53 protein-coding genes, 1 tRNA gene and 3 pseudogenes (1 of these 57 cut by a window edge) are annotated in these 50,523 nt (G+C 61.3%); 33 read left to right on the top strand and 24 right to left on the bottom strand.

The features are described from left to right. Both serS and cysG read left to right on the top strand, forming a co-directional pair. Positions 1-542: the final stretch of a serine--tRNA ligase gene (gene serS, locus BFQ04_RS25380; protein ID WP_065953146.1), read on the top strand. 739 nt of this gene lie to the left of the window's left edge; 542 of the gene's 1,281 nt are visible here — the last part of the coding sequence; its start codon lies off the left edge, out of view; the stop codon is at positions 540-542. Next, positions 543-1,937 carry a siroheme synthase CysG gene (cysG, locus tag BFQ04_RS25385; protein WP_065953147.1) on the top strand — a complete coding sequence of 465 codons (1,395 nt, stop codon included), beginning with the start codon at positions 543-545 and terminating at the stop codon, positions 1,935-1,937. Between the two features lie 114 nt (positions 1,938-2,051). Here cysG and BFQ04_RS25390 read toward each other — a convergent pair whose 3' ends face one another. From BFQ04_RS25390 to tusD, 6 genes are all read right to left on the bottom strand, one after another. Then, positions 2,052-3,047, bottom strand: a complete 996-nt coding sequence (locus tag BFQ04_RS25390; protein ID WP_065953148.1) for a glutathione S-transferase family protein — start codon at positions 3,045-3,047, stop codon at positions 2,052-2,054. Positions 3,048-3,135: 88 nt separating this feature from the next. Further along, entirely contained in the window at positions 3,136-4,137 is a 1,002-nt protein-coding gene (locus BFQ04_RS25395) for a glycosyl transferase family protein (RefSeq protein ID WP_065953149.1), read from the bottom strand. Beyond that, positions 4,134-4,469, bottom strand: a complete 336-nt coding sequence (locus BFQ04_RS25400; protein ID WP_065953150.1) for a TusE/DsrC/DsvC family sulfur relay protein — start codon at positions 4,467-4,469, stop codon at positions 4,134-4,136. Before BFQ04_RS25400 ends, BFQ04_RS25395 begins: the two co-directional genes overlap by 4 nt. Continuing rightward, positions 4,466-4,744, bottom strand: coding sequence for a sulfurtransferase complex subunit TusB (gene tusB / locus BFQ04_RS25405; RefSeq protein ID WP_065953151.1), 279 nt, complete (start codon positions 4,742-4,744; stop codon positions 4,466-4,468). Before tusB ends, BFQ04_RS25400 begins: the two co-directional genes overlap by 4 nt. After that, complete coding sequence (gene tusC / locus BFQ04_RS25410) at positions 4,744-5,094, bottom strand: sulfurtransferase complex subunit TusC (protein WP_065953152.1); 351 nt, start codon at positions 5,092-5,094, stop codon at positions 4,744-4,746. Before tusC ends, tusB begins: the two co-directional genes overlap by 1 nt. Continuing rightward, positions 5,094-5,486, bottom strand: coding sequence for a sulfurtransferase complex subunit TusD (gene tusD / locus BFQ04_RS25415; protein ID WP_065953153.1), 393 nt, complete (start codon positions 5,484-5,486; stop codon positions 5,094-5,096). Before tusD ends, tusC begins: the two co-directional genes overlap by 1 nt. Positions 5,487-5,644: 158 nt before the next feature. On the opposite strand from tusD, the gene BFQ04_RS25420 reads away from it, so the two are divergent. Further along, entirely contained in the window at positions 5,645-6,820 is a 1,176-nt protein-coding gene (locus BFQ04_RS25420) for a CaiB/BaiF CoA transferase family protein (protein ID WP_065953154.1), read from the top strand. A 92-nt stretch (positions 6,821-6,912) separates the two neighbouring features. On the opposite strand, the gene BFQ04_RS25425 is transcribed toward BFQ04_RS25420, so the two are convergent. Beyond that, positions 6,913-7,407 carry a SprT family zinc-dependent metalloprotease gene (locus BFQ04_RS25425; RefSeq protein ID WP_065953213.1) on the bottom strand — a complete coding sequence of 165 codons (495 nt, stop codon included), beginning with the start codon at positions 7,405-7,407 and terminating at the stop codon, positions 6,913-6,915. Positions 7,408-7,535: 128 nt separating this feature from the next. Continuing rightward, entirely contained in the window at positions 7,536-8,138 is a 603-nt protein-coding gene (locus tag BFQ04_RS25430; protein WP_065953155.1) for a Yip1 family protein, read from the bottom strand. A gap of 362 nt (positions 8,139-8,500) precedes the next feature. Between BFQ04_RS25430 and ttcA the strand changes: the two genes are divergently transcribed. Both ttcA and BFQ04_RS25440 read left to right on the top strand, forming a co-directional pair. Further along, complete coding sequence (gene ttcA / locus BFQ04_RS25435) at positions 8,501-9,325, top strand: tRNA 2-thiocytidine(32) synthetase TtcA (RefSeq protein ID WP_065953156.1); 825 nt, start codon at positions 8,501-8,503, stop codon at positions 9,323-9,325. A 67-nt stretch (positions 9,326-9,392) separates the two neighbouring features. After that, positions 9,393-10,064: a DNA-3-methyladenine glycosylase I gene (locus BFQ04_RS25440; RefSeq protein WP_065953157.1), complete on the top strand. Its 672-nt coding sequence runs from the start codon at positions 9,393-9,395 to the stop codon at positions 10,062-10,064. A gap of 3 nt (positions 10,065-10,067) precedes the next feature. Here the strand turns inward: BFQ04_RS25440 and BFQ04_RS25445 are convergent, their stop codons facing one another. The 3 genes from BFQ04_RS25445 to arsC are packed head-to-tail and all read right to left on the bottom strand — an operon-like array spanning position 10,068 to position 11,423. Further along, on the bottom strand, positions 10,068-10,475 hold the full coding sequence (locus BFQ04_RS25445; RefSeq protein ID WP_065953158.1) for a DUF2069 domain-containing protein: 408 nt from the start codon (positions 10,473-10,475) through the stop codon (positions 10,068-10,070). Then, the gene (wrbA, locus tag BFQ04_RS25450) at positions 10,459-11,073 is read right to left on the bottom strand and encodes an NAD(P)H:quinone oxidoreductase (RefSeq protein ID WP_065953159.1); all 615 of its coding nucleotides are present in this window, start codon (positions 11,071-11,073) and stop codon (positions 10,459-10,461) included. The genes BFQ04_RS25445 and wrbA overlap by 17 nt, the downstream gene beginning before the upstream one ends. Next, positions 11,070-11,423 (bottom strand): arsenate reductase (glutaredoxin), encoded by a 354-nt coding sequence (gene arsC / locus BFQ04_RS25455; RefSeq protein WP_065953160.1) that lies wholly within the window; start codon positions 11,421-11,423, stop codon positions 11,070-11,072. The genes wrbA and arsC overlap by 4 nt, the downstream gene beginning before the upstream one ends. A 115-nt stretch (positions 11,424-11,538) precedes the next feature. On the opposite strand from arsC, the gene BFQ04_RS25460 reads away from it, so the two are divergent. Continuing rightward, a complete protein-coding gene (locus BFQ04_RS25460) occupies positions 11,539-12,000 on the top strand; it encodes a TlpA disulfide reductase family protein (protein WP_065953161.1) in 462 nt (153 codons plus the stop codon). Positions 12,001-12,141: 141 nt separating this feature from the next. On the opposite strand, the gene BFQ04_RS25465 is transcribed toward BFQ04_RS25460, so the two are convergent. The 4 genes from BFQ04_RS25465 to BFQ04_RS25480 all read right to left on the bottom strand — a co-directional run bounded on the left by BFQ04_RS25465 (position 12,142) and on the right by BFQ04_RS25480 (position 16,883). Then, a complete protein-coding gene (locus BFQ04_RS25465) occupies positions 12,142-12,546 on the bottom strand; it encodes an META domain-containing protein (RefSeq protein WP_065953162.1) in 405 nt (134 codons plus the stop codon). Further along, complete coding sequence (locus BFQ04_RS25470) at positions 12,543-12,983, bottom strand: hypothetical protein (protein WP_065953163.1); 441 nt, start codon at positions 12,981-12,983, stop codon at positions 12,543-12,545. The genes BFQ04_RS25465 and BFQ04_RS25470 overlap by 4 nt, the downstream gene beginning before the upstream one ends. A 74-nt stretch (positions 12,984-13,057) precedes the next feature. After that, complete coding sequence (locus BFQ04_RS25475) at positions 13,058-14,044, bottom strand: 2-hydroxyacid dehydrogenase (RefSeq protein ID WP_065953164.1); 987 nt, start codon at positions 14,042-14,044, stop codon at positions 13,058-13,060. An 85-nt stretch (positions 14,045-14,129) separates the two neighbouring features. Next, complete coding sequence (locus BFQ04_RS25480) at positions 14,130-16,883, bottom strand: response regulator (protein ID WP_065953165.1); 2,754 nt, start codon at positions 16,881-16,883, stop codon at positions 14,130-14,132. 162 nt (positions 16,884-17,045) lie between these two features. Here BFQ04_RS25480 and BFQ04_RS29010 point away from each other — a divergent pair. Continuing rightward, a pseudogene (locus BFQ04_RS29010) lies at positions 17,046-17,278 on the top strand (ATP-binding protein); the annotation flags it as partial. Between the two features lie 3 nt (positions 17,279-17,281). Here the strand turns inward: BFQ04_RS29010 and BFQ04_RS25485 are convergent. Beyond that, complete coding sequence (locus tag BFQ04_RS25485) at positions 17,282-17,797, bottom strand: DUF2062 domain-containing protein (protein WP_065953166.1); 516 nt, start codon at positions 17,795-17,797, stop codon at positions 17,282-17,284. A gap of 135 nt (positions 17,798-17,932) precedes the next feature. Between BFQ04_RS25485 and BFQ04_RS25490 the strand changes: the two genes are divergently transcribed. The 8 genes from BFQ04_RS25490 to murB all read left to right on the top strand — a co-directional run bounded on the left by BFQ04_RS25490 (position 17,933) and on the right by murB (position 24,789). Further along, positions 17,933-20,158: a DNA internalization-related competence protein ComEC/Rec2 gene (locus BFQ04_RS25490; RefSeq protein ID WP_065953167.1), complete on the top strand. Its 2,226-nt coding sequence runs from the start codon at positions 17,933-17,935 to the stop codon at positions 20,156-20,158. Positions 20,159-20,267: 109 nt separating this feature from the next. Continuing rightward, positions 20,268-20,903, top strand: coding sequence for a MotA/TolQ/ExbB proton channel family protein (locus BFQ04_RS25495; protein ID WP_065953214.1), 636 nt, complete (start codon positions 20,268-20,270; stop codon positions 20,901-20,903). After that, positions 20,900-21,328 (top strand): ExbD/TolR family protein, encoded by a 429-nt coding sequence (locus tag BFQ04_RS25500; protein WP_065953168.1) that lies wholly within the window; start codon positions 20,900-20,902, stop codon positions 21,326-21,328. The genes BFQ04_RS25495 and BFQ04_RS25500 overlap by 4 nt, the downstream gene beginning before the upstream one ends. Beyond that, on the top strand, positions 21,328-22,338 hold the full coding sequence (gene lpxK / locus BFQ04_RS25505) for a tetraacyldisaccharide 4'-kinase (protein ID WP_065953169.1): 1,011 nt from the start codon (positions 21,328-21,330) through the stop codon (positions 22,336-22,338). Before BFQ04_RS25500 ends, lpxK begins: the two co-directional genes overlap by 1 nt. Positions 22,339-22,362: 24 nt before the next feature. Beyond that, the gene (locus BFQ04_RS25510; RefSeq protein ID WP_003174668.1) at positions 22,363-22,548 is read left to right on the top strand and encodes a Trm112 family protein; all 186 of its coding nucleotides are present in this window, start codon (positions 22,363-22,365) and stop codon (positions 22,546-22,548) included. Continuing rightward, on the top strand, positions 22,545-23,309 hold the full coding sequence (kdsB, locus tag BFQ04_RS25515) for a 3-deoxy-manno-octulosonate cytidylyltransferase (protein ID WP_065933892.1): 765 nt from the start codon (positions 22,545-22,547) through the stop codon (positions 23,307-23,309). The genes BFQ04_RS25510 and kdsB overlap by 4 nt, the downstream gene beginning before the upstream one ends. Next, positions 23,309-23,773, top strand: a complete 465-nt coding sequence (locus tag BFQ04_RS25520) for a low molecular weight protein-tyrosine-phosphatase (protein WP_065953170.1) — start codon at positions 23,309-23,311, stop codon at positions 23,771-23,773. Before kdsB ends, BFQ04_RS25520 begins: the two co-directional genes overlap by 1 nt. Then, complete coding sequence (gene murB, locus BFQ04_RS25525) at positions 23,770-24,789, top strand: UDP-N-acetylmuramate dehydrogenase (RefSeq protein ID WP_065953171.1); 1,020 nt, start codon at positions 23,770-23,772, stop codon at positions 24,787-24,789. Before BFQ04_RS25520 ends, murB begins: the two co-directional genes overlap by 4 nt. Positions 24,790-24,859: 70 nt before the next feature. On the opposite strand, the gene BFQ04_RS25530 is transcribed toward murB, so the two are convergent. Next, positions 24,860-25,531 (bottom strand): Bax inhibitor-1/YccA family protein, encoded by a 672-nt coding sequence (locus BFQ04_RS25530; RefSeq protein WP_053256786.1) that lies wholly within the window; start codon positions 25,529-25,531, stop codon positions 24,860-24,862. Between the two features lie 152 nt (positions 25,532-25,683). Between BFQ04_RS25530 and BFQ04_RS25535 the strand changes: the two genes are divergently transcribed. Both BFQ04_RS25535 and BFQ04_RS30175 read left to right on the top strand, forming a co-directional pair. Further along, positions 25,684-25,774, top strand: a tRNA-Ser gene (locus tag BFQ04_RS25535). Between the two features lie 232 nt (positions 25,775-26,006). Then, positions 26,007-26,576 carry a hypothetical protein gene (locus BFQ04_RS30175; RefSeq protein ID WP_232790550.1) on the top strand — a complete coding sequence of 190 codons (570 nt, stop codon included), beginning with the start codon at positions 26,007-26,009 and terminating at the stop codon, positions 26,574-26,576. 94 nt (positions 26,577-26,670) lie between these two features. On the opposite strand, the gene BFQ04_RS30575 is transcribed toward BFQ04_RS30175, so the two are convergent. The 3 genes and pseudogenes from BFQ04_RS30575 to BFQ04_RS30585 form a co-directional block, all read right to left on the bottom strand. Further along, positions 26,671-27,552: a methyl-accepting chemotaxis protein gene (locus tag BFQ04_RS30575; RefSeq protein WP_371914543.1), complete on the bottom strand. Its 882-nt coding sequence runs from the start codon at positions 27,550-27,552 to the stop codon at positions 26,671-26,673. Beyond that, positions 27,529-28,380 (bottom strand): annotated as a pseudogene (locus BFQ04_RS30580) (MCP four helix bundle domain-containing protein); the annotation flags it as partial. The gene BFQ04_RS30575 and the pseudogene BFQ04_RS30580, both read right to left, overlap by 24 nt. Positions 28,381-28,513: 133 nt before the next feature. Further along, positions 28,514-28,615 (bottom strand): annotated as a pseudogene (locus BFQ04_RS30585) (AraC family transcriptional regulator); the annotation flags it as partial. Between the two features lie 317 nt (positions 28,616-28,932). Between BFQ04_RS30585 and BFQ04_RS25550 the strand changes: the two are divergent. Both BFQ04_RS25550 and BFQ04_RS25555 read left to right on the top strand, forming a co-directional pair. Further along, the gene (locus BFQ04_RS25550; protein ID WP_065953173.1) at positions 28,933-30,069 is read left to right on the top strand and encodes a hypothetical protein; all 1,137 of its coding nucleotides are present in this window, start codon (positions 28,933-28,935) and stop codon (positions 30,067-30,069) included. A 14-nt stretch (positions 30,070-30,083) separates the two neighbouring features. Next, entirely contained in the window at positions 30,084-30,374 is a 291-nt protein-coding gene (locus BFQ04_RS25555) for a hypothetical protein (protein ID WP_065953174.1), read from the top strand. Between the two features lie 118 nt (positions 30,375-30,492). Here BFQ04_RS25555 and BFQ04_RS30180 read toward each other — a convergent pair whose 3' ends face one another. Continuing rightward, positions 30,493-30,627 carry a hypothetical protein gene (locus BFQ04_RS30180; RefSeq protein WP_256095189.1) on the bottom strand — a complete coding sequence of 45 codons (135 nt, stop codon included), beginning with the start codon at positions 30,625-30,627 and terminating at the stop codon, positions 30,493-30,495. A gap of 233 nt (positions 30,628-30,860) precedes the next feature. On the opposite strand from BFQ04_RS30180, the gene BFQ04_RS25565 reads away from it, so the two are divergent. From BFQ04_RS25565 to BFQ04_RS25575, 3 genes are all read left to right on the top strand, one after another. Beyond that, a complete protein-coding gene (locus BFQ04_RS25565; protein WP_065953176.1) occupies positions 30,861-31,601 on the top strand; it encodes a hypothetical protein in 741 nt (246 codons plus the stop codon). A gap of 140 nt (positions 31,602-31,741) precedes the next feature. Further along, the gene (locus BFQ04_RS25570) at positions 31,742-32,023 is read left to right on the top strand and encodes a hypothetical protein (protein WP_065953177.1); all 282 of its coding nucleotides are present in this window, start codon (positions 31,742-31,744) and stop codon (positions 32,021-32,023) included. Positions 32,024-32,176: 153 nt separating this feature from the next. Further along, a complete protein-coding gene (locus BFQ04_RS25575; RefSeq protein ID WP_065953215.1) occupies positions 32,177-34,294 on the top strand; it encodes a TonB-dependent receptor family protein in 2,118 nt (705 codons plus the stop codon). 1 nt (position 34,295) lies between these two features. On the opposite strand, the gene BFQ04_RS25580 is transcribed toward BFQ04_RS25575, so the two are convergent. Continuing rightward, the gene (locus BFQ04_RS25580) at positions 34,296-36,113 is read right to left on the bottom strand and encodes a sigma-54-dependent Fis family transcriptional regulator (protein WP_065953178.1); all 1,818 of its coding nucleotides are present in this window, start codon (positions 36,111-36,113) and stop codon (positions 34,296-34,298) included. Positions 36,114-36,474: 361 nt separating this feature from the next. Between BFQ04_RS25580 and BFQ04_RS25585 the strand changes: the two genes are divergently transcribed. The 9 genes from BFQ04_RS25585 (at position 36,475) to BFQ04_RS25625 (ending at position 46,482) form a co-directional block, all read left to right on the top strand. Continuing rightward, on the top strand, positions 36,475-37,569 hold the full coding sequence (locus tag BFQ04_RS25585) for an ABC transporter ATP-binding protein (RefSeq protein ID WP_065953179.1): 1,095 nt from the start codon (positions 36,475-36,477) through the stop codon (positions 37,567-37,569). After that, positions 37,569-38,666 carry an ABC transporter ATP-binding protein gene (locus BFQ04_RS25590; protein WP_065953180.1) on the top strand — a complete coding sequence of 366 codons (1,098 nt, stop codon included), beginning with the start codon at positions 37,569-37,571 and terminating at the stop codon, positions 38,664-38,666. The genes BFQ04_RS25585 and BFQ04_RS25590 overlap by 1 nt, the downstream gene beginning before the upstream one ends. Further along, a complete protein-coding gene (locus BFQ04_RS25595) occupies positions 38,663-39,529 on the top strand; it encodes a carbohydrate ABC transporter permease (RefSeq protein ID WP_003174635.1) in 867 nt (288 codons plus the stop codon). The genes BFQ04_RS25590 and BFQ04_RS25595 overlap by 4 nt, the downstream gene beginning before the upstream one ends. 10 nt (positions 39,530-39,539) lie before the next feature. Further along, positions 39,540-40,340: a carbohydrate ABC transporter permease gene (locus tag BFQ04_RS25600; RefSeq protein ID WP_003174634.1), complete on the top strand. Its 801-nt coding sequence runs from the start codon at positions 39,540-39,542 to the stop codon at positions 40,338-40,340. An 11-nt stretch (positions 40,341-40,351) separates the two neighbouring features. Continuing rightward, positions 40,352-40,624 (top strand): DUF2160 domain-containing protein, encoded by a 273-nt coding sequence (locus BFQ04_RS25605; RefSeq protein ID WP_003232363.1) that lies wholly within the window; start codon positions 40,352-40,354, stop codon positions 40,622-40,624. Between the two features lie 162 nt (positions 40,625-40,786). Then, positions 40,787-42,529 carry an ABC transporter substrate-binding protein gene (locus BFQ04_RS25610; RefSeq protein WP_065885013.1) on the top strand — a complete coding sequence of 581 codons (1,743 nt, stop codon included), beginning with the start codon at positions 40,787-40,789 and terminating at the stop codon, positions 42,527-42,529. A 278-nt stretch (positions 42,530-42,807) separates the two neighbouring features. Continuing rightward, positions 42,808-44,187, top strand: a complete 1,380-nt coding sequence (locus BFQ04_RS25615) for an iron-containing redox enzyme family protein (protein ID WP_065953181.1) — start codon at positions 42,808-42,810, stop codon at positions 44,185-44,187. A gap of 12 nt (positions 44,188-44,199) precedes the next feature. Continuing rightward, a complete protein-coding gene (locus BFQ04_RS25620; RefSeq protein ID WP_065953182.1) occupies positions 44,200-45,144 on the top strand; it encodes a methyltransferase in 945 nt (314 codons plus the stop codon). Between the two features lie 93 nt (positions 45,145-45,237). Beyond that, positions 45,238-46,482, top strand: a complete 1,245-nt coding sequence (locus tag BFQ04_RS25625; protein ID WP_065953183.1) for a zinc-dependent alcohol dehydrogenase — start codon at positions 45,238-45,240, stop codon at positions 46,480-46,482. A 120-nt stretch (positions 46,483-46,602) separates the two neighbouring features. Here BFQ04_RS25625 and BFQ04_RS25630 read toward each other — a convergent pair whose 3' ends face one another. Next, a complete protein-coding gene (locus BFQ04_RS25630) occupies positions 46,603-47,034 on the bottom strand; it encodes a hypothetical protein (protein WP_065953184.1) in 432 nt (143 codons plus the stop codon). Between the two features lie 96 nt (positions 47,035-47,130). Beyond that, positions 47,131-47,919: an AraC family transcriptional regulator gene (locus tag BFQ04_RS25635; protein ID WP_065953185.1), complete on the bottom strand. Its 789-nt coding sequence runs from the start codon at positions 47,917-47,919 to the stop codon at positions 47,131-47,133. Between the two features lie 84 nt (positions 47,920-48,003). On the opposite strand from BFQ04_RS25635, the gene BFQ04_RS25640 reads away from it, so the two are divergent. Beyond that, the gene (locus BFQ04_RS25640) at positions 48,004-49,002 is read left to right on the top strand and encodes a bile acid:sodium symporter family protein (protein ID WP_065953186.1); all 999 of its coding nucleotides are present in this window, start codon (positions 48,004-48,006) and stop codon (positions 49,000-49,002) included. Between the two features lie 172 nt (positions 49,003-49,174). Beyond that, complete coding sequence (locus tag BFQ04_RS25645; RefSeq protein WP_065953187.1) at positions 49,175-50,359, top strand: sugar transporter; 1,185 nt, start codon at positions 49,175-49,177, stop codon at positions 50,357-50,359. The last annotated feature ends 164 nt before the right edge of the window (positions 50,360-50,523 follow it).

Below are 50,523 nucleotides of genomic sequence, written 5' to 3' on the forward strand. Positions count from 1 at the left end.
TCGATGCCAAGCAACTGCCGTTGAAGTTCGTGGCCCACAGCCCGTGCTTTCGCAGTGAAGCGGGTGCATCGGGTCGCGATACGCGCGGCATGATTCGCCAGCACCAGTTCGACAAGGTCGAGATGGTCCAGGTGGTCGAGCCTTCGATGTCGATGGAAGCGCTGGAAGGCCTGACCGCCAACGCCGAACGCGTGCTGCAACTGCTGGAGCTGCCGTACCGCGTCCTGGCGCTGTGCACCGGCGACATGGGGTTCAGCGCCGTGAAGACCTACGACCTTGAAGTGTGGGTGCCGAGCCAGGACAAATACCGCGAGATTTCGTCGTGCTCCAACTGCGGTGATTTCCAGGCGCGTCGCATGCAGGCGCGTTTCCGTAATCCGGAAACCGGCAAGCCGGAGTTGGTACACACCCTTAACGGTTCGGGCCTGGCCGTAGGCCGTACGCTGGTGGCCGTTCTGGAAAACTACCAGCAGGTCGACGGGTCGATCCGCGTGCCTGAGGTGCTCAAGCCGTACATGGGCGGCGTCGAGGTCATCGGCTAAATGGAATTTCTGCCGCTGTTTCATAACCTGCGCGGCAGTCGTGTGCTGGTCGTCGGTGGGGGGGAGATCGCCTTGCGCAAATCCCGCCTGCTGGCTGACGCCGGCGCAGTGCTGCGGGTGGTTGCTCCCCAGATCGAAGACCAGTTGCGTGAATTGGTACTGGGCAGTGGCGGGGAACTGATGTTGCGCGGTTATCAGGAGGCCGATCTCGACGGTTGCGTGCTGATCATCGCGGCCACGGACGACGAGCCACTGAACGCGCAAGTGTCCAGTGATGCCAAGCGTCGCTGTGTTCCGGTCAATGTGGTGGACGCGCCAGCCTTGTGCAGCGTGATCTTCCCGGCGATCGTCGACCGTTCGCCGTTGGTGATTGCGGTGTCCAGTGGCGGCGATGCGCCGGTGCTGGCGCGCCTGATCCGCGCCAAGCTGGAAACCTGGATTCCGTCAACCTATGGCCAATTGGCCGGGTTGGCGGCGCGTTTTCGTGCCCAGGTCAAAGGCTTGTACCCGGAGGTGCAGCAGCGCCGGGCGTTCTGGGAAGAGGTGTTCCAGGGCCCGATTGCCGACCGCCAATTGGCCGGGCAGGGCGATGAGGCCGAGCGCCTGTTGATCGAAAAGGTCAATGGCGCGCCGCCTTATGCACCGGGTGAGGTGTACCTGGTGGGCGCAGGCCCCGGTGATCCGGACCTGCTGACCTTCCGCGCCTTGCGCCTGATGCAGCAAGCCGACGTGGTGTTGTATGACCGTCTGGTGGCCCCGGCGATTCTGGAGCTGTGCCGTCGTGATGCCGAGCGCGTGTATGTCGGCAAGCGTCGCGCCGAGCATGCCGTGCCGCAGGACCAGATCAACCAGCAACTGGTGGACCTGGCCAAGCAAGGCAAGCGCGTGCTGCGTCTCAAGGGCGGCGATCCGTTCATTTTCGGGCGTGGCGGCGAAGAGATCGAGGAACTGGCGGCCCATGGCATCCCGTTCCAGGTGGTGCCGGGCATCACGGCGGCCAGTGGTTGCGCGGCGTATGCGGGCATTCCGCTGACGCACCGTGACTATGCGCAGTCGGTGCGCTTTATCACCGGGCACCTGAAAAACGGTACGTCGGATCTACCCTGGCAGGATCTGGTAGGGCCGTCACAGACCCTGGTGTTCTACATGGGCTTGATCGGTTTGCCGATTATCTGCCAACAGTTGATCCTGCATGGCCGCGCCGCCGATACGCCGGCAGCGTTGATCCAGCAGGGCACCACCTCCAACCAGCGCGTGTTCACCGGCACCCTGGCCGACTTGCCGCGCATGGTGGCGGAGCATGAAGTGCATGCGCCGACGCTGGTGATCGTGGGCGAGGTGGTGGTGTTGCGCGAGAAGCTCAAGTGGTTTGAAGGCGCTCAGTCTCAGGTCTAAGCCTCAAAAGCATCGGGGGCAAGCCCCCTCCCACATTTTGACTGTATTCACAGATCCAAGTGTGGGAGGGGGCTTGCCCCCGATGAGGCCATCAGCTTCAATCCATCATCCGGATCAGCCAAAGACACCCTTACCACTCAACCGCTCCCGATCATGCCCAACATCAAAGCGCTGGGCAGGCCCCTTCGGCACAATCCCCGTCGGATTGATCGTCCGATGGCTGGCATAGTAATGCCCCTTGATATGCTCGAAATCCACCGTCTCGGCCACCCCCGGCCACTGATACATCTCCCTTAGCCAGTTCGACAGGTTCGTGTAGTCGGCAATCCGCCGCAGGTTGCACTTGAAGTGGCTGTAATACACCGCATCAAAACGAATCAGTGTGGTGAACAGCCGAACATCCGCTTCGGTGAGGTATTCGCCGGCCAGGTAACGGTGCTCGCCCAGGTGGCGTTCCAGGTGGTCGAGCTCGGCAAACACATCATCAAACGCGCTTTCATAAGCCTGCTGCGAGGTAGCGAACCCGGCGCGGTACACGCCGTTGTTTACGGCGGGGTAGATGCGTTCGTTCAGGGTGTCGATGGTCGAACGCAGTGCCTGCGGGTAGAAATCCAGGGTATTGCCGGTCAGTTCATTGAAGGCGCCGTTGAACATGCGGATGATCTCCGCCGATTCGTTGCTGACGATGCGCTTGAGCTTCTTGTCCCATAACACCGGCACCGTGACGCGCCCGGTGTAGTCAGCGGTGTCGGCGGTGTAACGCTGGTGCATGAAGTCAAAACCGTCCAGTGCATCGCCGCTTGAGCCGTGGGCCTTGTCGAAGGTCCAGCCGTTTTCCAGCATCAGCCAACTGACTATCGAGACGTCGATCAGGCTTTCCAGGCCCTTGAGTTTGCGCAGGATCAGGGTGCGGTGGGCCCAGGGACAGGCCAGGGAGACGTAGAGGTGATAGCGCCCGGCCTCGGCCTTGAAGCCGCCTTCGCCGCTCGGGCCGGGCTGGCCGTCGGCGGTGACCCAGTGACGGCGTTGCGCCTGTTCACGCTGGAAAGCGCCATCTGCGCTACTTTCGTACCACTGGTCTTTCCAGTGTCCTTCGATCAGCAAACCCATGACTGGCTCCTTGGCTAATAAGCGTTGGAGCCCAGTTTAAAGGGATGAGTTCGAACTAAAAGCGCAAAGACCGGAGCTCAATGATCGATTAAATCGATTTGTCTCGCGCATCCCAGTACTGCTGTGCCAGTTCGAACGCTTGCTCGCGGGTGCGTCCAAGGCCGCGCAAGGCCAGGGCCATGGTCGCGATCAATGCCAGTTGCGGGTAGCTGTCTTCGACGTCGCCACGCCACACGGCGTTCAGGTGCTCGGGCTCCAGGCTCGCCGGTTTGACGTGGCGCTGGGCGGAGAGGGCGGGCCATTCTTCGTCCCAGCTCTGGCCGCCGGTGGTGCCATACAAGTGGCTGAGGGTGTCGGGGTTGATCTCGATCTCGCCGCCGTCGCCCTTGACCACAATCACGTTGTCGCCCAGCAGGCCACTGGCATCGCGGTGCACGCCCTGGTAACCCGGGTGGAAAATGCTTTGCAGGCCGCAACGGGCATTCAGCGGGTTGAGCAGGCGTGCCAGGGAGTGGATCGGCGAGCGCAGGCCCAGGGTGTTGCGCAGGTCGATCATGCGCTGCAACTGGGGTGCCCAGTCGCCCAGCGGGATAAACGCCAGGTTGCCGTGTGCATACGCCGCCTCGACTTGTTGCCAATTGCGGCACAGCGGTATGTGCAAGCGCTCCAGCAGTTGCTCGGTGTACAAGCGCCCCGCCGTATGCGCGCCGCCGCCGTGCATGAGGATGCGCACGCCCTGTTGCGCCAGGCATCTGGCCGCCAACAGGAACCAGGGCAAGTGGCGCTTTTTGCCCGCATAGGTCGGCCAGTCGATATCGACATTCAATGCGGGCGGGTTCAACCGCTCGCGTACCGCTTCGGTGAAGCCGGCGAGCTCTTCCGGGCTTTCTTCCTTGTGCCGCAGCAACATCAGGAAGGCGCCCAGTTGGGTGTCTTCGACTTTTTCGTCGAGCAGCATGCCCATGGCTTGCCGCGCTTCCTCACGGGTGAGGTTGCGTGCGCCGCGCTTGCCTTTGCCAAGGATGCGCACGAACGGCGCAAACGGATGTTCTTCAGGCGTCGAGAGGGTCAGGGGGGCAAAGTCGGTCATAAGCAATTCGTCGGCCTGGGCAGGCCCGCCAGCTTGGCGGCGAGTTTGGCGGGAGTGCCGTTGAACAGTTTGTTGAGGTGCAGGCTGTTGCCCTTTTGCGGGCCGAGCTTCAAGGCGGTGTACTTGATCAGCGGGCGCGTGGCGGGGGACAGCTGGAATTCGGCATAGAACTGGCGCAGCAACAGGAGGATTTCCCAATGGTCCGGGGTCAGCTCCACGGCTTCGGCGGTGGCCAGGGCGTGCGCTACCTCATCGGACCAGTCATCCAGGTCGACGAGGTAGCCGTCCTTGTCCAGCTCGAGGGTGCGCGTGCCTACGGTCAGCGTGTTCATAGCCAAGTATTGACCTTGTCATAGTCGATCGACAACTGCACGAAGCCCGGATAGTCCACGCTGTCGGCCCAGTCCGGGAGCGGCAGGTTGCGTGCCTGCAGGTCTTCAGCCAGCACAAATACTTTCACCCCCCTGGTTTGCAGCGCTGCGTTGTGCAGGCCGTAGGCGCCGTCGCCGCACAGCAGGATGGCATCCGCGCTGCCGCACACACGCAGGCAGCTGTCCAGACGGCTGTCGGTAAAGGGGGAGTGGGTCACCACATGTAGAGTCGACATCAGAGGGTAATCACCTGGTCGTAACGGTCAATCAGCTGGGTAATGGCTTGGCTGTCCAGCGCCTGCGCAGTGTGCGGTGGCGGCAGCCCGCGCGCGGACAGGCTGTGGCTGCAGGCGAACACGTCATCGATGCCGAACAGGCCCAGCGCCTGCAGGTTGGCGCTCAAATCCTTTTGTTGCACGGCCTTGGCGTCCTGGTGCGGCGCCAGCTGGAACACACCGTCGTCCAGAAACAGCAGGCCGATGGGCAGGTCGAACGCGCCGCCGGCCAGCACGATATCCAGCGCTTCGCGCGCACTGGGGCCGGACCACGGCGCCTGGCGGCTGATGATCAGCAATGATTGGGCCATCACGAGCCTCCAAAACAGATCAGGCGGTCGGCGTCCTGGATCGCGTCATGCAATTGCCCCAGGCCCGACAGGGCCCAGGGCGCGTCCAGGTTCACCGCGCTGCGTTGATAGCGCGTGGCTTCCTCGGCATTGAGCACGCCGCGGCGCAAGGCGGCGGCGATGCACACGACGCCGTCCAGTTGGTGAGTACGGACAAATTCGCGCCATTGGCGCGCGATGTCCTGCTCGTCCTGGGGCGCGACGATGTTAGTGGAGGCGCTGTACACGCCATCCTGATAAAAAAACAGCCGCACAATCTCATGCCCGCCGGCCAGCGCCGCCTGGGCGAACAACAGGGCGCGGCGCGAGGCGGGCGCGTGGGCGGCGCTATACAGTGCAATCGCGAACTTCATGGAACACTCTGCCAACAAACGTGGGCCAATGATAAAGCCGCCGCGACGAAAAAGCCCGCCGTGATCAAAACGGTCACTGCGGTTGATTGTTCTGACGATTGCCGTCAGCGCCGAAGGCTGACTACGCTGTGGCCAGTCCAATTGCAAACGGAGTTTGTATGTCAGGTCCCTTGGCGTCTCTCAAAGTGCTGGATTTTTCCACCCTGCTGCCCGGCCCGTTCGCCTCGCTGATGCTGGCGGATATGGGCGCCGATGTATTGCGCATCGAATCGCCGACGCGGCCGGACCTGTTGCGCGTATGGCCGCCCCATGATCACGGCACGTCGGCGAGCCATGCCTACCTCAATCGCAACAAGCGCAGCCTGGCACTGGACCTCAAGCGGGCCGAGGCGCTGCAGATCGTCCTCGAGCTGGTCAAGGGCACCGATATTCTCATCGAGCAGTTCCGCCCCGGGGTCATGGACCGTCTGGGCCTGGGGTACGCCGCACTCAAGGCGATCAACCCCAGGCTGATCTATGTGTCGATCACCGGCTACGGCCAGACCGGCCCCTACAGGGATCGCGCCGGTCACGACATCAACTATCTCGCAGTCGCAGGCTTAGCCAGCCACACCGGGCGACGGGACAGTGGGCCGTTGCCGCTGGGCGTGCAACTGGCGGATGTGGGCGGTGGTTCCCTGCATGCAGTGGTGGGCGTGCTCGCGGCGGTGGTTGCACGGCAGCACAGCGGCGTCGGTCAATACCTGGATGTGAGCATGACCGACTGCTCGTTCAGCCTGAACGCCATGGTCGGCGCGGGTTACCTGGCCTGCGGGGTAGAGCCGGAGCGGGAAAACCATGTGCTCAATGGCGGCAGTTTTTACGATTACTACCGCACCCGGGACGGACGCTGGATGTCGGTGGGCAGCCTGGAACCGGCGTTCATGCAGCGGCTGTGTGAAACCCTGGGGCGACCGGAGCTGGCGCTGCACGGCGTGAAGCCTGAGCAGCAGCCGGCACTCAAGCGGGCGTTGCAGGTGGAGTTTGAAAAACGCAGCTTTGACGAGCTGTGCGCGTTATTTGCGCAAGTGGATGCGTGTGTGGAACCGGTGTTGAGCTTGAGTGAAGCGCTGGCGCATCCGCAGTTGCAGGCGCGCGGGTTGATCAGCCAGGTGCCGAGGGGCGATGGTTCGACCCAGGCGCAGATGGCCTGCCCGCTGAAGTTCTCCGAGGGTTTGCCGGCGCCACGGCATATCGGGGCTGAGGTCGGCGCGCACAGTGATGAAGTGTTGGCGGAGTTGGGGTTGAGTGCTGAGCGGATTGCGGATTTGCGGCAGGCCAAGGTTATTGGGTGACTGTTCTGGCCTCATCGGGGGCAAGCCCCCTCCCACCTTTGATTTGTGAATACATTCAAAATGTGGGAGGGGGCTTGCCCCCGATAAGGCCCTCATTCCACCCGAGTCTCCCCAGTGAACACAAGAGTATGCCGGCACCGCCGACACAAGTACCGCCGCCCCTGGCCGACCAACCCATGACGCTGGGCCGAAAACGCAAAGTCGCTGTCGGCACACGGGCACCGGTAGATATAGCGAGTCACCTGGCGACGCTTGACTGCGTAGGTGTGACAACGGTCCGGCGGCAGTTCGTAAACCCCACGCATGATCAACTGCCATTCCTCCCCATGGGGCTGGATGCGCTCGCCAAACAGTTGGTGGGCAATCAGATGCGCCACTTCGTGGGCCACGGTCTGTTTCAGGAAGTGCTGGCTGTTTTCTTGATAGAGCTGAGGGTTGAAGCGCAGCAGGTTTTCGTGCAAATGCGCGACACCGGCTTTCTGGCCCCGCAGCTTGAGGCTGACCGTGGGGCGTTTGAAGCTTCGTTTGAAAAAGGATTCGGCTTGCAGGAAACAATCTTCGACGCGGGTATTGAGTTGCTCGGGCATGCTGTACATATCTCCAGAGACGCCCAGTATGCCGCAAAGCAGGGTGTTTTCGAATCTGTCAGGCGCCGAATGGTCGTGCATAACGCACAAAGCCACCGTATCGGTGGCTTTGCCTGCATTCCAAGGCTTCAACTAGTGTAGATGGGCCCCACGCCCAGGCCCCAGACAATGACGGTAAACGCCATGATTGCCACCAGCACCACCAGGCCTACAGCCAATACCGAGCTGGAAAACAGAAAGCCTTCATCCGGGTCGATACTCATGAACGTCGGCAAGCCCACGTACAGCAGATACACCGTGTAGCAGATTGCTGCGGTCCCCACCACCATACCCAGCCACATGTGCGGATAGAGTGCCGCCAGCCCGCCGATGAACAGAGGCGTCGCGGTGTAGGTGGCAAAGGCCACGCAACGCGCCATGCTGGGGTTGGCATCATAGGTGCGGGCCATCCAGTGAATGAACGCGCCCATCACCGCCACACCGCCCAGCATCGCGGCGTACGACATCAGGGTCATCCATAGCGCGCTTTCCTGGGTGAGCATCACCGGGGCACGGTTGCCGATGACCCAACCGACCCGGGTGGTGCCGATAAATGCGGCTACGGCGGGGATCGCCGCAAGAACCAGCGTGTGAGTGAGGTACATGTGGCTGATGCTTTCTTCCTTATCGCCACGAATTTCCCGCCATTCCTGATCGGGATGGGTAAACAGCCCCACGACGTGATGGATCATGCCAGTCACTCCTGTCGTTATTACTATCGCCCCCATCGGAGCGCCCACCGGCCAACTGGCCTGCAAGGTCTGGATAGTTGTGCGACCTCACGTCGCAGTATAGGAAGTGATATCCGGTAACACTGCAGGGCCTTTAGAGTAAATCGCGCTGTAAACACGGGGCGTAATCGCTGCTGGGTCTGTGGGTAGCAATTCGATCCAATGTGGGAGGGGGCTTGCCCCCGATGGCAGTGTGTCAGTCGAGGTAGTTGCTACTGATACACCGCAATCGGCGGCAAGCCCCCTCCCACATTGGAACTTGGTCGTTCATACCGGTAAAATGCACGGCTTTTCGTCACACACCTCTAGCGGATCCAAGCGCCATGGGCACTCTTACGGTCAACCAGAACAAACTGCAAAAACGCCTGCGTCGCCTGGCCGGTGAAGCGGTCGCTGATTTCAACATGATCGAGGAGGGCGACAAGGTCATGGTCTGCCTCTCCGGCGGCAAAGACAGCTACACCCTGCTCGACGTGCTGCTGCACCTGCAAAAGGTCGCGCCGATCAAGTTCGAGATCGTTGCCGTCAACATGGACCAGAAGCAGCCGGGCTTTCCCGAGCATGTGCTGCCGGCCTATCTGAAGGAATTGGGCGTCGAGTACCACATCGTCGAGAAAGACACTTACTCGGTGGTCAAGGAGCTGATCCCGGAAGGCAAGACCACCTGCTCGCTGTGTTCGCGCCTGCGGCGTGGCACGCTCTATACCTTTGCCGATGAGATCGGCGCGACCAAGATGGCCCTGGGGCATCATCGCGACGACATCGTCGAAACCTTCTTCCTGAATATGTTCTTCAACGGTTCGCTCAAGGCCATGCCGCCCAAGCTGCGCGCCGATGACGGACGCAACGTGGTGATCCGCCCGCTGGCGTATTGCAACGAGAAGGACATCCAGGCTTATTCCGACTTCAAGCAATTCCCGATCATCCCGTGCAACCTGTGCGGCTCCCAGGAAAACCTGCAACGCCAGGTGGTCAAGGAAATGCTGGTGGACTGGGAGCGCAAGACCCCTGGGCGTACCGAGAGTATTTTCCGCAGCCTGCAGAATGTGATTCCGTCGCAATTGGCCGATCGCAACCTGTTCGACTTCGCCAGCTTGAAAATCGATGAGACGGCAGCTTCGCGTTTCGTCAATGTAGTGAACCTCTGAGCCTTATCGAGGCTCTAGTACACGGCGCTTGCGGGCGCCGTTTTCCATTCAACTGCCAGGAGAGGGCATGCGCGATTACAAGTGGCTGCACGAATATTGTCTGAATCGCTTCGGTTCGGCGGCCAAGCTGGAAGCCCATCTGCCTGTGCCCAAGACCCCGGCGCAACTGCGCAAGATCCCCGATGACCGTTACCTGTCGACCTTGGCGCTGCGGGTGTTTCGTGCGGGCTTGAAGCACAGTGTGGTCGATGCCAAGTGGCCGGCATTCGAGCAAGTGTTTTTCGGTTTCGACCCGGAAAAAGTCGTGCTGATGGGCGCCGAGCACCTGGAGCGCCTGATGCAGGACACGCGCATCATCCGCCACCTGGGCAAACTCAAGAGTGTGCCGCGCAATGCGCAGATGATCCTGGATATCGAGCAGGAAAAGGGTAGCTTCGGTGCGTTTGTCGCCGAGTGGCCGGTGACCGATATCGTCGGGTTATGGAAATACCTGAGCAAACACGGTCACCAGTTGGGCGGGCTGTCGGCCCCGCGTTTCCTGCGCATGGTGGGCAAGGATACGTTTGTGCCGAGTGACGACGTGGTGGCGGCGTTGAATGCGCAGAAGATCGTCGACAAGGCACCCACCAGCCTGCGCGACCTGGCGGCCGTGCAGGGTGCCTTTAACCAGTGGCATGCGCAAAGTGGGCGGCCGATGTGTCAGTTGTCGATGATGTTGGCGTACACCGTCAACCATTGATCATCAGGCCGCCGCCATCCGCCGGTTCAACTGATGCCGCCAGCGCACATACAACAGCGCTGTGCAAAACACCGCCAGGCTCGCCAGCATCTCAAGCACCCCGAACCCTTGCCGGTTCGGGTCATACGCCGCCAGTGCGCCCTTGATGAAATACAGGTTCACCACAAAGCACGTCCACGAATGCCCGCGCGCGCTGCCCGTGATCATCCCTGGCGCCAGCACCAGCAGCGGCACCAGTTCGATCAGCAGGATGACCCACGGGCGTGCCCCGTGCAGGTCGGCGACGAACAGGTAATACGCGCACAACAAGCCCACCAGGCCGAAAAACGCCAGAAGACTCAGGGCGCGCGCCAGCTTGACCCGTGGTTCCAGCCACGCCTGGGACGGTAGAACTTTAGGCTTTCTGGCCAACGCCGTTCTCCAGCAGTGTGGCGGTCTTGGCCAGGCGCAGGCCCAGGGCGCGGCACAGGGCGATTTCATGCGGGTCGAGCAGACGCTTGCCGTCAGGCCCGGCGTGGTGGCTGGCGCCATAGGGCGTGCCACCGCCCTGGGTGTCGAGCAGCGCCTGTTCGCTATAGGGCAGGCCGGTGATCAGCATGCCGTGGTGCAGCAATGGCAACAGCATCGACATCAGCGTGGTTTCCTGGCCGCCGTGCAGGCTGGCGGTGGAGGTGAACACGCCGGCGGGCTTGCCGACCAGGGCGCCGGTGAGCCACAGGTTGCTGGTACCGTCGAGGAAGTACTTGAGCGGCGCGGCCATGTTGCCGAAACGCGTCGGGCTGCCCAGGGCCAGGGCCGAGCAGTGTTTCAGGTCATCCAGGCTGGCATACAGCGCGCCCTCGTCCGGGATACTCGGTGCCACGGCTTCGCACTCGGTGGAGATCGCCGGCACGGTGCGCAGCCGGGCTTCCATGCCGCCTTGCTCGATGCCCCTGGCAATCTGCCGGGCCATTTCGCTGACCGAGCCATTGCGGCTGTAATACAACACCAGCACATAAGGCGTCGTCACGGCAGGATCTCCAGCACGTTTTCCGGCGGGCGGCCAATGATGGCTTTATCGGCGGTTTCCAGGATCGGGCGTTCCATCAACGAGGGGTGTGCGGCGATGGCGGCGATCAGTTGCGCTTCGCTGAGGCTGGCGTCGGCCAGGTTGAGGCTTTTATATTCATCTTCGCCGGTGCGCAACAATTGCCGGGCACTGAGGCCAAGTTTGGCCAGCAGGGCCTTTAATTGCGCCGCGTTCAGCGGCGTTTCCAGATAGCGCACCACGGTTGGCGTGAGGCCGCGGTCTTGCAGCAGTTCGAGCGCACCGCGGGATTTCGAGCAGCGCGGGTTGTGATAAAGCGTCAGATCGGTCATGTGCGGGTCGCATCTTGCGTAAGGTGGCAGGTATTCTACCTGCGCTGGCGCCTGTCCTTAAACCGTAAGAGGCGATAGGCCGCAGCCAACGTTCATTTTTGCGAAGGATTACCCCATGACAAGGCGACTGATCGGTGCATTGGCGATCATCACAACCCTGCTGCTCAGCGGCTGCGGTAACGATTACGGCGTTGATCAGTACGGCCAGAAAGTGCCGGCCGAGCGCCTGGACAAGCAGTGGCTGGTGGTCAATTACTGGGCCGAATGGTGTGGCCCGTGCCGCACCGAAATCCCCGAGCTCAATGCCCTGGCCGAGCAGCTCAAGGCGCAGAACGTGGGCGTGTTCGGGGTCAACTTCGACAATGTGCAGGGCGAGGAGCTCAAGGCTGCCAGTGACAAGCTGGGCATCAAGTTCACCGTGCTGGCGCAGAACCCGGAGGGGATCTTTGATATTCCGCGCAGCGAGGCGCTGCCGGTGACCTACATCATCGATGACCAGGGCAAGGTGCGCGAGCAACTGATGGGTGAGCAGACGGCGCAAGGGGTGTTGGCCAAGCTCAAGGCGCTGCGCGGTTAAAGCAAGACCTCAAATCAAATGTGGGAGGGGGCTTGCCCCCGATAGCAGTGTGTCAGTCACTGTATGTGCTGGCTGATCCAGCGCCATCGGGGGCAAGCCCCCTCCCACATTTTGATCGCGCATGGCCAAAGATCGGCGGCGTCAGCCTTCTTCAAGCCACAAGCGAATCGGCTTGCCTTCGGCGGGCCAGAACCGCGTCTGCTCGATCGGCGAGATATCCCAGCGCTGGACGCCTTGCAGGGCCTGGAAGAAGCGGTGCTCCTGCTCCATCAGCGCCTCGGCGCACAGTTTGCGGGTGCTGCCGATGGCGCCGAAGCTGAGCTTGTCGCCTTCAAGGGTGTACGGCGCAAACCAGTGGTTGCAGCCGCCATTGCCATAGGCGCGACCATCGGCACCGAGGGTTACGGTCAGGTGCGCGTAGTCCATCAACGGCCGCTCGCCGATCCACTCCACCACATAGCTGTGATCCTGCTTGAGCTTGACCGCATCGCCGGCGCAGCCACTCAGGGCCGTACCCATCGCGGCGAGCAGCAGCAGGCGCTTCATTGTGCGGCCTGCTGGCATTTCGGGCAGCGGTGCCTGTCGCCTTCGCTGGCCCAGCCGAGTTCTTTGATCCGGGCATTGGCGGCCGGTTGCAGCGGTTCTTGGGTGAGCTTGGTTTCCACCGCGAATTCAAACTCCAGCACGCTGTCGCAGCTGTCGCAATTGACCTTCCAGGTGTGAATCTCCAACTCGCCGAATTTCGGCCCCTGGGCCATGGCGACCCATTGGCCCGCCGGGCGGATGGAGTAGCGCGCGTCACCTTCCACGGTCAGGCGCATCGACAGGGTTTTGCTGCCGCGCAGGGTAACGATCAGCACGTCGCCATGCTTGATCGAACCACCGTTGCCGGTGACCTGATAACGGCCCGGCACCAGGGCGCGGCATTCGATCAGGGTATGTTGCGGGCTCAGCAAGCTGAAGCGGAAATCGTGTTCGGCCATGGATCCTCCAAATAGGCGCGGCATCCTATCACGGGTGCCGGGCTATCATGAGCCCGGTATGTGACCGCTGATCATCACTCGACGAGGTTCTGCGCGCGGCCGTCGGCCCACGCCGCAATATTGGCCAGTGTAGTGCCGGCAATCGCCGCCAGTGCCTCGCGGGTCAGGAAGGCCTGGTGGGCGGTGATGATCACATTGGGGAAGGTCAGCAGGCGGGCAAGCACGTCGTCTTGCAGGGGCAGGTCCGAGCGGTCCTCGAAAAACAGCTGGGCCTCTTCTTCATAGACATCCAGCCCCAGGTAACCGAGTTGGCCGTTCTTGAGCGCCTCCACCAGCGCCGGCGTGTCGACCAGGCCTCCGCGGCCGGTATTGATCAGCATGGCGCCCGGTTGCATGTGGGCCAGGGTGCCGGCGTTGATCAGGTGCCTGCTGTCGGCCGTCAGCGGGCAATGCAGGCTGATGACCTGCCCCTCGGCGAGCAGTTCGGGCAGGCTCACGTAGCGCGCGCCCAAGGCTTGGACCTCAGGGTTGGGGAAGGGGTCGTGGGCCAGCAGCCGGCAGCCGAAACCGCTCATGATCCTGGCGAAGGTGGCGCCGATCTGTCCGGTACCGACCACGCCGACGGTTTTGCCGACCAGGTCGAACCCGGTGAGCCCATGCAGGCTGAAGTCGCCATCGCGGGTGCGGTTGTAGGCGCGGTGCAGGCGACGGTTCAGGGCCAGGACCAGCGCCACGGCATGCTCGGCTACGGCGTGGGGCGAGTAGGCCGGTACGCGCACAACGCTCAGGCCCAGGCGCTTGGCGGCGCGCAGGTCGACATGGTTGTAGCCGGCCGAGCGCAACGCAATCAGGCGCGTGCCGCCTCTGGCCAGATGCTCGAGCACCGGGGCGCTGAGGTCATCGTTGATAAAGGCGCAGACCACCTCGTGGTGTTCGGCCAGGGCCACGGTGTCGAGGTTGAGGCGGGCGGGCTGGAATTGCAGCTCGATGCCCTGGGGGCATGGCTCAGCGCTAAAACTGTCGCGGTCGTAGGTTTGGCTGCTGAAAAGAATAACGCGCATTGAAGAGAGGCTCCCTGCAATTTACAAATGAGAAATGCTGACCAGATGTGGGAGGGGGCAAGCCCCCTCCCACATGGAAATTGGCTCAGGCGCTGACCCGCGCTTCACTGGCCAACCGCGCAATCGCCATGTCCAGTTCATCCAGTGCGGCCATGGCCTTGGCGTCGTCCTGCTTGAGCAGGGTTTCGGCGCGTTGACAGGCCGCGCGCAATTGCGGCACGCCGCAGTAGCGCGTGGCGCCATGCAGGCGATGGACGCGTTCGATCAAGGCATGATTGTCATTGGCTTCACGCGCGACCGTGATCGCCAGGCGGTCGGCTTCCAGGGAGGCCAGCAGCATGGCGAGCATGTCGGCTGCCAGGTCTGCCTTGTTGGCGGCCAGGCGCAGGCCTTCTTCATGGTCCAGCACCAGCAATTGCACGCCTGGGCCGAGGCCCTCGGGAAGGCGCTCCGGCCCTTGGTTGCGCAGGGCCAGGCCGGTCCATTTCAACACCACCTGGGCCAACTGCCGCTCGCTGATGGGTTTGGTCAGGTAATCGTCCATGCCGCTTTGCAGCAGGGCGCGTTTTTCGTTGGCCATCGCATGGGCGGTGAGGGCGACCACCGGCAGCGGCGTGCCATGGCGTTCGCTTTCCCATTGGCGAATCGCTTCGGTACTCTGGCGCCCGTCCATGCCGGGCATCTGCACGTCCATCAACACCAGATCGAAGGTTTCCTGTTTCACCGCGTCAATCGCCGCGTAGCCGCTTTCCACGGCCTGCACCTTGGCGCCCATGTCTTCAAGCAGGGTTTGCACCAGCAACAGGTTCGCCGGGTTATCGTCCACGCACAGCACACGCGGCGCACGGCTGGACAACGGCTCGCCCGGCTCGCTGCGTGAGGGCCGCGGGCTGATCAGGTCGGCCAGGGATCGGCGCAGCTTGCGCGTACACGCGGGCTTGGCCTGCAACTGGCTGTTGGGGTTGGGCACCGATTGGTTGAATAGCATCTGCTCGGTCGTCGGGCACAGCACCAGCACCTTGCAGCCCAGGTGTTCGAGGTCCCACAAGTGCTGGTTGAGGCGCTCGGGCGGAATGTCGTTGGCGGTGACGCCGAGCACCGCCAGGTCAATCGCCTGATCGGTCTGGTGCGCGCTGGTAATGCCGTTGGTCAGGCTTTCCAGGGTATTGAACGGGGTCACTTCCAGGCCGCAGTCTTCCAACTGATGTTGCAGGGCCTGGCGCGCCAGTTCATGGTTCTCCAGCACGGCCACGCGGCGCCCGAGCAGCGGCGCGCTGGGTAAGTCTTCGACGTCGTCGCGGGTCTTGGGCAGGTTCAGGCTGATCCAGAACTCCGAGCCTTCGCCCGGTGTGCTGTCGACGCCGATTTCGCCGCCCATCTGTTCGATCAGGCGCTTGGAGATCACCAGGCCCAGGCCGGTGCCACCCGGCTGGCGCGACAGCGAATTGTCCGCCTGGCTGAAGGCTTGGAACAGCGCACGCACGTCCTGGTTGGACAGGCCGATGCCGGTGTCCTGCACGCTGATGCGCAGTTGCACGCTGTCTTCCTGTTCGTCCTCGATCATCGCCCGGGCAACAATGGTGCCTTCGCGGGTGAACTTGATCGCGTTGCTGATCAGGTTGGTCAGGATCTGCTTGAGGCGCAGCGGGTCGCCCACCAGTGACAGCGGCGTGTCACGGTAGACCAGGCTGACCAGTTCGAGCTGTTTGGCGTGGGCGGCGGGAGCGAGGATGGTCAGGGTGTCCTGCAGCAGGTCGCGCAGGTTGAAGGGCACGCTGTCGAGCACCAGTTTGCCGGCTTCGATCTTCGAGAAGTCGAGGATTTCGTTGATGATGCCCAACAGGTTGTCGGCGGATTTTTCGATGGTGCCCAGGTAATCCAGCTGACGCGGCGACAATTCGCTTTTTTGCAGCAAGTGGGTGAAGCCCAGGATGCCGTTGAGCGGGGTGCGGATCTCATGGCTCATATTGGCCAGGAATTCCGATTTGATCCGGCTGGCTTCCAGGGCTTCCTTGCGGGCCAGGTCCAGCTCGATGTTCTGGATCTCGATGGTCTCCAGGTTCTGGCGCACATCCTCGGTGGCCTGGTCGATGCTGTGTTGCAATTCCTCCTGGGCGTTTTGCAGGGTTTCGGCCATGCGGTTGATGCCCGATGCCAGCTGATCCAGCTCCTGGCTGCCCAACGGCGGCAGGCGGGTTTCCAGGTTGCCGTCCTTGAGCTGGGCCACGGCTTGCTTGATCTGGCCGATCGGCGAATTGATGGTGCGGCTGATGCGCAGGGCCAGCGCCGCGGTGCAGATCAAGCCGATGGCGATCAGCAGCAGGCTGGCGAACAGGCTGCGATAGCCGCGCAGCAGCATGCCGTTGTGGGACAGTTCCACCTCGACCCAGCCCAACAGGCGGTCGGACTCATCCGGAATCAGCTCGCCCGCCAGGTTGCGATGGCGGCCAAACACGGGCATGAGGTAGCGGGTGGCATCATTGCCGCTGCGCTGCAGCAGGTGCGAACTGTTGCCGGTGGGCGGTTGATTGAGCATGGTCGGACCGGCATGGGCCAGGGACGAGCGGTCCGGCGCCAGGATCGACACCGTACGCACGTCCGGTTGTTCCAGGGATTGGGTCGCGATGCGTTCCAGCAGATCCGTGTTTCTGCTGCTCAGGGCGGGCGCGACCAGCGGCGCCAACTGCTCGGCGATCATTTCGCCGCGTTGCAGCAATTGAGTCTGCAGTTCGGAGAGCTGCATCCAGGTGAAGTAGCCTCCCAACAGCAGGGCCATCAGGCTGGTCGGCAATAAAGTCAGCAACAGTACGCGGCCTTTTATCCCCATTCTTCTAAGCACGCCACTCTCCTGCTACCACATTGATATCAATCATCCACGCAGGCATCCGGCCCACGCCACGTGCGCAGTGTAGCCATTTGCGCCCTTGGGAATCTCGTAAATTAATGACACGTCGCAATCTTCGGGCCATTCGGCGCCGCTCGGCGATTGCCTGTATGGGCGGCACTGGACCGCGTGCGAGGGGGCGATCACTGGCATATCTGGCGGGAGGATCAGGGGGAGGCATCGATGAGGCTGACGTGAAACGTATCTTCGCGGCCATTATCCGGTTGGACGGTTCACGGCCCGGGCTTGCGCATTGCGCGCAACGCCGTGCAGCGGCGGAGTGGCCGTATCTGGGCGCAAATTCCGGGCAGGGCTTGCTGCGCGTACATCTGCACCTGCCTGCCCGTTAGCCCTCAGCGGCGGCGCAGTTTGCGTTTCTTCCACTGGTGCGCGACCCACCAGCGCCAATATCCCATGGTCAGGCAGTAGGCCAGGGCTCCCAATACCAACCCGCAGACCACCGAGCCCAGCAGGAACGGTTGCCACATCGTGCTCAACTCGCCGCTGATCCATTCCCAGGTGAGGTTATCGGGCAGGCTGCGTGGCGGCACGTTCATCAACCAGGCGCCGGTCATGTAGGTGCAGACAAACACCACCGGCATCGTCACCGGGTTGGTCAGCCACACCAGGCTGACGGCAATCGGCATGTTGCCGCGCACCACGATCGCCAGGATCGCGGCCAGCAACATCTGCAACGGGATGGGGATGAACGCGGCAAACAAGCCCACGGCCATTGCCCGGGCCACCGAGTGTCGGTTCAGGTGCCAGAGGTTCGGATCATGCAGCAGGGTGCCAAGAAACTGTAATGACTTGTGTTCCCTGATACTGCTGGGGTCGGGCATGTACCGTTTGAATAAGCGCCGGGGCATATGGGGTCCAGGTCAGTTCGAGGGGCAAGTATGCGCGTATTCTATAAACAGAAAATTCAGACTTTGTGACAAAACATCAAAGGCGCCCCTGGGAACTCCGGCTAAGACTGAATGAATCATTGAAAGGAATGATTCATGAGGGCAGGGATGTTCGCGCTCGCGCTGGGGTTGCTGACCCTGCGCTTTCTTCCGGCGTTGCCGCCCACCGGATGGCTGTTGGCCATGCTGGTGTTGGCCTTGATGCTGCTGCCGTTTCGCACCTATCCGCTGGCGTTTTTCCTGCTGGGCTTGAGCTGGGCTTGCATCAGCGCGCAGTGGGCACTGGATGATCGATTGCGCCCGGCGCTGGACGGCGAGACGCGTTGGGTGGAGGGGCGTGTGGTCGGGTTGCCGCAACAGACGGACACCGGCGTGCGCTTTGAACTGGCCGACAGCCGGTCGCGCAAAGCCCGGCTGCCCAAGCGCATCCGTGTGTCCTGGCGCGGCGGGCCGCCGGTGCGCAGTGGGGAACGCTGGCGCTTGGCTGTCACGCTCAAGCGGCCGTCCGGCCTGCTCAATTTTCATGGCTTCGACCAAGAGGCCTGGCTGCTGGCGCAACGCATTGGGGCCACGGGCTCGGTGAAACACGGCGAGCGCCTCGCGCCGGCCCGTAACGCCTTGCGCGACAGCCTGCGTCAACGCCTGATGGCCGCCGATGCGCAAACCCATGAGGCCGCCCTGGCAGCGTTGGTGCTGGGTGACGGTTCCGGGCTGAGCGCGGAGCAATGGCAGGTGTTGCAAGACACCGGCACCGTGCACTTGTTAGTCATTTCCGGTCAACACATCGGCTTGCTGGCCGGGTTGATCTACGCACTGGTGGCCGGGATGGCCCGTTACGGTTGCTGGCCGCGCCACCTGCCATGGCTGCCATGGGCCTGCGGCCTGGCCTTTGCCGCAGCGCTGGGTTATGGCCTGCTGGCGGGGTTTGGCGTGCCTGTGCAGCGGGCCTGCGTGATGGTCGGTCTGGTGTTGCTATGGCGCCTGCGCTTTCGGCACCTGGGCGCGTGGTGGCCGTTGTTGCTGGCATTCAACGGCGTACTGCTGCTAGAGCCGCTGGCCAGTCTGCAGCCGGGCTTCTGGTTGTCCTTTGCGGCGGTTGCGGTGCTGCTCCTGACGTTCGGTGGACGGCTGGGGCCATGGAGCATCTGGCAGGCATGGACGCGTCCCCAGTGGCTGATTGCCGTCGGATTGTTTCCACTTTTGCTGGTGCTGGGTTTACCCATCAGCCTCACTGCGCCTGTGGCCAATTTGTTCGCCGTGCCCTGGATCAGTCTGGTGGTGTTGCCTCTGGCGCTGCTCGGTACGGTGCTGCTGTGGGTGCCCTCGATCGGTGACGGCCTGCTTTGGTTGGCCGGCGGGGCGTTGGAGGGGTGGTTCAAGGTGCTGACGCTGCTGGCCGGGCAGTTGCCGGCCTGGACGCCGGCCCAGGTGCCGTGGGCGTATTGGCTGGTCAGCCTGGTGGGCGCGGTGCTGCTGCTACTGCCCAAGGGGGTGCCGTTTCGGTTGCTGGGCTGGCCCATGCTGTTGCTCGCGGTGTTTCCTCCCAGGGAGTCGGTGCCCCACGGGCAGGTGATGGTGGTGCAGTTGGATGTCGGCCAGGGGCAGGCGCTGATCCTGCGCACCCGCAATCATGCGTTGCTTTACGATGCCGGGCCGCGTTCCGGGTCGGTCGATCTGGGCGCGCGTGTGGTCGTGCCGGCGCTGAAAACGTTCGGGATAGCGCGGCTCGACATGCTGCTGCTGAGCCATGCCGACGCCGATCACGCCGGTGGCGCGGCAGCTGTAGCCCGTGGTTTGCCGATCAGGCGCGTGGTAGGCGGCGAAACCGAGGGCTTGCCGGCTTTTCTGGGGACTGAACCCTGTATCAGTGGCGAGCGGTGGGAGTGGGATGGTGTGTCTTTCGCGTTGTGGCAGTGGCCTGACGCCCTGAGTGGCAATCCAAAATCCTGTGTGTTGCAGGTGCAGGCCAATGGTGAACGGCTGCTGCTCACCGGCGATATCGACAGCGCGGCGGAGCGCGCCTTGCTTGACACGCCACTGGCGGTGCCGACCGATTGGCTGCAAGCGCCCCATCATGGTAGCCGCAGCTCGTCCTCCAGATCCTTTGTGCAGCGGCTTGCCCCCAAGACGGTGCTGATTTCCCGAGGCCGGGGCAACGCCTTCGGTCATCCTCATGCGCAAGTGGTAGCGCGCTATCAGGCCCAGGGCAGCCGACTATACGACAGCGCCGAACACGGGGCCGTGCGTTTTCAGTTGGGTGCCTTCCAGCCCGCCATGGTTGCGCGCAGTCAACGCCGGTTCTGGCGCGAACCGTTGCCGTAATCCGGCGTAACCAAACACCGAAGGCTGCGACAGGCCGGTCTGCGGCCAACGAACCCCGCTGCCGAACCTATATGATAAAGTGGCGCACTTTTTCGAGGGGGCATTCACTGTGTGGGAATTGGTCAAATCCGGCGGCTGGATGATGTTGCCGATCATCATGAGTTCCATCGCCGCACTCGGCATCGTCGCCGAACGCCTGTGGACCCTGCGCGCCAGTCGCGTCACCCCCGAGCACCTGCTGGGGCAAGTCTGGGGCTGGATCAAGAACAAACAGCTCGACAAGCAGAAGCTCAAGGAACTGCGCGCCAATTCGCCGTTGGGTGAAATCCTTGCCGCTGGCCTGGCCAACTCCAAGCATGGTCGCGAGATCATGAAAGAGTGCATCGAGGAAGCCGCCGCGCGGGTGATCCATGAACTGGAGCGCTACATCAACGCCCTCGGCACCATCGCCGCCATGGCGCCGCTGCTCGGTTTGCTGGGCACGGTGCTGGGTATGATCGATATTTTCAGCTCGTTCATGGGCTCGGGCATGACCACCAACGCCGCGGTGCTGGCCGGTGGTATTTCCAAAGCATTGATCACCACGGCCGCGGGCCTGATGGTGGGTATCCCTTCGGTGTTCTTCCACCGCTTCCTGCAACGGCGCATCGATGAGCTGGTGGTCGGCATGGAACAGGAAGCCATCAAGCTGGTGGAAGTGGTGCAGGGCGACCGTGATGTGGACCTGGTCGAGGGCAACGCGTGAAATTTCGCCGCAAGCAACGGGAAAATGTCGATATCAACCTCGCGTCACTGATTGACGTGGTGTTTATCCTGCTGCTGTTCTTTGTCGTCACCACCACGTTTACCCGGGAAACCCAGCTGCGCGTCGACTTGCCCGAAGCCGTCAGCGGCTCGCCGGCCGAAGATCAGCAGGTCAAGCAACTGGACATTGCCATCAGCGCCGATGGCGTGTTTTCGGTGAACAACCAGTTGCTGGAGAAAAACGACCTGACCAGCCTGATGGATGCCTTGCAGAAGGAATCCGGCGGCGATACCAGCCTGCCACTGTCGATCAGTGCCGACGGCAAGACCCAGCACCAGGCTGTGATTACCGCGATGGACGCCGCCGGCAAGCTCGGTTTCAGTCATCTGCGCATGACCACCGTCGAGGCGGCGAGTCCACCCTGATGGCCATGTCCGATCGTTTGCTCAAGGCCTGGTACGCGGGCCATCCGGCGCTCGTGCTGTTACGGCCGCTGGAGTCGTTGTATCGCCGGGTCGTGCAGCGCAAGCGCGCGCGTTTCCTGGCGGGCGAGGGCGCTGTCTATCGGTCCCCGGTGCCCGTTGTGGTCGTGGGGAATATCACCGTCGGGGGCACGGGCAAGACGCCGCTGATCCTGTGGATGATCGAGCACTGCCGGCGCAATGGCTTGCGCGTGGGCGTGGTCAGTCGCGGGTATGGGGCCAAGCCGCCACAGTTGCCCTGGCGAGTCGAAGCCGATCAGAGTGCCGATGTGGCCGGCGACGAACCCTTGCTGATCGTGCAGCGCTGCGGTGTCCCGTTGATGATCGATCCGGACCGCAGCCGCGCGGTGAAAGCGCTGTTGGCCAGCGAAACCCTGGACCTGATTCTTTCCGACGACGGTCTTCAACACTATCGTCTGGCCCGCGATCTCGAACTGGTACTGATCGATGCCGCCCGCGGCCTGGGCAATCGCCGTTGCCTGCCGGCCGGGCCGTTGCGCGAGCCGGTCGAGCGCCTGCACAGCGTGGATGCGCTGCTCTATAACGGTGCCGCCGAGGACCGCGAAGACGGCTTTGCCTTTGGCCTTGCGCCTGCGGCGCTGATCAACCTGCACAGCGGCGAGCGGCAGCCGGTTACCTATTTTCCGCCAGGCCAGCAGGTACATGCGGTTGCTGGTATCGGCAACCCGCAACGTTTCTTCAATACCCTTGAAACGCTACACTGGCAGCCGATCCCCCATGCGTTTGCCGACCACGCGCCCTACAGTGCCCAGGTGTTGGATTTCACACCGCATTGGCCGCTGGTCATGACTGAAAAGGACGCGGTGAAGTGCCGCGCCTTCGCCCGGTCCGACTGGTGGTACCTTGCGGTGGATGCGCTGCCGTCGCCGGCGTTTGTCGCCTGGTTCGACACACAACTGATGCGCCTGCTGCCCAACCGTCTTTTGCCTTAAACCGTTTATTTCCAGGAAATACTCATGGACACCAAATTGCTCGACATCCTTGCTTGCCCGATCTGCAAAGGCCCGCTCAAGCTCAGCGCCGATAAAACCGAGCTGATCAGCAAAGGTGCCGGCCTGGCTTACCCGATCCGTGACGGGATTCCGGTGATGCTCGAGAGCGAAGCCCGCACCTTGACGACCGATGAGCGCCTGGATAAATGACTACCGCCTTTACCGTGGTGATTCCCTCGCGTTATGCATCGACCCGTCTACCGGGCAAGCCGCTGCAAATGATCGGCGCCAAGCCGATGATCCAGCTGGTATGGGAACAGGCCTGCAAAAGCAGCGCCGAGCGGGTGGTGGTGGCGACTGACGATCCGCGTATCATCGAAGCCTGCAAAGGTTTCGGCGCCGAGGCGGTGCTGACCCGCGAAGACCATAATTCCGGCACCGATCGCCTGGCCGAAGTGGCTACGCAACTGGGCCTGGCGCCCGACGCCATCGTGGTGAACGTGCAAGGTGACGAGCCGTTGATCCCGCCGAGCGTCATCGACCAGGTCGCCGCCAATCTGGCGGCCCATGGCGAAGCGCGCATGGCGACCCTGGCCGAACCGATCGAAGACAGTGAAACCTTGTTCAACCCGAACGTGGTGAAGGTGGTCAGCGATATCAACGGCCTGGCCCTGACGTTCAGCCGTTCGACCCTGCCCTGGGCGCGGGATGCCTTCGCCAGCAACCCCGGCGTACTGCCGCCAGGCGTGCCGTACCGCCGCCACATCGGCATCTACGCCTATCGCGCCGGTTTCCTGCATGACTTCGTCAGCTGGGGCCCGTGCTGGTTGGAAAACACCGAATCCCTGGAGCAACTGCGGGCCCTGTGGCACGGCGTGCGTATCCACGTGGGCGATGCGCTGGAAGCACCGCCTGCAGGCGTCGATACCCAGGAAGACCTTGAGCGCGTCCGTCGCCTGCTGGGGGCGTGATGGAAGTCCTGTTTGTCTGCCTGGGCAATATCTGCCGCTCGCCCACCGCCGAAGGCGTCTTGCGCCATAAGTTGCGCGAAGCCGGCCTGGCCGATCAGGTTGAGGTGGCGTCGGCGGGGACGGGGGAGTGGCATATCGGCAACCCACCGGACCTGCGCAGCCAACGTGCGGCGCTGGCGCGGGGCTATGACTTGTCAGCCCAGCGTGCCCAGCAGGTCTGTCGCGCCGATTTTGCGCGCTATGACCTGATCCTGGCCATGGACCACAGCAACCTGCGCAACCTCAAAGCCATGCAGCCTGCGCAGGGTAAGGCGCAGCTGGATTTGTTCCTGCGCCGCTTCGACGGCGAAGTGGACGAGGTGCCAGACCCGTATTACGAAGGCGAACAAGGCTTTGACCGGGTGCTGGACCTGATCGAGCGCGCCTGTGATTCATTGGTGATCGAATTGAAGGGCCGGCTATGACTTTGCAAGTACGTGCGCAGGTATCGCTCAAGCCCTTCAACAGCTTCGGCATCGACGTACGCGCCCAGCTGTTTGTCGAGGCTCACAGTGATGCCGATGTGCATCAAGCCCTGGCCTACGCCAACGTGCACAGTGTGCCGCTGCTGGTGATCGGCGGCGGCAGCAACCTGCTACTGACCCGGGACGTGCCTGCCCTGGTGTTGCGCATGGCGACCCAGGGTATTCGCGTGCTGCACGATGATGGCATGCACGTGGTGGTTGAAGGCGAGGCGGGCGAAGCCTGGCACCCCTTTGTATCGTGGACCCTGGAACAGGGTTTTTGCGGCCTGGAAAACCTCAGCCTGATCCCCGGCACGGTCGGCGCGGCGCCGATGCAAAACATCGGCGCCTACGGCGTTGAGATCAAGGACGTGTTTGCCGGCCTCACGGCGCTGGATCGCCAGACGGGCGAGCTGCGGGATTTCAGCCTGGACGAATGCCAGTTTGCTTACCGCGACAGCCTGTTCAAGCATGAAGTCGGGCGTTGGTTGATCCTGCGGGTACGCTTTGCCCTGAGTCGCGCCAGTCACCTGAAACTCGACTACGGCCCGGTGCAGCAGCGCCTGGCTGCGCAGGGCATCACCGAGGCCACGCCGAAGGATGTGAGCCAGGCGATCTGCAGTATTCGCCGCGAAAAATTGCCGGACCCGGCAGAGCTGGGCAATGCCGGTAGTTTTTTCAAAAACCCGTTGGTGCCCCAGGCTCTGGCTGCCGAGCTGAAGAGCCAGTATCCGGACCTGGTGGCTTACCCTCAGGCCGACGGGCAAGTAAAGCTCGCCGCCGGTTGGCTGATCGACAAGGCGGGTTGGAAGGGCTTTCGTGACGGCGATGCCGGCGTGCATAAAATGCAAGCGCTGGTGCTGGTGAACTATGGCTCAGCCACCGGGCGGGATATTGCCAACCTGGCGCTGCGTATCCAGCAGGACATTGCCGAGCGCTTCGGGGTCGAGCTTGAGATGGAACCTAACAGGTACTGAGCGTCCACCGCCCCACAAATGAAAATGCCCCGCATCTCACGATACGGGGCATTTTTTATAGCGCTGACACTCAGTCGTCACGGCTCATGATGCCGAAGATCTGCAACAGGCTGATAAACAGGTTGTAGATCGACACATACAGGCTGATGGTCGCCATGATGTAGTTACGCTCACCGCCATGGATGATGGCGCTGGTCTGGAACAGGATGCACACCGAGGAGAACAGCACGAAACCTGCGCTGATCGCCAGTTGCAAACCGCTGATCTGGAAGAACATGCCGGCTACCACTGCCGCCAGCAACACGAAGAAGCCCGCGGTGATGAAGCCACCCAGGAAACTCATGTCCTTGCGGCTGATCAGCACGTACGCCGACAGGCCACCAAACACCAGCGCGGTCATGGCAAATGCCGAACTGACCACCTCCGCACCGCCGGCCATGCCGAGGTAACGGTTAAGGATCGGGCCGAGGATAAAACCCATGAAACCGGTCAAGGCGAACGCCGACACCAGGCCCCAGGCCGAGTCGCGCAGCTTGTTGGTCAGGAAGAACAGACCATAGAAGCCGATCAGCACGACAAAGATATTCGGATAGCCGACGCGCATCTGCTGGGCCACGTAAGCCATCACGCCGCTGAATGCGAGGGTAAGGGCGAGCAGGCCGTACGTATTGCGCAACACGCGGCTGACTTCAAGCTGCTCAGCCTGCGCGTTGCCATTCACTGCGTAATTCTGTTCGCGCATGGCGACACTCCTTCAGTTTTGAAACGTTCAGTCGCAAAGATCATAACAGACGCTCTGTAACAAGCTATGCAGAGAGTTTGACAGTGTGTTTCATTCGGGTATTATGGCGCCCGCTGAGACGGGATGAGCGACTATAATCCCGTGATGCACAAGGGAAATTGGCAGAGTGGTTGAATGCACCGGTCTTGAAAACCGGCGAACGTTAATAGCGTTCCCAGGGTTCGAATCCCTGGTTTCCCGCCAAACACATAAGAAAGTCCCGCGAGCTAAATGCCCAGCGGGATTTTTTTTGCCCGCGATTGCGCAGTGCCACGACGGCCAGTGCCATTGCCCCATAAAATCCGTGGTCTTTCTGACGAGCTTTTACTCGTCACCTCGCTGTTTTTTTACTACCATCGTTAATCTGCGTACTCAAGGAAGAGCGGCTGAGCGCCTTGAGTCTGGTAGAAATTCATACTCGATCATTGAATGAGTCATGGCTTTTACCCAGAACCTAACGACTCAGCTAACCGAAATGACCTGTTTGGTGGAACTGATGAATAAAATGTGTGGCATCGTTGCAGTGCTAGGGATTGCCCTCTCGGGATGCGCTACAAAAAATCAAGAAAAACCTGAAGTGACACCACCTCCTGCCGTCGTCCAGCAAGAAGCGCCTGAAGCCGCAACTCCGGCACCCGCACAATCGCCTGCGCGATATGAGGCTGCACCTGCGAACGCCAGTGCTTACGCTGCAGTGCCTTACTCACCGCAGGCGGCAGAGCCAGAGCAAGAGCCAGAATCAGAGACAAAACTCAACCAGAATCGCGCTGAGCAATGCCGTAAAGAGCTGGATGTTCTGAAGGTTTACAACAAGGCGTCTTACGACAAATACGAGGTCGAATACCAGGCCATTGCCAGTAAGACCGCTAAATACATGGAAGTTAAAGATTCACTGGGTGCCGATTTGAACTATATGGTTATGCCTGCTTATCAATTTCAAATTCGTGAGTTCTGCTTCCGCGTTAAGACCCGTCTGTCGGAGCTTGTGCTTCGCCAAGCCAAATAAATCCCGGGTTGCACGCCAAAACATCCAAGAGAAATCCCGCGAGCCATCTGCTCTGCGGGATTTTTTTTGCCTGTGATCGGTGTTTGATCCAACTTCAAGTCCTGAACCGCAGCACCAAGTCTTTCAAGTTGACGGCCAAGCGTGATAACTCGTTGCTTGCCGTCAAGGTCTGGCGGGTACCCTCAGTGCTCTGGATGGCCAGGTCGCGAATGCTGATAAGGCTGCGATCCACGTCACGCGCCACGTGAGCCTGCTCCTCGGAAGCGGTCGCAATCTGGATATTGCGGTCGTTGATTTCCAGGACGGAATCAATAATCTGGCGCAGTGAGTGGCCAGCTTGCTCTGCGGTATCTCGGGTGGTGTAGACCTCAGAGGTGCTCTTGTGCATCAACTCGACTGCGGCTGAAGAACCGGCCTGAATCGTGGATATCATCTGTTCGATTTCCTGGGTCGACGTCTGGGTGCGGTGCGCCAGGGCCCGAACCTCATCGGCTACCACCGCAAAGCCACGACCTTGCTCGCCTGCACGTGCCGCTTCAATGGCAGCATTCAACGCCAGCAGGTTCGTTTGCTCGGCAATCGCCCTGATCACGCTCAGTACTTTGGAGATGTCTTGAGCCTGGCCTGCCAGTTCTTTTACCTGGCCTGACGAGACTTCTACCAGTTCTGTCAGTCCACGCATTGCCGTCAGCGTTTCAGTCACTTTCTGATTGCCCAGATCAGCCGAGAGGCTGGACTGCATGGCCGCTTCAGAGGTGGAGTTGGCATTCCTGGCGACCTCTTCAACCGCCGCGCTCATTTCGGTGACGGCGGTGGCCGCTTGCTCTATTTCGCTGTTCTGCTGTTGCAGGGTGCGATCGGCACTCTCGGTGATCGAGGTCATTTCAACGGCTGCGGTACTCAGTTGAGCAGACGCTCCCGAGATTTCTGAAATAGTGCTCCTGAGGTTTTTCTGCATCAGATTGAGTGCCTGCATCAAGCGCGAGGCTTCATCCGAACCTGTCACTTCAAGGTCGTGGGTGAGGTCGCCTGACGCTATATTCTCCGCCAACTCAAGCGAGGAGTTGATAGGGCTGACAATGCTTCTGGTAAACAAGCTTGCCAAGACGATCGTCAGGATGAATGCGACGACCAGTACCGAGATCAGGACGCTCACGCTGTGGGTGTATACCGCTGTCGCCTCCTCGCCGGACTCCACCGCCTGACGCGCATTCTGCTCACGCAAAATGGTGAGCTGCTCTTGATAGACGTTTGCTCGCTGCGCCTGCTCGGTGTTCGCAAAAACGACTGCCTGGTCATGATCGGAAATATCGAGGGCAAGCACTTGCTTGAGGCCGTCGATGTATACATCCATCGCCTGGCTGGTCTTCGCGAACTGGATTTCATCCTGCTGGCCGGATATGAGGTGTTCACGGTAAAACGCGGTCTTCGACTGAAGTGCCTGTATGGCGTCTTCGACCAACGACTGCGATTTGTCATGCACCTCCCGGGTCGTACTCGAAAGCATGCGGATGCTTTCAAGGCGAGCGTGGAGCAGGGCGATTTGAATATCGTCAATGACCTGGACGCTGGGCAGTGAGTTTTGCTCGATGTCCTGTTCTGCGCTACGCAGGTGATCTATCTGTACATAGGAGAAGCCTGCCAGGCTGATCAGCAGCAGTGTGATCAGCCCAAAGCAGACGAAGGCCCTGCGCGCGATATTCAAGGATCTTAATTTCATAAAGGCCTCCGGGGGCCGGGATTCAGTGGCGTGGCTTCTCCACGTCCGTTTGTGGAGCGCGGACAAACCGTCCGCGCGGCGCATTGACGCTCACTCGCAGCTTGGGGGGCAGGTGTACATTCAGGAATACAAAAGAATGAATCGAGATAATAGGCGCGCTAAATAATTGCGCGGCGTATGTTGGCGGGGCACGCAGGGGCGGTTGATCCAAGCGCAAGGGCGCCACACAAAATGCCTTGCGCAACGCATGGCTGAAATGGGAGAAGTGGGAGAATCCGAAGTCCAGTGCCGCCTGGGACACACTGCGCACCTGCATTCTCGGTACCCACCTGTTCGATTGACTCAGCCTTGCGGCGTCACCGGGCTGGATGAAGCAGATGGAGGAGACCGACGCAGCGGCCTCCGAGTCGAACACGAAGACAGTTCTAGTAGGGCCGGGCGGTTAAACCAGGTCGATGATTTATATAAGTAAATAACCGGCTTTGTGTGGGGATTTGTGGAGTCTTGCAAGTGCCTGGATAGGGTGGACTTTGAACTGCACCACCTTTTAACCTTACCGTCTGTCAGATTGCCAGCACGCTGTCCGGTTCGCGTCTAATTTCTCCTTGGCAGGATGTTCAACAAGGAGATGAAAAAATGTCATGGACTTTCTATCTAACAATTACCAATGGTACGGACCGAACACTGGAAGTAACTAGCAAGTCAATCGAGTGGGGCACTTGGTACCGTGACTCTCAAGATGATAACGGCCCGTGCAGTATTGCGCCAAATACCACCATTCAAGCACTGGGTATCCGCGCAGCGCGAGGAACGTGGACGGGCTATGAGTGTCACGCGCAGTGGAAAGATCAGGTGCCTCCGGGAGAGAAAGGTTACGGGGCAGTCACTTTGATGATTGATGTTCCGTTTTCTGGCTCTAATGATTCGAGCCTCACCAGTGGCGGTGCTCTCACATGTTATGGTTGGCAAAACCTGCCGTCGGGTGGGCATGATTTCAACCGTTCAATCACTATTCGTGCAGGGCGAGACAAGAAGCTGATACTGGAAGAAGAAGCGCTTGATCCGGTCGAGCAAGAATACCGTGACTATTTACTGGAGTTTGCGGCTAGGAACCCTGATGTACGCGATTGGGATCAGGTTGAGAAAGAGCTGACGCAGGTAGATGATTTCAATCCATTACAGTATATCCCGGACGGCCCGACCCTGAGCCGGCGCCTGCTGGCCCGTTCCGAGCCGTTAGTCATCGAGCCGGAACTCTGGGATGGCATTGGCGATGTGGACTATCCAACACCTTATGCTCAGGATTTGTTCCTCGACGAATATTTTGCTGTTGCGATCTACAGCGTCGGGACCGATCCCAGAAGCTTCATCAATATCCCGGCAGGTTCTTCACGCAAGACCAGCGAGAAGATCACAGTCACGTCGGCAATAAAGAATGTATTGACCGTCAGTTGGTCGCTCAAGACATCACTTTCGGAGAAGGCGGTTGAACCGGTGTCCGGTTCTGAAGTGGCTTCCACACTGGATATGGAGTTCGGTGTAACCGACGTGCTGGAGGTGAGCCGGGAGTCGGTTACCGAATCGATTGTGGAGCAGGAGTTCAAGGCGCCGGACGACAGTGATGTATTGATCGTGCCTTGGGTATTCAGCACGGCGGTTATCGTTTACCGGCGAACCAAGAAGGGCAAGGTCAGCCTGGTAGCGGTGTCTGAATGGGCGCAGATGCAGTTCTTCAAAAGTTATCGCGTACATACCCAATTAAAAATGTCCTGAACAGGAATATCGACATGAAAATGTCCAGCGTCTTACTGATGAGTATTGCGTTTGTATGTCAAGGCATGGTCTTCGCTGATACACAGAAGTCCACTACTGAAACCTTGTTTTCCAACGACAAGCCACCGCTGATACAGACGGCCCAAGAGCAGGAACAAAAAGAGGTTGAGGTTGACCGCAATCAATGTTGGTCCGCCAAGAATTGCTCTGGAAAGATCCTGAACAATAAAGATGCACATAACTGTAAGTTGACCGGCGGTAAGTCTTGGCGGAGCAAGACCACAGGGCAGTGCACCAATCTGTAGAGAGGGGCCCCCACATCTTCAATAGGCGTGGGGGCTTTTTTGATTGCGTGGCTGAAAAAACACATCCGCGCGCATAGGCGCTTTGCGCGCGACGAACATTAGTTGACGGCATGAGTCATCACTCTACCGTGCAGATCCAGCGGTGATTGTGCCGATAGGGCGCGCGGGTGAAGTGCACATCGGAAACCAGATTCAGGCCACGCTCTTTCAGGGCTTGGGTCAGTTGTACGAGTGTTTCTGCCTGGATAGTCATTTCGCTTACCTCGTCAGATTGACTGCGTTCATAATTCTTGACCGAGAGGGCAACTCGCTAATTCAAATTTTCTACAGCGGCGATTGATGCGTTGTGAAAGCCATCGTCGCAACGCCCTGTAGTCCATTGCTTATCTGAACCGGCGGGGCTGCACTTTTTTCCATTCTCCTGATCTACCTCTGTCCCAGCCACCCGATTCCTGCGGGTGGCCAACAGCCACAGACCCGGTGCCGATGGATCGAACGTCAATTGCTTTTATCACCCGCTGGCCGCTGTTGCTGGCTGCGCTGTTAGCGTTGTGGACCACTGGCTGCAGCCAGCAACAGGGGCGTGACGTCGCCAGGCAGTTCAGCGAAGGCAAGCCTGATGAGTTTTTTCAAACCAGCGTCGATCGCATGGCCACCCTGGGCATGCGCGACAACCTGCAGAGCCTTTATCTGCTGATGAGCAAGCTGTACCTGCGCAACCCCAGCCAGTGGCGCCAGTCCGGTTATCCGGATGCGGTGACTGCTGCGCGGACTATTCGCCAGGCGATCGAAAATCGTCAGCCATTGCCTGCGCTGGGGGAGCGTCGTGACCTGGCGGCCCTGAGTTATTCCTTGAGCCCGGAGTTTCGTGGTGATCGGGTGGGGGCGTTCATCTATGCGATCGGCAGCATGCTCGTGACCGCACACGGTGGGCGCACGCAGTTTTACGTGACTGACTCCATCAACCCGCAGTTTGTCAGCAATGCCGCCCGTAATATCGAGAAAGCCACCTGGCTGCTCGGCCAGCGTCAGGACGCCAATGGTGTGTTGCTGCTGTTTTCAAATGAGATATCGGAGGAGGGCAGTAACCTCAGTTTCGCCGTCGAGTTCGGCAAGATTGTCGCGCGCCTGGACCTGCTCACCCAGATACTCGATGAGCGCTACCGGCGCATCGGCCTCAACTATGCGCAGAGTCTGCTGCTGATGAATTTTTTGCCTGTGCAGTGACACGCTGGCTCCAGCGCACGGCTAATCGGTGCGGTGTTTCCCTTTCCTCTGTAGGAAGTTGCCTATGATGCCCTCGACCGCTTGAAACACGCCCCCGGTCAGCCCTAGCCTCGGACTTTTCTTAAACATGAGTGCCTACCTTGGGTAAGCGAAAAACGGTTTGGCCTACTGATCGCGAAATCCGCCTGCGGTTTATCCTGTTCGCCGTCATCGACGCCGCGAGTGCCCAAGGGGTCGCTTCGGAGGTGTTGATACCCGCGCACAAACTGCTGCGCGACGCGCCGACGGAGGCGCAGCTATGCGATACGCTTGCCGACATCCTGGCCACCGAGGAGATGTACGGTTTCAGGTTTCCCGTCGGCTCCGATGCTGACGATCTGATGCAGACGCTGGAGTGGTCGGGCAAGCAGGGCAGCAATTGATCACTGGGTTTTCATTTAAATAATTTTGGTCCGATACGGTTGTGGGAAGTCCGTGACTTGAATCGCGCGTGACCTGGCGGGTGTGGGAGCCTTCCCATGACTGCTCGCCTGCCGGCATTGCCGTGCATGCCCCCGTATTTCAAGGACCTGTCCATGCTGTTGCGCCAACCACCGCTGCTGTTCGCCGCCCTGACCCTCACTTCGCTGGTACAGGCCGAAGACCTGCAGTTGGCGCCGGTCGAAGTCACTACGTCTGAAGCCAGCGCCGGCGAGATCGCCCAGGCACAGCTCAACAGTGTGCCCGGCGGCACTAACTTCATCGACATGGACAGCGTGCAGCAGGGGCGGGTGAGCACCAACGAGGATGTCTTCAAGTATCAGGCCGGGGTGTACGCCAAGGCAGCGAATAACGAAGGGGTCAAGTTGTCCATTCGCGGTTCGGGCTTGAACCGCAGCCCGGGTTCCCATGCCTCCGGGCTGTATGAAATGTTCGACGGCCTGCCGCTGACCGGCCCCGGCGGCACGCCCTATGAACTCAAGGACCCGTTATGGCAGAGCCGGGTGGAAGTGCTGCGCGGCGCCAACGGTTTCGATCAGGGCGCGCTGGCCCTGGGCGGCGCCGTCAACTACGTCACCCGCACCGGTTATGATGCGCCCACATTGCAAGTGCGCTATGAGGCGGGCAGCCATGGTTACGCCCAGCGCGAAATCAGTTCCGGCCAGGTGCTCGGTGATGCCGATTACTACATCAGCCTCACCGATTCGCAGTCCGACGGTTACCAGCACCAGAGTGCCGGGACGGGCAAGGGCATCGCGGCCAACGTCGGCTATCGCTTCAACCCGAACCTGGAGACGCGCTTTTATCTGCGCTACCGCGAAACCACCAATGACACGCCGGGCAAGCTCACCCGCGAGCAGATCAGCCATGACCCGCGTGCCGCCAACAGCCTCAACGCCGCCCGCGACTCCAAACGCTTGCAACCGGGTTCCACCTGGCTTGCCAACAAGACCACCTTGCAGTTGGATGACGCTTCGCGCGTCGAGGTCGGGCTGGCCTATCACGACTACCCGATGGACCTGCGCGAAGGCACCAATCGCCTGAAAGTTGCCTACACCGACATCAGTGGCACGCTCAATTACATCCGCCAGGACAGCCTGTTCGGCCGTGACAGCACCACCACCCTCGGCCTGCGCACCACCCAGGCGATGCCGAACAATGGCGCCTCGGAGTATGTACGCGTCCCGGCCGGCAACACGAAGGACTACGCGCCCGGCACCAAGACCCGTGACTACACCTACCTGGGGTCCGACACGGTGCTGCATATCGGCAACGAGCTGGAGCTGGTCCCCGACCTGTGGCTGACCACCGGCGTGGCCGCGATTCATACGCGCCGCGAAACCCAGGTCACCTATCCGGATGGCCAGGCACCGACGCGTCAGCACGATTGGGACTACGCGCCACGCATCGGCCTGCGCTATGACTTCACCCCGCAATTGCAGGTGTACGGCAACCTGAGCCGCTCGGTCGAGCCGCCGCACGCCTGGTCGATGATCTGGGGTTCCAACACATATTTCGGCGCCGGCAGCGGTGCGGCCACCGGCTTGCAGCGCGAAGGCGTGAAGTTGCGCAATCAGACCGCAACCACCCTGGAGGTCGGCGGGCGCGGCGAGGCCTGGCTCGGCCAGTGGGACCTGGCCCTCTATCGCTCCGAAGTGCGCCACGAACTGTTGACCGTGGAAACCCAGGCCCAGACCGCGACCGCCAATGCCGTCATCGCCGAAGCCAATGCCAGCCCCACCGTGCATCAAGGCGTGGAACTGAGCCTGCTCAGCCCACTGTGGGACGGCGGCCGCAATGGCCGGCTTGCGCTGCGCCAGGCCTATACCTTCAGTGACTTCCACTACCGCGACGATGATCGTTTCGGCGACAACACCTTGCCCGGCATCCCCAAGCACTATTATCAGGCGCAACTGCGCTACAGCCATCCGAGCGGTTTCTACACCAGCCTCAACACCGAGCATGCCTCGCGGGTGGCGGTGGACTACGCCAACTCCTATTACGCCGCGGCCTACACCACCCTTGGCGCCACGTTCGGCTATGACGCGCCCAGGCAGGACTGGCAAGCCTGGGTCGATCTGCGCAACCTGACCAACCGGCGTTATGCCAACACCGTTACGCCGGGTTACGACGACAAAGGCATGGACGCAGCCCGTTCCACACCCGCCGACGGCCGTGGTATCTACACCGGCGTGTCGTGGCGTTGGCGCTAAATCAACCTTCGTGCTGGCGCAGGCGCTTGTACAGGGTATTTCGGCTCACCCCCAGCTCCCGCGCCAGGTGGGAAATGTTCCCGCCCGCGGCTGCCAGGCGTTGGTTGAGGTCAAGGTGGTCATCCAGACGTTCATGGCTGGACAGCGGCGCCGCCTGTTTCAAGTCGGTAAAAAAGTCATCGGGCAGGTGCTCCGGGCGGATCGGCTGTTCTTCGGCCATCGCCAACGCCACCTGCAGCACACTGCTCACCTGACGCACATTGCCCGGCCACGGGTGCTGGTCGAACAGCTTGAGCACCTCGGCACTCAGCCCGGCCCACTGGGTGGGCTCGCGGTGTTGCTGCCACAGTTGCTGGAACAGCGCCTGCTTGTCGCTGCGTTCGCGCAACGGCGGCAGCTCCAGGGTCAGGCCGCCGATGCGGTAATACAAATCCTCACGAAAGCGCCCGGTTTGCACCAGCTCCCGTAGCGCTCGGTTGGTCGCCGAAATGATGCGCAAGTCCACCGGGAACACCTCACTGCTGCCCACCGGCTGGACGCACCGCTCCTGCAGCACCCGCAGCAGGCGGGCCTGGGTGGGTAAAGGCATATCGCCGATTTCATCAAGAAACAGTGTGCCCTTGTCGGCTTTGCGGATCAGGCCGATGCTGCCTTTTTGATTGGCACCGGTGAACGCGCCTTTTTCATAGCCAAACAGTTCCGATTCCACCAGCTCAGCCGGAATGGCCGCACAGTTCACCGCGATCAATGCCTGCCGGCTGCGGGAACTGGCCTGGTGCAGGGCTTTGACGAACACCTCTTTGCCCACGCCGGTTTCACCGTGGATCAACAACGGAATGTCCTTTTCCAGCAGGCGCTCGGCCTGGCGCACGGCTTTCTCCACGCGCGCATCGCCAAAATGCAGGGCGGTGAGGCTGACCGCGGTCGCCTTCGACGGCGCAGGCTGATTGAGCACCCGCGCCTGTACCGGCATCTGCCTGGGCCGCTTGAGCAGGCACTGGAAGCGATTGCGTCCTGGCGCTTGCAGGGAAAACGGCAGTCCCTCAGGCTGATTCAACAACTCCAGCAGCGACACCTTGAACAAGCTGTCGATCATCACCCGCGACAAACTGATACCCAGCAGGTTGTCTGCGCGGCGGTTGGCCGACAGCACCTGGCCGCTTTCATCGAAGATCAGCAGTCCCGCCCACTGGCTGTCGAGGTTGCTCAGGCCGGTGTTGAACGTCAGCTGGAAATGCTCGCCGCGAAACAGGTTGAGGATCAGCCGATTCTCCACGGTCTGGCTCATCATCTTGACCATGCCCAGGGTGTGGGAGGGCGGCAGGTAGCTGTCGCTGGACACATCCAGTACCGCAATGATCTCGCGTTGGGCGTCGAAAATCGGCGCCGCCGAACCGGTCATGAAGCGGTTGGCCTTGAGGAAATGTTCGTCGTGTTCGATATGCACCGCCTGGGCGCAGGCCAGGGCGGTGCCGATGGCATTGGTGCCGCTGGCGCGTTCCATCCAGCTGGCGCCCGCGCTGAAACCACGGGCCAGCCCGGGCTCGATAAAGCGCTGGGTGCCCCACGACGTCAGGACCTGGCCCTGGTTGTCGGCGAGCATGATCAGGCAGTTGGAATTGCTCAGGATGTTCTCGTAGTAGGGCAGTACTTCCTGATGGGTGGTCTGCACCAGTGAATGCTGGCTCTCCAGCAACTGCCGAATGCCCTCGGCGGGCAATTGATCGAAGCTGGGGACGCTTTGGTGATCCAGCCCGAACGCGCGGCAACGGCGCCAGGAGTCCTGGATGATGGTGTCGTGAGCCAGTGGTTCGGCCATGGGGTGACCTTCTTTTTATTGTTATTGGGCTTACACAATTCAAACTATTGGAATGGGTTCAAGTGTGGGAGGGGGCTTGCCCCCGATAGCGGTGGGTCAGTCAGCATTGCTGTTACTGATGTGCCGCCATCGGGGGCAAGCCCCCTCCCACATTGGATCTTCATCGCCCATAAAGTGTTGTTCACAACTGTTCATTGTCAACTGCAAATCTGTTCAATTGTTCAGCCTGAACTGTTCATTTTATTCACGCTTGAACATGCCTCTGAGCCCATTCCCTTGTGAATCAATCACCTGTCATCTTTGGCACGAAACTCGCTCTGACAACTGGCCAGATTCATTCCAATAATAAAAAGGTCGTGTCATGTCATTGACCCTGGAACATGTCTCCCGCGTTGTCGAAGGTCAAACCTGGATCGACGACGCCACCCTGCGTTTCGAGCCCGGCTCCTTCAATGTATTGCTCGGCCGCACCCTGTCCGGCAAGACCAGCCTGATGCGCCTGATGGCCGGGCTGGACAAACCTGACAGCGGCCGCATCCTGATGAACGGTGTGGATGTCACGCAAAAACCGGTGCGTTTGCGCAATGTGTCGATGGTGTATCAGCAGTTCATCAACTACCCGACCATGACCGTGTTCGAGAACATCGCCTCGCCCTTGCGCCAGGCCGGTGTGTCCAATGAGCTGATCCAGAGCAAAGTGCTGGAAACGGCGCGGATGCTGCGCATCGAGAAGTTCCTGCAACGCCACCCATTGGAACTGTCCGGTGGCCAGCAGCAGCGTACGGCCATGGCCCGGGCCTTGGTCAAGGACGCCGAGCTGATTCTGTTCGATGAGCCGTTGGTCAACCTGGACTACAAGTTGCGCGAAGAACTGCGCCAGGAAATGCGCGAACTGTTCAAGGCGCGCCACACCATCGCCATTTACGCCACCACTGAGCCGAACGAAGCCCTGGCGCTGGGTGGCACCACCACCATTCTTCACGAAGGCCGGGTGATCCAGAGCGGCAAGGCCGCCGAGGTCTACCACCAGCCGCAGACGGTGCTGGCGGCCGAGCTGTTTTCCGAGCCGCCGATCAACCTGATGCCGGGGCGCATCAGTGGCAATGAAGTCAGCTTCGCCAACTTCGTGCACTTTCCCCTCAATGTCGACCTGCGTCCCATCGGCGAAGGCGAGTTCCGTTTCGGCGTGCGCCCCAGCCATATCAGCCTGGTGCCGAGCAACGATGATGACCTGGAACTGGCGGTGACCGTGGAGGTGGCCGAAATCAGCGGTTCGGAAACCTTCCTGCACGTGCGCAGCGAACATTTCCTGCTGGTGCTGCACTTGCCGGGGGTGCATGAGTACGACGTCGATGCGCCGATCCGCGTGTATATCCCCACCCATAAACTGTTTGTGTTCGATGGTCAGGGCCGCTTGGTCCAGGCCCCCGGGCGCCGTGTTGCGAGGGTTGCCTGATGGCCGAGATCCATTTGCGCAACCTGGCGCACAGCTACAGTCCGACGCCGAATGGTCCGGAAGACTACGCCATTCGGGAAATGAACCACGTGTGGGAGCAGGGCGGTGCCTACGCCTTGCTCGGGCCGTCGGGCTGCGGCAAGTCGACCTTGCTCAATATCATCTCCGGCCTGCTCAGCCCGTCCGAGGGCCAGGTGTTGTTCGACACCCAGGTGGTCAACGACCTCACCCCGGAGAAGCGCAACATCGCCCAGGTGTTTCAGTTCCCGGTGGTGTACGACACCATGACGGTGTTCGACAACCTGGCGTTTCCCCTGCGCAACCAAGGCATGGCCGAGGCGAAAATTCACAGCAAGGTGCAGGAAATCGCTGAAGTCCTCGACCTGCAGAACCTGCTGGGCAAAAAAGCCCGCAACCTGACGGCTGACGAAAAACAGAAAGTCTCCATGGGCCGTGGCCTGGTGCGCGACGACGTCTCGGCGATCCTGTTCGACGAACCGCTGACGGTGATCGACCCGCACCTGAAGTGGAAACTGCGGCGCAAGCTCAAGCAGATCCATGAGCAGTTCAATATCACCATGGTCTACGTCACCCACGACCAGTTGGAGGCCTCCACCTTCGCTGACAAGATCGCGGTGATGTACGGCGGGCAGATCGTGCAGTTTGGCACGCCGCGCGAATTGTTCGAGCGCCCGAGCCACACCTTTGTCGGTTATTTCATCGGCAGCCCCGGGATGAATCTGATCCAAGTGCAGGCCGAGGCGGGCGGGGTGCGGTTTGCCGGCACCCACCTGCCATTGTCCGAGGCGTTGCAGCGACGCCTCAAGGCCACCGATTACAAAAAGCTCCAGGTGGGTATTCGTCCGGAGTTCATCCACGTGTGGGACGAGCCCAACCCTGACGCCCTGCAGGCCGACGTCACCCACGTGGAAGACCTGGGCACCTACAAGATCATGACCCTCAACCTTGACGGCGCCACGCTCAAAGTGCGCCTGGCCGAAGACAAACCGGTGCCCGAAGGCCGCGCCTGCATCAGCTTCCCCGCGCAATGGCTGATGCTCTACGCCGATGATTACCTGCTGGAGGTACTGCCATGAACAAGGTGCAGAACAACAAGGCCTGGTGGCTGGTGCTGCCGGTGTTCCTGCTGGTGGCGTTCAGTGCCGTGATCCCGATGATGACCGTGGTCAACTACTCGGTGCAGGATATTTTTGACCAGTCCAGCCGCTACTTCGTCGGCGCCGACTGGTACAAACAGGTGCTGCTCGACCCACGCCTGCACGACTCGCTGCTGCGCCAGTTCATCTATTCGGCCTGTGTGTTGCTGATCGAAATCCCCCTGGGCATCGCCATCGCCCTGACCATGCCGACCAAGGGGCGCTGGTCGTCGCTGGTGCTGATCGTGCTGGCGATCCCCTTGCTGATCCCGTGGAACGTGGTGGGCACCATCTGGCAGATTTTCGGGCGCGCCGATATCGGCCTGCTCGGTTACAGCCTCAACGCCCTGGGCATCAGCTACAACTACGCGGCCAACACCGCGGATGCCTGGGTCACCGTGCTGGTGATGGACGTGTGGCACTGGACATCCCTGGTGGCGCTGCTGTGCTACTCGGGGCTGCGCGCGATTCCGGATGTGTACTACCAGGCGGCGCGGATCGATCGTGCCTCGGCCTGGGCGGTGTTCCGACATATCCAGTTGCCGAAGATGAAAAGCGTGCTGTTGATTGCGGTGATGTTGCGTTTCATGGACAGCTTCATGATCTACACCGAGCCGTTCGTCCTCACCGGTGGCGGGCCGGGTAATGCCACCACGTTTTTGAGTCAGACCTTGACCCAGATGGCCGTGGGTCAATTTGACCTGGGCCCGGCGGCGGCGTTTTCCCTGGTGTACTTCCTGATCATCCTGTTGGTGTCCTGGCTGTTCTACACCGCCATGACCCACTCCGACGCGAACCGCTGAGGCCGCCGACATGAGCAAGCGCAAGGTTATTCCGCTGCTGATTTACATCCTGTTCCTGCTGGTGCCGATCTACTGGCTACTGAACATGTCCTTCAAGAGCAACACCGAAATCCTCGGCGGGCTGACCCTGTTTCCGCAGGATTTCACCCTGGCCAACTACAAGGTGATCTTCACCGACCCCAGCTGGTACACCGGCTACCTCAACTCGCTGTACTACGTGAGCCTGAACACGGTGATCTCCCTGAGCGTGGCGTTGCCGGCAGCCTACGCGTTTTCGCGCTACCGTTTCCTGGGCGACAAGCACCTGTTCTTCTGGCTGCTGACCAACCGCATGGCGCCGCCGGCGGTGTTTCTGCTGCCGTTTTTCCAGCTGTATTCGTCCATCGGCCTGTTCGATACCCATATTGCAGTGGCGCTGGCGCACTGTTTGTTCAACGTGCCGTTGGCGGTGTGGATTCTGGAAGGGTTCATGTCCGGCGTGCCCAAGGAAATCGACGAAACCGCTTACATCGACGGCTACTCGTTTCCCAAGTTCTTCGTGAAGATTTTCATCCCGCTGATTGGCTCCGGCATCGGGGTGACGGCGTTTTTCTGCTTCATGTTTTCCTGGGTCGAACTGTTGCTGGCGCGCACGCTGACCTCGGTCAATGCCAAACCCATCGCGGCGGTGATGACCCGCACGGTATCGGCTTCGGGTATCGATTGGGGCGTGCTGGCGGCGGCGGGGGTGTTGACCATCCTGCCGGGCATGCTGGTGATCTGGTTTGTTCGTAACCACGTGGCCAAGGGCTTTGCCCTGGGCCGGGTCTAGAGGAGTCGATGATGGAATGGATGGCCTGGACCACCCCCACAGCCCTGTTCTTTGGCGGCATCGCGCTGATCCTGGCGGGCATGACCACCTGGGAGCTGCGCTCGCCGAGTATCCCTCGGCGGGGTTTTCTGCCGATCAGCACCACCCGGGGTGATCGCTTGTTTATCGGTCTTCTCGGTAGCGCCTACCTGCATTTGCTGGTCATCGGCGTTACCGACTGGAGCATCTGGGTGGCGTCCGCGCTCTCCCTGGTATGGCTGTTGAGTGTGATGCGTTGGGGCTAGGTATGCACACCCCTGTAGGAGCGAGCTTGCTCGCGAAAATCGTCAACGATAACGCAGTGCTCCTGGTAGCCCGCGGTGTCGTTGAGTTTTTCGCGAGCAAGCTCGCTCCTACAAGAGAAGGGGTGTCTGCGAGTCCCGTCTGAAATTAACCAGGAGGTCTCTATGTTGAATAAAAACAATAAGCTGCGACATAGCATTTCATTGGCCGCCGTACTGGCCCTCAGCGGTTTGAGCGCTTCGGCCTGGGCTGATGCGTATGAAGATGCCGCGAAAAAATGGATCGGCAGCGAGTTCAAACCGTCCACGCTCACCGAAGCCCAACAGCTTGAGGAGTTGAAGTGGTTTATCAAGGCCGCCGAACCCTTCCGTGGGATGAAGATCAACGTGGTGTCGGAAACCCTTACCACCCACGAGTACGAATCCAAGGTGCTGGCCAAGGCCTTCAGCGAAATCACCGGCATCAAGCTGACCCACGACCTGCTGCAGGAAGGCGACGTGGTGGAGAAGCTGCAAACCCAGATGCAATCGGACAAGAATATCTATGACGGCTGGGTCAACGACTCGGACCTGATCGGTACGCACTTTCGCTACGGCAAGACCGAATCCATCACCGACCTGATGGCCAACGAAGGCAAGGACTTCACCTCGCCAACCCTGGACCTCAAGGACTTCATTGGCCTGTCTTTCACCACCGCGCCGGACGGCAAGATCTACCAGTTGCCCGACCAGCAGTTCGCCAACCTTTACTGGTTCCGCGCCGACTGGTTCGAGCGTCCGGAGCTGAAAGCCAAGTTCAAGGAAAAGTACGGTTACGAGCTCGGCGTACCGGTGAACTGGTCGGCCTATGAAGACATCGCCAAATTCTTCAGCGAAGACGTCAAGGAAATCGACGGCAAGCGCGTCTATGGGCACATGGACTACGGCAAGAAGGACCCGTCCCTGGGCTGGCGTTTCACCGATGCCTGGTTCTCCATGGCCGGTGGCGGCGACAAGGGTTTGCCCAACGGCCTGCCGGTGGACGAGTGGGGCATTCGCGTGGAGGACTGCCATCCGGTGGGCTCCAGCGTGACCCGTGGCGGCGACACCAACGGCCCGGCGGCGGTGTTCGCCACGCAGAAATACGTGGACTGGATGAAGGCCTATGCGCCACCGGAGGCGGCGGGCATGACCTTCTCCGAATCCGGCCCGGTGCCGTCCCAGGGCAATATCGCCCAGCAGATCTTCTGGTACACCGCGTTTACCGCCGACATGGTCAAGCCGGGCCTGCCGGTGGTGAACGCCGACGGTACGCCGAAATGGCGCATGGCGCCGTCGCCGGTCGGGCCGTATTGGGAGAAGGGCATGAAGAAGGGCTATCAGGACGTGGGTTCCTGGACCTTCCTCAAGTCCACGCCGGAGAAGCAGAAACTCGCGGCCTGGCTCTACGCGCAGTTCGTCACTTCCAAAACCGTGTCCTTGAAGAAGACCATCGTCGGTCTTACGCCGATTCGTGAGTCCGATATCAACTCCCAGGCCATGACCGACATGGCGCCCAAACTCGGTGGCCTGGTAGAGTTCTACCGCAGCCCGGCGCGCACAGAATGGTCGCCCACCGGCACCAACGTGCCGGACTACCCGCGCCTGGCACAACTGTGGTGGAGCAATATCGCCGCCGCCGCCAGCGGCGAGAAAACCCCGCAACAGGCCCTGGACAACCTGGCCAAGGAGCAGGACGCGATCATGACGCGCCTGGAACGCTCCAAGGTGCAACCGGTGTGCGGCCCGAAAATGAACCCCGAGCGTGACGCGCAATACTGGTTCGACCAGCCTGGCGCGCCGAAACCGAAACTGGCCAACGAGAAGCCCAAAGGCGAGACCGTGAACTACAACGACCTGCTCAAGCAGTGGGAGGCTGCGCGTAAATAACAACGCAGCAACCCAGGATGTAAAAAATGTGGGAGGGGGCTTGCCCCCGATAGCAGTGGATCAGTCAATGAGTTCGTCACTGACACGCCGCCATCGGGAGCAAGCCCCCTCCCACATTTTCATTTTGCCCAGCGACCGCTTATCCCCCCTTTAACAACCTCATTTGAATTTTCCGCACCTCCCGATGCTCTGCATTGTGTAAGCGCGTGGTTCAAGCGCTTTTGCGGGGCCGCCTTGCAGGATGGCCCGTTGTAACGGACTTTGCGGAAACTGCCACCATGACACTCCTCACAGCGCTGTCGGGCCAACCGGCCTCTGTCACAGACTCGGCCCAGGGCCGCCATCAACGGGTCTACCAACAGCTGTACGGTGAATCTGCGGATGCCACGCAAGTGGCGCGTGATTACCTGCAGGATCAACTGGCGCAGGTGGAGGAGACCGTCAGCGACCTGCCGGATGTGCCCGAGCAGTTGCCGGCCTGGGTGGAACAGCGCTGCGCCGCCGTGGCCCAGGCTTACGCCGAATATCTGGAGCAACGCCAGCAAGGTCGGCCGCGCCGCTACTTCCAGAACAAGGCGCACGCGCTGTATGTGCTGCAACGCGTGGCCCCGACCAAACAGGTCGACGGCGCATGGCTCTACGGCCTGCTGCGCTATTGGCAGGATCAGCGCTTCGACGGCCTGCTGACCACTTACCTCGAAGAGCTGGGCGACGGCGAAGCCGCTCAGAACCATGTGGTGATCTATCGCAAGCTGCTCAGCGAGCACGATGCCGATAGCGAGGCGGGGCTTGATGACGGCCACTATCTGCAAGGCGCGTTGCAACTGGCCCTGGGCCTGTGCGCCGAAGAGTTCTTGCCGGAAATCATCGGCTACAACCTGGGCTACGAGCAGTTGCCGCTGCACCTGCTGATCACTGCCTACGAACTGAGCGAGCTGGGCATCGACCCCTATTACTTCACCCTTCACGTGACCATCGACAACGCCAGCAGCGGCCACGCCAGCAAAGCCGCGCAGTCGGTATTGAACCTGCTGCCGCTGGGTGAGGGCAGGCAAGAGTTCTACCGTCGCGTCGCCGCCGGGTATCGCCTCAACGACCTCGGCCCAGGCACCACCGCGGTTATCGAGGGTTTTGATCTGCAGGATGAAGTGATGGCCATGCTCGAACGCAAGCGCAGCTTTGGCCAGCATATGCATTCGGACTACTGCCGCTTCGAAGGCAAGACTGTCAATCAGTGGCTGGCCAAGCCGGGGCAGATGGGTGATTTCCTCAGGGCGATGGAGGAAAAGGGTTGGATCAAACGCAACCAGGACCCCGCCGAGAGCCGTTTCTGGCAGTTGATCGAAGGCGCGGGCGCTGCGATGTTCGGTGTGTTCAGCGGTTATGAAAAACAGGTGCTGCATGACTGGATCGCCGGTGACTGGATCGGCACCCAGCGCGTGGCGCCGGTAAGACCCGGGCGCGGCAGCCGTTTCAGCCGCGAGCAGCACCGTCCGGCTGACCCGGATACCCAGGCCCTCGTCGAATCACTGTGGAGCCTGCCCGATGGGCAGCAACTGGGCGCGCTGATTCCGTGGATGTCGGCGCGGCGCCACTGCAGCCCCGCCGGGTTGTATGCCACCCGCCGCTTTATCCAACTGCGCGCGCGTCTGCGCTAAGGAAATGTGTCCATGTCTGCACAACAACTGGCCGATCGTGCCCTGCTGAATCTTGGCCGAGGCTTGAAGGAGAGCGGCTACCGTTTTATCACCCCGACCCCGTTGACCCACGAGCGCATGTACCGACGCTTGGGGACACCCCTGGCGATGAACCTGCGCGATGTGTTCGGCTGGTCCATGCCGTTCGACAACGACCTGCTGCCTGAGGCCTTTCGTGAAGAGCTGCAGCAAGCTGGAGTGATCGAAAAACACGACGCGCTGTGGCGCAGCACCGTGCGCTGGTCGAGCCTGGGCGACCTGCTGTTTGCCCATTCGCCTTATCCCACCGTCGAGGCGGACGCGGTGTTTTTCGGCCCCGACAGCTATCGATTCGCCCAGGTGATCGAAGCCTATCTGCAGCAGCGCGTCGAACCGCTCAAACGCGCGGTAGACATCGGTTGCGGAGCGGGTGTCGGTGCGCTGGTCGTCGCCCATGCACGGCACGACGCCGAGGTGCTCGCGGTGGACATCAACCCGCGCGCCCTGCGCCTGACTGCGGTGAATGCCGAGCTGGCGGGCCTGACGAATGTGAGCGTTTACCAGAGTGACGTGCTGACCAGCGTCGAGGGCGAATTCGACCTGATCGTCGCCAACCCGCCGTACATGAATGACGACCGCCAACGCGCCTATCGCCATGGCGGTGGTGCGTTGGGCGAGCAGTTGTCGGTGCGCATCGCCGGCGAATCCCTCGCACGCCTGGCCGTTGGCGGTAGCCTGCTGCTGTATACCGGCGTGGCGATGGTGGCCGGCGGCGATCCCTTCCTGGAAGCGGTCAAGCCGTTGCTGGCCAGTGACGCCTATGGCTGGACCTACCGTGAACTGGACCCGGACGTCTTCGGCGAAGAACTCGACAAGCCCGGGTATGAACGCGTCGAGCGGATCGCCGTGGTGGCGCTTACGGTCACGCGGTTGCGCTGAACGACCATTTATCGCTTACCGCCGCAAGGTGAGGGAACGCCCTGCGCTCGGCGTGCCCTTAACTAGTAAGTCCCCATCACAGGAGTGCAGCCCATGCGCGCGATGACCTACCAAGGCGCCCATAAAGTCCAGGTCGATACCGTACCTGACCCGATCATTGAGCAACCCGACGACATCATTCTGCGCGTCACCGCCACCGCGATCTGTGGCTCGGACCTGCACCTTTACCGGGGCAAGATCCCCACGGTGGAGCACGGCGATATCTTCGGGCATGAGTTCATGGGCATCGTCGAGGAAACCGGCCCCGCAGTCACGGCGGTGCAGCGCGGTGACCGCGTGGTGATCCCCTTCGTGATCGCCTGCGGCGATTGTTTTTTTTGTCAGTTGCAGCAGTACGCCGCCTGCGAAACCACCAACGACGGGCGTGGCGCAATCCTGAATAAAAAGGCGATCCCGCCGGGTGCCGCGTTGTTCGGCTACAGCCGCCTGTACGGCGGCATCCCCGGTGGCCAAGCGGAGCTGGTGCGGGTGCCCAGGGCCAATGCCGGGCCGTTCAAGGTGCCTGGGTTGCTGGCGGATGAAAAAGTGTTGTTCCTCTCCGACATCCTGCCCACGGCCTGGCAGGCGGTGACCAACGCCGGTATCGGCAAAGGCTCCAGCGTGGCGATCTATGGCGCCGGCCCGGTGGGCTTGCTCAGCGCGGCGTGCGCGCAGATGCTCGGTGCCGAACGGATTTTCATGGTCGACGATCATCCCTATCGCCTGGCCTACGCACAAAAGATGTATGGCGTGATCCCGATCAACTTTGAAGAGGACGATGACCCGGCCGACACCATCATCCGCCAGACCGCCGGTATGCGCGGCGTCGACGGCGTGGTGGATGCGGTGGGTTTTGAAGCCAAGGGCAGCACCACCGAAACCATCCTCACCACCTTGAAGATCGAAGGCAGCAGCGGCAAGGCCCTGCGCCAGTGCATCGCGGCCGTGCGCCGTGGCGGGGTGGTCAGTGTGGCTGGGGTGTATGCCGGCTTTATCCATGGCTTCATGTTTGGCGATGCGTTCGACAAGGGCCTGACCTTCAAGATGGGCCAGACCCACGTGCAGCGCTATCTGCCGGAGCTGTTGGAGCATATCGAACTGGGCCACCTGAACCCGGACGCGATCATCACCCACCGGCTGTCGCTGGAACAGGCGGCGCGCGGGTATGAGATGTTCGACAAGTGCGAGGAGGAGTGCCGCAAAGTGATTCTGCTGCCGGGGATGAGCGAACGGCCGCTGACCGAGCCGCTGGAAGAACTGTCTCCCGAGCTCCGCATGCAAGGCGTTCCCGGCTTTTAACCTGCTGATACAAAACCAGTGTGGGAGGGGGCTTGCACCCGATAGCGGTGTGTCAGCCAACCAATGCTTAGCTGGCTCACCGCCATCGGGGGCAAGCCCCCTGCCACATTTGAAGTGCGTTCAAGTCAAGGCTTGTGGCTGAATGTGCAATTGGCCATCCACGTCCTTGACCAACCCGCTGGCCAACAGCAGTGGCGCTACGCGCTTGTGCAACTGCGGCTCGACAAACTCCTTCACCGTCTCCAGCGCCAACACACCGCTGAGCGGCAGCTCGGCCTTGGTGTACGAAAGCCAGGCCTTTTTCAGCGCCATCAGCACGTCACTGCCTGCCGTGGTGGCAAAGCGGCGGTGCGTGGGTTTGCCGTCGACATTGAACGTGTGCTGGAACCCGTAGCCGGTTTCATCGCCACCGCTGGCAGTGCAGCGTATGCAGGTGCACGGGCCGTTGCCAAACGCGTCGCGCAGGTAGGTGTTGAAGTCCACCACGGGTTTGAGTGACAGGCGCTTATCGACCTCGAACAGGTCTCCAGTCATTTTTTCGTCAGTGTCCAACGTCCATTCCTCGCAAGTCGGTAGCGGTGTTCCAAAGCGCGGCACAATACCAGCCGAGCGCGTGTTTGGGGATTTTTTGCAGTTGGCGGGCCATCCTCAACGGAAAAATTCCCCCGGCGTGGCGTCGAATTGCTGGCGAAACGCGTTGATGAACGCCGACGTCGATTCATAACCACAGCCCAGCGCCACGTCCGTTACCCGCTCGCCTTGCTCCAGGGCGGGCAGGGCGCTCAGCAGGCGCAGGCGCTGGCGCCACGCGCGAAAGGTCAGCCCGGTGTCACTCAGAAACAAGCGGCTGAGGGTTTTTTCGCTGATCCCCAGCTTCCGGCTCCAATCCCCCAGCGTGGTCTGCTGCTCCGGATGCAGGTTCAGGCTGCGGTAGATCTGCCGCAAGCGGGTGTCATGGGGCAGGGGCAGCATCAAGTCTACCGGGGGCGCGGCGGCGAGCTGGTCCAGTATCACCTGGGCCAGGCGGCCATCGGGGCCATCCTCGGCATATTCCACCGGCCGTTCGCTGAAGCTGCGGATCAACTCGCGCAACAGGCTGCTCACCTCCAGCACGTGACAGTGCCCGGCCGCCCACGCAGTGACGCTGCAATCCAGGTAGAGGCTGCGCATTTCGGTGTGGGGCGCGCTGTAGACCCGGTGCGGCATGCCCGCCGGAATCCACACCGCACGCTGGGGCGGCGCGACGAAGCGGCCGGCACTGGTCTGGATCTCCAGCACCCCGGAAATGGCATAGGACAACTGCACCCACGGATGGCTGTGTCGGCGCGTCAGTGCTCGATTGGGCAGCGATTCGGTGCGTCCATATACCGGTCGCGGCAGGCTGGACAGCCCGGGCACCGTGCGTCGGACGGTTTTATCCTGTCCTTTAGGCGGCATTTACTGGCTCATTGGCGTTAGTCGGTAACAGATCGTTACGTTAGAGTCGCCCCATGCGCTTGGCAACCCCTGGAAGACTTGCTTATGACCCGTCCGCGTTTCCTGCCCGATAATTTCACCCTGACCCTGATCGCCACGGTGATCCTCGCCTCCCTGCTGCCGGCCAGCGGCCAGACCGCCGTGGCCTTCGGCTGGATCACCAACCTTGCCATCGCGCTGCTGTTTTTCCTGCACGGCGCCAAGCTGTCGCGCCAGGCCATCGTCGCCGGGGCGGGGCACTGGCGTTTGCATCTGCTGGTGTTCAGCCTGACCTTTGTGCTGTTCCCGCTGCTGGGACTGGCGCTCAAGCCCGTGCTGTCGCCGCTGATCGGCAACGACCTGTACATGGGCATGCTCTACCTCTGCGCGCTGCCGGCCACCGTGCAATCAGCGATTGCCTTCACTTCCCTGGCGCGCGGCAATATTCCGGCGGCCATCTGCAGCGCGGCGGCGTCGAGCCTGTTCGGTATCTTCCTCACGCCCTTGCTGGTGACCCTGCTGCTCAATGTGCACGGCGATGGCGGCTCCACCGTCGACGCGATCCTGAAGATCAGCGTGCAGTTGCTGCTGCCGTTCGTCGCCGGCCAGATTGCCCGACGCTGGATCGGTGACTGGGTCGGGCGCAACAAGTCCTGGCTCAAATTCGTCGACCAGGGCTCGATCCTGCTGGTGGTCTACGGCGCTTTCAGCGAGGCGGTCAACGAAGGCATCTGGCACCAGATTCCGCTGTGGGAACTGGGCGGTCTGGTGCTGGCGTGCTGCATCTTGCTGGCGCTGGTGCTGGTGGCCTCTGCGCTGCTGGGCAAGGCGTTTGGCTTTAACCTGGAAGACCGCATCACCATTGTGTTCTGCGGCTCGAAGAAAAGCCTGGCGACCGGTGTGCCGATGGCCCAGGTATTGTTTGCCGGCGCGACCATGGGCGTGCTGATCCTGCCGTTGATGCTGTTTCATCAGATCCAGTTGATGGTGTGTGCGGCCTTGGCCCAGCGCTATGCCAGGCGCCCGGAAAGCATTCCCGAGTTGATGACGCAGGTGGATCCGTGAGCCGGGGCTGATCAGGCCGATTTCGCCCGGCGCTCAGGCAGTCGCGCTGACCCGTCACGCGATAACCGGGCAGGATCAGGGCCAACAGCGCCGCGAGAAACCTATAGAATGCTCAACGGCCCCGCGTGTCCTGCGCGGCCGTTTGATCACTGTCAGAGTACCTCGCCCCTCAATGAGCCTTTCAGCCGCAACTCCCCAAGCCAATTGGCAACCGGTCATCGCCCTGGCGCTGGCCGCGTTTGTGTTCAACACCACCGAATTCGTGCCGGTCGGCCTGCTCAGCGCCATCGGCGCCAGCTTTGACATGCCCGTGGCCAGCGTCGGCCTGATGCTCACTATCTATGCGTGGATCGTGTCGCTGACGTCGCTGCCGGTGATGCTGCTCACGCGTAACGTCGAACGGCGCAAATTGCTTATCGTGCTGTTCGGCCTGTTTATCGTCAGCCATATCCTGTCCAGCGTGGCCACCAGCTTCGGCCTGCTGATGGTCAGCCGAGTCGGCATCGCCCTGGCCCATGCGCTGTTCTGGTCGATCACCGCGTCCCTGGCGGTGCGCCTGGCGCCGCAGGGCAAGCAAGTGCAGGCCCTGGGGCTGCTCGCCACCGGCACGTCCCTGGCGATGGTGCTGGGCATTCCGCTGGGCCGCCTGCTGGGCGAGGCCATGGGCTGGCGCACCACCTTCCTGGTGATTGCCGCGTTCGCCGCCGCGCTGGTGTTCTGGCTGGGGCGCACCTTGCCGCCGTTGCCGAGCCAGAACTCCGGCTCCCTGCGCAGCCTGCCGCTGCTGTTCAAGCGCCCGGCCTTGGTGGCGCTCTACGTGCTGACCGCAATGACCGTCACCGCCCAGTTCACCGCCTACAGCTACATCGAACCCTTCGTCGAAGGCGTCGCCGGTTTGGGTGGCAGCGCAGTCACCCTGATCCTGCTGGTATTCGGCGGTGCCGGCATCATCGGCTCGCTGCTGTTCAGCCTGGTGCATCGTTTCAACCCGCACGTCTTCGTGATCAGCAGCGTGTTCCTGCTTGCGGCCTGCCTGGCGCTGATGTTGCCGTTGAGCGGCGCGGAGTCCTACCTGGTGGTCCTGAGTGTGTTCTGGGGCATGGCGATCATGGGCTTCGGCCTGGCGATGCAGTCCAAAGTGCTGGTGCTGGCACCCGACGCCACCGACGTGGCCATGGCGATGTTCTCCGGTATCTACAACATCGGCATCGGCGGTGGTGCGTTGATGGGCAGCTGGGTCGGCAGCCACTTTGGCTTCGCCTGGATCGGCGCGGCGGGCGGGTTGCTGGCGGCGCTGGCGTTGGTGGGGTACTGCCTGGCGATTCGGCGGTTTGGGACGGGGGTGGTACAGAGCTGAATCGACGGTTATCCACCTGGTACACCTCGGTCCAAATGTGGGAGGGGGCTTGCCCCCAATGGCGGCCTCCGGGCCGACCAGGATGCTGGATCAGATTGAGTACATATCCGTTTCTGCGGTAACGGCGGCTGGCGGTTCCGCTTTTACAGCGGGTCACTTTTGGA

Origin of the sequence: Pseudomonas sp. 37 R 15, from assembly GCF_900004865.1 — a bacterium.
Taxonomy (GTDB): domain Bacteria; phylum Pseudomonadota; class Gammaproteobacteria; order Pseudomonadales; family Pseudomonadaceae; genus Aquipseudomonas; species Aquipseudomonas fluorescens_AM.

What these genes read in the sequence shown, in the direction of transcription:
- BFQ04_RS25555 (WP_065953174.1), top strand. Translation starts at nt 30,084, where the DNA reads ATGAAAATGTCCAGCGTCTTACTGATGAGTATTGCGTTTGTATGTCAA.
- BFQ04_RS25395 (WP_065953149.1), bottom strand. Translation starts at nt 4,137, where the DNA reads ATGACCGACTTTGCCCCCCTGACCCTCTCGACGCCTGAAGAACATCCG.
- BFQ04_RS25600 (WP_003174634.1), top strand. Translation starts at nt 39,540, where the DNA reads ATGAGCAAGCGCAAGGTTATTCCGCTGCTGATTTACATCCTGTTCCTG.
- BFQ04_RS25595 (WP_003174635.1), top strand. Translation starts at nt 38,663, where the DNA reads ATGAACAAGGTGCAGAACAACAAGGCCTGGTGGCTGGTGCTGCCGGTG.
- BFQ04_RS25430 (WP_065953155.1), bottom strand. Translation starts at nt 8,138, where the DNA reads ATGATCCATCACGTCGTGGGGCTGTTTACCCATCCCGATCAGGAATGG.
- ttcA (WP_065953156.1), top strand. Translation starts at nt 8,501, where the DNA reads ATGGGCACTCTTACGGTCAACCAGAACAAACTGCAAAAACGCCTGCGT.
- tusD (WP_065953153.1), bottom strand. Translation starts at nt 5,486, where the DNA reads ATGAAGTTCGCGATTGCACTGTATAGCGCCGCCCACGCGCCCGCCTCG.
- BFQ04_RS25390 (WP_065953148.1), bottom strand. Translation starts at nt 3,047, where the DNA reads ATGGGTTTGCTGATCGAAGGACACTGGAAAGACCAGTGGTACGAAAGT.
- BFQ04_RS25550 (WP_065953173.1), top strand. Translation starts at nt 28,933, where the DNA reads ATGTCATGGACTTTCTATCTAACAATTACCAATGGTACGGACCGAACA.
- tusB (WP_065953151.1), bottom strand. Translation starts at nt 4,744, where the DNA reads ATGTCGACTCTACATGTGGTGACCCACTCCCCCTTTACCGACAGCCGT.
- BFQ04_RS25490 (WP_065953167.1), top strand. Translation starts at nt 17,933, where the DNA reads ATGAGGGCAGGGATGTTCGCGCTCGCGCTGGGGTTGCTGACCCTGCGC.
- cysG (WP_065953147.1), top strand. Translation starts at nt 543, where the DNA reads ATGGAATTTCTGCCGCTGTTTCATAACCTGCGCGGCAGTCGTGTGCTG.
- BFQ04_RS30180 (WP_256095189.1), bottom strand. Translation starts at nt 30,627, where the DNA reads ATGACTATCCAGGCAGAAACACTCGTACAACTGACCCAAGCCCTGAAA.
- BFQ04_RS25470 (WP_065953163.1), bottom strand. Translation starts at nt 12,983, where the DNA reads ATGGCCGAACACGATTTCCGCTTCAGCTTGCTGAGCCCGCAACATACC.
- BFQ04_RS25635 (WP_065953185.1), bottom strand. Translation starts at nt 47,919, where the DNA reads ATGCCGCCTAAAGGACAGGATAAAACCGTCCGACGCACGGTGCCCGGG.
- BFQ04_RS25420 (WP_065953154.1), top strand. Translation starts at nt 5,645, where the DNA reads ATGTCAGGTCCCTTGGCGTCTCTCAAAGTGCTGGATTTTTCCACCCTG.
- BFQ04_RS25440 (WP_065953157.1), top strand. Translation starts at nt 9,393, where the DNA reads ATGCGCGATTACAAGTGGCTGCACGAATATTGTCTGAATCGCTTCGGT.
- BFQ04_RS25460 (WP_065953161.1), top strand. Translation starts at nt 11,539, where the DNA reads ATGACAAGGCGACTGATCGGTGCATTGGCGATCATCACAACCCTGCTG.
- BFQ04_RS30575 (WP_371914543.1), bottom strand. Translation starts at nt 27,552, where the DNA reads ATGCAGGCACTCAATCTGATGCAGAAAAACCTCAGGAGCACTATTTCA.
- BFQ04_RS25580 (WP_065953178.1), bottom strand. Translation starts at nt 36,113, where the DNA reads ATGGCCGAACCACTGGCTCACGACACCATCATCCAGGACTCCTGGCGC.
- BFQ04_RS25585 (WP_065953179.1), top strand. Translation starts at nt 36,475, where the DNA reads ATGTCATTGACCCTGGAACATGTCTCCCGCGTTGTCGAAGGTCAAACC.
- murB (WP_065953171.1), top strand. Translation starts at nt 23,770, where the DNA reads ATGACTTTGCAAGTACGTGCGCAGGTATCGCTCAAGCCCTTCAACAGC.
- BFQ04_RS25645 (WP_065953187.1), top strand. Translation starts at nt 49,175, where the DNA reads ATGAGCCTTTCAGCCGCAACTCCCCAAGCCAATTGGCAACCGGTCATC.
- BFQ04_RS25590 (WP_065953180.1), top strand. Translation starts at nt 37,569, where the DNA reads ATGGCCGAGATCCATTTGCGCAACCTGGCGCACAGCTACAGTCCGACG.
- BFQ04_RS25565 (WP_065953176.1), top strand. Translation starts at nt 30,861, where the DNA reads ATGGATCGAACGTCAATTGCTTTTATCACCCGCTGGCCGCTGTTGCTG.
- arsC (WP_065953160.1), bottom strand. Translation starts at nt 11,423, where the DNA reads ATGACCGATCTGACGCTTTATCACAACCCGCGCTGCTCGAAATCCCGC.
- BFQ04_RS25510 (WP_003174668.1), top strand. Translation starts at nt 22,363, where the DNA reads ATGGACACCAAATTGCTCGACATCCTTGCTTGCCCGATCTGCAAAGGC.
- BFQ04_RS25475 (WP_065953164.1), bottom strand. Translation starts at nt 14,044, where the DNA reads ATGCGCGTTATTCTTTTCAGCAGCCAAACCTACGACCGCGACAGTTTT.
- BFQ04_RS25575 (WP_065953215.1), top strand. Translation starts at nt 32,177, where the DNA reads ATGCTGTTGCGCCAACCACCGCTGCTGTTCGCCGCCCTGACCCTCACT.
- lpxK (WP_065953169.1), top strand. Translation starts at nt 21,328, where the DNA reads ATGGCCATGTCCGATCGTTTGCTCAAGGCCTGGTACGCGGGCCATCCG.
- BFQ04_RS25625 (WP_065953183.1), top strand. Translation starts at nt 45,238, where the DNA reads ATGCGCGCGATGACCTACCAAGGCGCCCATAAAGTCCAGGTCGATACC.
- BFQ04_RS30175 (WP_232790550.1), top strand. Translation starts at nt 26,007, where the DNA reads ATGGCTTTTACCCAGAACCTAACGACTCAGCTAACCGAAATGACCTGT.
- BFQ04_RS25465 (WP_065953162.1), bottom strand. Translation starts at nt 12,546, where the DNA reads ATGAAGCGCCTGCTGCTGCTCGCCGCGATGGGTACGGCCCTGAGTGGC.
- BFQ04_RS25610 (WP_065885013.1), top strand. Translation starts at nt 40,787, where the DNA reads ATGTTGAATAAAAACAATAAGCTGCGACATAGCATTTCATTGGCCGCC.
- tusC (WP_065953152.1), bottom strand. Translation starts at nt 5,094, where the DNA reads ATGGCCCAATCATTGCTGATCATCAGCCGCCAGGCGCCGTGGTCCGGC.
- BFQ04_RS25605 (WP_003232363.1), top strand. Translation starts at nt 40,352, where the DNA reads ATGGAATGGATGGCCTGGACCACCCCCACAGCCCTGTTCTTTGGCGGC.
- BFQ04_RS25620 (WP_065953182.1), top strand. Translation starts at nt 44,200, where the DNA reads ATGTCTGCACAACAACTGGCCGATCGTGCCCTGCTGAATCTTGGCCGA.
- BFQ04_RS25615 (WP_065953181.1), top strand. Translation starts at nt 42,808, where the DNA reads ATGACACTCCTCACAGCGCTGTCGGGCCAACCGGCCTCTGTCACAGAC.
- BFQ04_RS25425 (WP_065953213.1), bottom strand. Translation starts at nt 7,407, where the DNA reads ATGCCCGAGCAACTCAATACCCGCGTCGAAGATTGTTTCCTGCAAGCC.
- BFQ04_RS25400 (WP_065953150.1), bottom strand. Translation starts at nt 4,469, where the DNA reads ATGAACACGCTGACCGTAGGCACGCGCACCCTCGAGCTGGACAAGGAC.
- BFQ04_RS25530 (WP_053256786.1), bottom strand. Translation starts at nt 25,531, where the DNA reads ATGCGCGAACAGAATTACGCAGTGAATGGCAACGCGCAGGCTGAGCAG.
- BFQ04_RS25485 (WP_065953166.1), bottom strand. Translation starts at nt 17,797, where the DNA reads ATGCCCCGGCGCTTATTCAAACGGTACATGCCCGACCCCAGCAGTATC.
- BFQ04_RS25640 (WP_065953186.1), top strand. Translation starts at nt 48,004, where the DNA reads ATGACCCGTCCGCGTTTCCTGCCCGATAATTTCACCCTGACCCTGATC.
- kdsB (WP_065933892.1), top strand. Translation starts at nt 22,545, where the DNA reads ATGACTACCGCCTTTACCGTGGTGATTCCCTCGCGTTATGCATCGACC.
- BFQ04_RS25520 (WP_065953170.1), top strand. Translation starts at nt 23,309, where the DNA reads ATGGAAGTCCTGTTTGTCTGCCTGGGCAATATCTGCCGCTCGCCCACC.